This window comes from Paenibacillus validus NBRC 15382 (genome assembly GCF_004000985.1).
In the GTDB taxonomy this organism is placed as follows: Bacteria; Bacillota; Bacilli; order Paenibacillales; family NBRC-103111; genus Paenibacillus_G; species Paenibacillus_G validus.
Genome location: NZ_BIMH01000004.1, coordinates 1 through 56,671, shown reverse-complemented (window position 1 = coordinate 56,671; position 56,671 = coordinate 1). Strand labels below are relative to the sequence as shown.

Below are 56,671 nucleotides of genomic sequence, written 5' to 3'. Positions count from 1 at the left end.
ATTTTGTTCATGACGTATACAACGAGATTAACGTCGCCGTTCCTTTCATTATTGTCACGGCTGTCGTTCTGCTGCTCGCCGTTCGCTTTCTGTACTTGTCGGCGCGGCGCGGCAAATCGTCCGTGCCTTCGATCGATCAGCGGACGGAGTTCGGGGATATTCGCATCTCGCTCGATACGGTTGAGAATTTGTCCCTGAAGGCGGCTTCCCGCTCTCGCGGCGTTCGAGACCTGCGTGCCCGTGTCAAAGTGAACCAAGCGGGCCTTGAGATCGTCATTCGGGCGATTGTGGACGGAGAAACCCCGATTCCGGCGTTGACGGAAGAAATGCAGGCGAACGTGAAACGGCATATCGAAGACATCACCGGCATTCCCGTGGCGTTCGTGTCCGTGTTTATCGCGAACATTCAGCAATCGTCCCCCACGTTCAAAAGCCGGGTGGAGTAGAGGGGAGTGTCCCGCATGTGGGTGCAAATCTGGGAGCGGCTTCTCGAACAGCACAGAGGGAAGACCTTCGGCGTCATCGCCGGGGTGGTGCTGGGCATCATTTATTTGATCTTCGGCTTGTTTCATATGTTAATCTTTGTCTTGATCGTATATACTGGATATTACATAGGGAAAAAGTTGGACCGGAACGAGCCGGTGTTTCCCGCAGAAGACACTTGGCGTAGGCTAATGGACAAATGGAGACTGTTCCGCTAAAATCCTTGGGAGACGCCCAAGGATTTTTTGTCGGGCGAAGGATTGTAGCCGGGACAAGCGACCCAACAGGAGGATTTTCATTACATGAGACGAAGACTGGCAAGGGAACTTGCCCTACAAAGCTTATACCAGATGGCCATGAACGAAGTGAGCACGGGCGATGCCGTCGATCACGTCGTGGAGGAAGCGAGAGGCGAGGACGAAGGACAGCTGACGCGGGAGAAGGATCGAATCTCCGAGCAAGACGTCAAGGAGCTGGTCGAAGGGACGCTTAGCCACAAGTCGCAAATCGACCATCTGCTTGTGGACTATTTAAAAGGCTGGCAAATGGACAGGCTGTCGAAGGTGGACCGCGAAATTCTACGCTTGGCCACCTATGAGATGGTGTTCCGCGACGATGTGCCGCCGAAGGTTGTCGTGAACGAAGCGATCGAGATGTCCAAAAATTTCGGAACGGAAGAGTCGGGGAAGTTTGTCAACGGCGTGCTGGGCAAAATGATCAAAGATTTGGATACGCTTCGCGGTCAATCGTCATCGCCAGAAGCTTGATATGATTCGAGCCAACTCAGAGCGAAGCCTTCATCGTAAAGAAAGTTCGGAGAAGACGAAAGGGGAACGTAAGCGATGTCTGCACATGTGATTAACGGTAAGGAGCTCGTCGGCGCCTACCGAACCGAAATTAAAGATCAGGTCGACCGGTTGATTGCCCAAGGGGTGAAGCCCGGTCTTGCCGTCGTCATCGTCGGCGAAGACCCGGCTTCTCACGTCTATGTGCGCAACAAGAACCGCGCATGCGAAGAGGCGGGCATTCACTCTGAAGTGTACAAGCTGCCGGAAGCAACGTCAGAGAGCGAGCTGCTCGCACTGATCGCCAAGCTGAATGCGGATAAGGCGATTCACGGCATCCTGGTGCAATCGCCGCTGCCGAAGCAAATCAACGAAGAACGGGTAGTTGAGGCGATTGCCCCCGAGAAGGACGTCGACTGCTTCCATCCGGTCAACGTCGGCAACCTGATGATCGGCAAGCCGGGACCGGCGCCTTGTACGCCCGCAGGCGTGATCGAGATCTTGAAGAAGGTCGGCGTGGACATCGCCGGTAAGCATGCGGTCGTCATCGGCCGCAGCAACATTGTCGGCAAGCCGATGGGCATTCTGCTGCTTCGCGAGCATGCGACGGTTACCACCTGCCATTCCCGCACGAGCAACCTGGAAGAGATTACGAGCCAAGCGGATATTCTGATTGCCGCTATCGGCAAGCCGAAGGTGATCAAACGCCGGCATGTGAAGCCGGGCGCCGTGGTCATCGACGTAGGTGTGAACCGGCTCGATACGGGCAAGCTGTCCGGAGACGTCGACTTTGACGATGTGGTCGATACGGCAAGCGTGATTACGCCGGTGCCGGGCGTCGTCGGACCGATGACGATCACCATCCTTCTGCGCAATACGCTGGAAGCGGCGCAGCGGGCGGCCGGTTTGCGCGCAGTGCATTAGCCATGAGCGGACGAACGATTTACTCGATCAAGGAGCTTAACCGGGTTATTAAAAATAAATTGGAGGCCGACGACGCGCTGCAAAACGTATGGGTGCGCGGGGAAATCTCCAATTTTACGCATCATTCGAGCGGACACATGTACTTCACGCTGAAGGATGCGGACAGCCGCTTGAAGAGCATCATGTTCGCGTCGTATAACCAGCGTCTCGGGTTCATCCCCAAGGAAGGCACGAAGGTGCTCGCCTGCGGTAATATATCCGTATATGAACGGGACGGGGCTTATCAGTTCTACGTGACGCAGATGCAGCCCGACGGCATCGGCAGCCTGTATCTGGCCTACGAGCAGCTCAAGAAGAAGCTGGAAGCCGAAGGCTTGTTCGCACCGGAACGAAAAAAGCCGATCCCGGCTTTTCCGCGCGCGATCGGGGTCATCACGTCGCCGACCGGTGCTGCGGTGCGTGACATTATCATTACGCTGCAGCGGCGTTATCCGTCCGTGCCGGTGCTGCTCTATCCCGTGCTTGTGCAAGGGAAGCAGGCGGCTCCTTCGATCGTAAGGGCGGTCGAAGAGATGAACCGATTAAACGAAGTGGACGTATTGATCGTCGGACGCGGGGGCGGCTCCTTGGAAGAACTTTGGGCGTTCAACGAAGAAATCGTCGCGCGTGCGATATACGCTTCGGTCCTGCCGGTTATTTCGGCGGTCGGGCACGAGACGGATTTCACGATAGCCGACTTCGTCGCGGATCTGCGGGCGGCTACGCCGACGGCGGCAGCCGAGCTTGCGGTGCCGCATCATCTGGAGCTGGCGCAGCGGATCGCGCATCTGAAGCAGCGGCTGTACGGCGGCTTAACCTCGCGTCTGGAAGGCGGCCGCGAACGATTGAAGCGGCTGCAGCGCTCGCCGTATTTGACGAATCCGCGCCGACAGCTCATGCTGCAGCCGGCGGAGCGACTGGACCGGATGAAAGAGCAGCTCATCTACAAGATGCACGGCCGGGTCAATAAATCGCAGGAGCGATTGATGCGGTCGGATCGGAAAATCGCGGCTTTTAATCCGAAGGAACAGGTTGTATACTCCCGTAAGCGGCTCGATGCAGCGGACCGGCTGCTCCGGCAATCGATGCAGGCCGCGCTCAAGACGAAGCAGCGGGAGCTGGTGTCGACGCTCCGTCAGCTCGATGCGCTTAGTCCGCTGAAAGTCATGCAGCGCGGTTACAGCCTCGTTTACGACGAGAAGGAGAAGCAGCTGATCAAGTCGGTGCAGCAGGTGCAGCTGGGAGATATTATTAAGCTGCGGCTGGCCGACGGCCGGATTGATTGTCACGTATGGTCCATGGAGGAGAAACGAGATGACGAATCAGGAACAAACAACGCCTAGCTTTGAACAGGCGATGGAACAGCTGGAACGTATTGTCGCGAAGCTTGAAAGCGGCGACGTTCCGCTCGAGCAAGCGATCGAGCTGTTTCAGGAAGGGATGAAGCTGTCTCAGCTGTGCGGCCAGAAGCTGGAACAGGTGGAACGGAAGATCGAGGTGCTGCTCGAGCAGGAAGGCGGCTTGACGCGGAAGCCTTTCAATCCGGGCGAAGCCGATAAAGGAGAAAGCCGATGAGCGCCGTAAGCAGCATTCACGATTATATCCAGACACAGGCCCTGCGGGTCGAGCATGAATTGGAGCGCTCCATTCCGCAGGAGTGGAGCATTCCGGCCGCACTGCGCGAATCGATGATGTATTCGCTGATGGCCGGCGGCAAACGGCTTCGTCCGATTCTTGTGCTCGCCTCGGCCGAGGCGCTGGGCGGCCGGGCCGAGGACGCGATGCCGGTCGCGCTTGCGGTGGAGATGATCCACACGTATTCACTCATTCATGACGATTTGCCGGCAATGGACAACGACGATTTCCGTCGCGGCAAACCGACCAATCATAAAGTATACGGGGAAGCGATGGCCATTTTGGCCGGAGACGCGCTGCTCACGCACGCGTTTTATACGATCGTTCAAGCAGCCCGGAAGCAAGGCGTAAGCGGCGGCACGATCGCCGATATCGTCGAAGATCTGGCCAGGCTTTCCGGCGCGCCGGGCATGGTCGGCGGACAAGCGGCCGATATGCAGGGCGAACAAGGCGTAACCAAGCTCGAAGAGCTTGATTACATTCATCTGCACAAGACGAGCGATCTGATCGTATTCTCGCTGAAGGCGGGCGCCCGTATCGCGGGCGCTACGGCGGAGCAGCTGGCTGCGCTGGATCGGTTCGGCACGTGCATCGGGCTTGCTTTTCAAATTCAGGACGATATTCTGGATCTTGTCGGCGACGAGCAGAAGCTCGGCAAACCGGTGCAAAGCGACGTGAAGCAGCAGAAGGTAACCTATCCGTACTTTATTGGGATCGAAGCTTCGCAAGCGAAGATCGAGCAGCTGACCCGTGAAGCGCGGGATGCGGTAACGGGGGCGGGCATTCCGTATCCGGAACGGCTTTTGCAGCTGGCCGATTATCTCATGAAGAGGGATCATTGAGTCCGGTTCGATTGAGTGGGCTAAAGCGGCTGTGCTATAATGACATCAACATAGAAACACACGACAAATCCACTAAGGAAAGCGGGGGGAACAAGCATGCTGCTCGAACAAATTCAACAGCCAGACGACTTAAAGCGCCTCGCTTTCGAACAACTTGAGCCGTTGGCGGCTGAAATCAGACAGTTTCTTGTCGAGAAGCTTTCGGTTACCGGCGGTCACCTCGCGCCGAATCTTGGGGTTGTCGAGTTAACGTTAGCGCTGCATTACTTGTTTGACAGTCCGAGAGACAAATTTATTTTTGATGTCGGGCATCAGTCTTACGTTCATAAAATTTTAACCGGCCGGATGAATCAATTCGACACTTTGCGTAAATATAAAGGGCTTTGCGGATTTGTGAAACGGTCCGAGAGTGAACATGACGTCTGGGAAGCCGGACACAGCAGCACGTCGTTATCCGCGGCGATGGGCATGGCGGTATCGCGCGACCTGCAAGGGAAATCAAACCGCGTCATCGCTATGATCGGCGACGGCGCCTTAACGGGCGGCATGGCGCTCGAAGCGCTCAATCATATCGGACACGAGCGCCGTAAGCTGATGGTCGTGCTTAACGATAACGAAATGTCGATCGCTCCGAACGTTGGCGCGCTCAGCAACTATTTGGCGCGCATCCGCTCCGACCGTCATTATGTAAAGGCCAAAGAAGAGGTCGAGCAATTGCTCAAGAAAATTCCGGCCATCGGCGGGACGCTTGCCAAGACGGTCGAGCGGTTGAAAGACTCCTTCAAATATTTGGTCGTACCGGGGGTATGGTTCGAAGAGCTCGGATTTACGTATTTCGGTCCGGTGGACGGCCACAATCTGTCTCTGCTGATGGAAACGCTGAAGCAAGCGGATAAGGTGAACGGTCCGGTCGTCGTCCATGTCATTACGCTGAAAGGCAAGGGCTACTCGCCCGCGGAAGCCGATTCGCACAAGTGGCATGGCATCAGTCCTTACAAGATCGAATCCGGTCAGGTCTTGAAGCCGGTCGGTCCGCCGATGTATACGGAAGTGTTCGGCAGTACGCTGATCGAGCTCGCCGCGCAGGATAAGCGCGTCGTAGCCATTACCCCGGCGATGCCGGGCGGATCCGGGCTGCTCGGGTTTGCCAAGGCCTACCCGGAACGGATGTTCGACGTAGGGATTGCCGAGCAGCACGCGGCGACCTTCTCCGCCGGTTTGGCGTCCGAAGGCTTGAAGCCGGTGTTTGCCGTATACTCCACGTTCCTGCAGCGGGCCTATGACCAGGTTGTACACGATATATGCCGCGCCAACCTGAACGTAACTTTCGCCATAGATCGCGCCGGCTTCGTCGGACCCGACGGCGAAACGCATCAAGGGGTGTATGATATTGCTTACTTGCGCAGCATCCCGAATATGGTCGTGATGATGCCGAAGGATGAGAACGAGCTCCGTCATATGATGAAGACGGCGCTCGATTATGAAGACGGCCCGATCGCATACCGGTATCCGCGCATTAACGGACTGGGCGTACCGCTCGACGAGCAGTTGACGGCGATTCCAATCGGTACATGGGAAACGCTCCGTCATGGGCAGGATGCGGCGATTTTAGCCGTCGGCCCCATGATTCCGATCGCCCTCGAAGCGGCGGAGACGCTGGCGAAGGAAGGCGTACAGGTGCGTGTCGTCAACGCGCGGTTTATCAAGCCGATGGACGAAGCGATGCTGAACCAGCTGGCCAAGGAAGATATCCCGGTCCTTACGCTCGAGGAAGGTGCCGTGATGGGCGGCTTCGGCAGCGGGGTTCTTGAGTATTATTCGCTCCATAACCATTACGGTATGAGGGTGAAGACGATCGGCGTTCCCGATTACTTCGTGGAGCACGGTTCGGTCGGACAACAGCGGGAGGAAGTCGGTTTGACCGCCGAACGTCTCGTGTCCGAATTGACGGCGCTCGTGCCCCGCAAACGACAAAGGGCGTAACGTTCAGAGTAGGAGAGGTTCATGGCATCGGATAAAACGGAAAAGGAACGGCTGGACGTTCTTCTTGTCGAACGCGGACTGTTCGAAACGCGCGAGAAGGCGAAATCCGCCATTATGGCGGGGCTCGTCTCCGTAGCGGGCGAACCGGTCGACAAGGCGGGCACGAAAGTGCCCAAAGCCGCAGCGATTGTCGTCAAGGGCGCGCTGCACCCCTACGTCAGCCGTGGGGGATTGAAGCTGGAGAAGGCGCTCCGCAAGTTCGAGATCGACGTGAGCGGTGTGACGATGCTCGATATCGGGGCGTCGACCGGCGGCTTCACGGACTGCGCCTTGCAGCATGGCGCGGCCTACGTTTACGCCGTCGACGTCGGATACAATCAATTGGATTGGTCGCTGCGTAAGGATCCGCGGGTGTGCGTGATGGAACGCACAAATTTCCGTTTCATGCAGCCCGGGGATCTTCAAGGGCCTCAGCCGACTTTCGCGTCGATCGACGTGTCGTTCATCTCGCTGAAGCTTATATTGCCGGCCCTCCACGGCTTGTTAGCCGACGATGGGACGGTTGTGGCGCTCGTAAAGCCTCAGTTTGAGGCTGGCCGGGAGAAGGTGCCGAAGACGGGCGTCGTCCGCGAGCCGGCCGTACACCGGGAAGTGCTGGAGACGGTGCTGCGCTTCGCCCAGCAGAACGGTTTCGCCCTGCGCGGGTTAACGTTCTCTCCGATCAAGGGCGGCGAAGGGAACATCGAATTTTTAGCTTATTTACAAAAATCCATACAAGGCGTCATCCCGGAGCCGGAGCTGGATGCTCTCATTCGGGCTGTCGTGCAGGAGTCGCAAAGCATGCAGGACTCATCCCAGGGTTGAAGCGGTAATTTCGCTTGGCCTGCGCGTTATTGGAGGACGGACGGCAACGTCTGTCCGACGTAACCGGGATGAGTTTTTTTGCCAATTATAGAGGAGATTGGCGCATTTTCCTCGAATAGTACTACCCGAGGTGATGCCATGCAAAGCGGAGACGGTTTCATTGTGATTCTCCTCATCGTCGTGCTCATTTTCTGGCTGTATAAGTACCTTCGGGGAAAAATGCGCGAAACGGTGGAGCAAGTGCCGCCCTTGGAGTGGTTAACGGAAGAAGCCGTTCCCGAGGATGAAGCGACACTATTACTCGGGGAATACGGATACCGGGTGTTGAGCGGCAAACGGCGCGTGCCCGTATATATTTTGGTGAACGATTCGGAGTCGCTGCAAAGCCGGTTGTTTATCGATTATATGGCGGAGCGGGACGGGGAATATTACGCCGTTAAGCTGGCCAAGGATCGTAAGCCGCTTGAGAAAACAGGCAGCGCGGTCCGCGACCGGTTGTTCGTCTACCAACTGTTGGATGCGCAAACCGCCGGCGTCCTTTACGTGCATCTGCAGGACAAGCTTATCGATTGTTACCGGTTCAGCTTAACCGAACCGGATGAAGAGGAACTTTAATGTTCACACATAGCCGATCACATACCTCAGGGAGGAACCTATGAAGGGTCAACGACATGTGAAAATTCGCGAAATTATTACGAACAACGAAATCGAAACGCAGGATGAACTGGTGGAGCAGCTGCGCAACGGCGGTTTTCACGTCACCCAGGCGACCATTTCGCGGGATATCAAAGAAATGCATCTGATCAAAGTACCGCTCGACGACGGACGATATAAATATTCGATGCCGGCGGATCAAAGATACAATCCGCTGCAGCGGCTCCGCCGCGCGCTGAACGACCACTTCGTCCATATCGATTACTCGGAGAATCTGGTCGTGCTGAAGAGCTTGCCCGGCACGGCGAATGCGATCGGCGCCCTGATCGACAGTCTGGAATGGAATGAGATTATGGGGACTATTTGCGGCGACGATACGATCTTGATCATTTGCCGGACGAAGGATCAGAGCGTCCATGTGGTCAATCAAATTCTCGGAATGCTAAGTTAATCGCAGGGGAAGAGGTGCGCTTATGCTGTTGGAATTGTCCATTCGTCATTTAGCCGTGATCGAGCATGTGGAGCTCCATTGCAAATCCGGCTTTCACGTTCTGACCGGGGAAACCGGAGCCGGCAAATCGATTATAATCGACGCCTTAAGCTTGATTGCGGGCGGCAGGAGCTCCTCCGATTTGGTGAGGTACGGGAGCGATAAAGCTTCGATCGAAGCTTTGTTCCAAGTCGGGGCCGATCATCCGGTACGGGAAGCGTTATCCCGGTTAGGCATAGAAGGCGTTTCAGAAGAGCATCTTATTATACGCAGAGAAATTTCGGCACAGGGCAAAAGCACGAGCCGGGTGAACGGTCAGCTGGTGAATTTGGCGATGCTGAAAGAGATCGGGGAATGGCTCGTTAACATTCACGGACAGCATGAGCATCAGTCGCTCTTTAAGACGGAGGAGCACATCCGCCTGCTGGATATGTTCGGTGAAGCGGAGATCGGTCCGGTCAAACGGGAATACCGCCAGGCTTATGCCGCTTACCAATCGATCCGCAAGCAGGTGCGCGAGCTTCAGGAAACGAGCCAGCAGGCCCTTCAGATGGCCGATTTATACAAATTCCAAGTGGAAGAAATCCGTTCGGCCAAGCTGAAGCCGGGCGAAGACGAGGCGCTGCAGGAAGAGAAGCGGAAGCTGTCCAACGCCGAGAAGCTGTATCAGAACGCGGCGGACGCCTACGAGCTTATATACGGCGGCAGCAAGGGGCTTGATGCGATTGGACGAGCCGTCCAGAAGCTGCAAGACATTGCGTCTTACGATACGGTCAGGCTGCAGCCGTTAGCAGAGCAAGTTCAATCGGCGTTCTATCAGCTGGAGGACGCCGCGTATCAAATTCGCGATTATCGCGACGAGATCGAATTCAACCCGGCGCGGCTCGATTTTATCGAACAAAGACTGGATACGATTTCCACACTTCGGAGAAAATATGGAGATAACGTAGCAGATATTCTGACCTATGCGGACAAAATCGAGGCGGAGCTCCACCTCATCGAACATAAGGACGAACGGCTGCAGGAGCTGCAGCGGGAGGAACGGCAGGCTGTCGAGCTGCTCGGGCGCTTAGCTTCCGACTTGACGCTGAAACGGATGGCTGTCGCGGAACGGCTGTCCGGGGAGATCGTGGTTGAGCTTCGCGAATTACATATGGAACGAACGCAATTTAAAGTGCACTTCGCGGCGGAAGGCGAGCGCAAGTTTACGCCCGAGGGTGCGGATCAAGTGGAGTTTCTTATTTCGGCAAACCCCGGAGAACCGCTCCGCTCGTTAAGCAAAATTGCCTCAGGCGGGGAAATTTCGCGCGTGATGCTGGCGCTGAAATCAATATTCGCCCGCGTTGACCGTATTCCCGTACTCGTGTTCGATGAGGTGGATACCGGGGTAAGCGGGCGCGCCGCGCAAGCGATCGCCGAACGCATGTCCAAGCTGTCGCGAAGCTGCCAGGTTTTCTCGATCACCCACCTGCCACAGGTGGCCTGCATGGCCGACGTGCATTATCTTATCCGCAAGACGACCGATGAAGATCGGACGTACACGCGGATCGAGGATTTACACGGAAGCGACCGGGCGCATGAGCTTGCGCGGATGCTCGGCGGGGTTGAAGTAACGGACAAAACGATCGAGCATGCGCAGGAAATGTTAGCCTTAGCCAATGATAAAAAAGCAAAGATGCTCTGACGGGGTGGGAGCATTTTGGAGTTATAAAAGCGGGAGCGCGGGGTTACCTTAAAGGTACACAAACGGCGGTGCTGCCAAGTGATCTAAGCGCAAGTAAGGTCATGGATTGCAGGTGTGACGCCAGCTTTTTGAAGCCATCGTAGAGCTTGGTGCCGCTAAGCAAAGGAAGCAAGGGAGCGTGAGCGAATTGAGTTCCAACCAGAGAAAAAGATTGATTGGATTACTGCTCGTCCTCTTCGTTTGTTTGGGTAGCTTGACCACCCCATTCCGCAGCTTTGCCTCATTCCCCGAGGAACTTCGATTATTTTCCGGTCAAGAGGCTCATTTGAATTTGGTCATGCCGGTCAGCGCACAAGTAACGGTCAATCATCCCGAAATCATTAAAGTTAATGGTTCCACGGAGCATTCCTTCCGCGTTGATCTTCATCAGCCGATCTCCTTAGAGTCCTACCGGGCAGGAAAAGCGGAAATGAAACTGAAATTATTCGGTGCGATTCCGCTCAAAACCGTGAAAGTAAACGTTGTTCCGGATTTGAAAGTGATTCCCGGCGGCCAGACGATCGGCGTTAAGCTGAAATCGGCGGGTATCATGGTCGTAGGCCATCATCTCGTCTCGGTTGCCGAGGATAAAAGGTCGTCTCCTGGTGAGGAAGCGAAGGTACAGCTGGGCGATCTCATTGTCAAAATGAACGGTAAGCCGATCCAGGACGTAAGTAAAGTGGCTGAGCTTGTCAAAGCGGCCGGCGAAAGCAAGAAACCGATTGTGCTTACGATTGTGCGAAACAACGAAACCTTAGAGATCCCGATAACGCCGGCATACGATGCGGTCGATAAAGCTTATCGGCTCGGCCTCTATATTCGGGATTCGGCGGCAGGTGTGGGCACATTGACGTTCTATGCGCCGGATCAGGGCGTATACGGCGCCCTTGGACATGTAATAACCGATATGGATACACAAACGCCAATTGTAGTCGGCGGGGGCGATATCGTGCACTCCAACGTCACCTCCATCTCGAAAAGTCAGAATGGGGAACCGGGGGAGAAGCGGGCTCAGTTTTCGAAGGAAAGCAAGTCGATTGGCAACATTGAGAAAAATACGCAGTTCGGCATTTTCGGTAAAATGTTCAATGCCCCGGATCACAGTTTATATGATAAAGCAATGCCTGTCGCTTTTGCCGAAGAAGTGCGCGAAGGGCCAGCGCAAATTTATACGGTGGTGAACGGTCAGAAAGTCGAGAAATTCGATATCGAAGTCGTCCACGTCGCGAAACAGGAGTTCCCGGCAACGAAAGGGATGGTCATCAAGATTACCGACCCCCGGTTGTTGGATAAGACAGGCGGCATCGTGCAGGGCATGAGCGGCAGCCCGATCATTCAGAGCGGTAAAGTCGTCGGCGCCGTCACCCATGTCTTCGTGAACGATCCGGCGAGCGGATACGGTTGTTTTATCGAATGGATGCTGCAGGATGCAGGCATCATGCTAAGAGCGCCCGGTACGATAACGGAATCGGAGTCGAAGCCCGAACAACAACTGAAGGCCAGTTAACGGTCTTCAGTTTTTTTGTCTTGATGTTATTGAAACAAATTTCGCGTGCAACCCGTCTAACCTAGAGAAAATAGAGGGGATTCCCTCTGCTTTTGTCGATAATTGTATTTTAATGAATTAAATTTTTAATTATAATAGATATCAGAAAAAAAATCCAGAAAAATAATATTCGACAGAAGGAATTTTAGGCTATCTGTCGAAATAATATACTTAGGTAAATAATGCTAAAGTTAATTGCCGCAAATGAAGGAGGAGTATAACGTTGCAAACTATTGAAGTTCTTTTAGCAGATGATAACCGTGAATTTACGAACTTATTATCCGAATTTATTGACGAGCAAGAGGATATGCGCGTTTCCGGCGTTGCCTATAACGGGAATGATGTACTTCGTTTAATTGAGCAAAGCGGTCAGGTGCCCGATGTATTAATTCTGGATATTATTATGCCGCACCTGGACGGTTTGGGCGTTCTTGAGAAACTTCGCGAAATGGATTTGAACCCGCAGCCCAAGATCATCATGCTCACCGCATTCGGTCAAGAGAATATAACGCAGAAAGCGGTTCAATTGGGCGCTTCCTATTATATTTTGAAACCGTTCGATATGGAAATTCTTACGAATCGCATACGCCAGCTGGTGAATAGTTCACAGTCGATGCCGATGATGTCGTCGCCATCGCCGATGAAAGCGAATGTCGTCCAACTGCCAAAGGGCAAGAATCTGGACGCCAACATTACAACGATCATCCATGAGATCGGCGTTCCGGCGCATATTAAAGGCTATCAATATTTGCGTGAAGCGATTACGATGGTTTACAACAATATCGAGATTCTGGGCGCCATTACGAAAACGCTCTATCCGGCTATCGCCGAAAAATACAAAACGACGCCGAGCCGCGTCGAACGTGCCATCCGCCACGCGATTGAAGTCGCCTGGACGCGCGGCAACATCGACAGCATCAGCCACCTGTTCGGTTATACGATCAATATAAGTAAGTCCAAGCCGACAAACAGCGAATTCATCGCGATGGTGGCGGATAAATTAAGGATCGAGCATAAAGTGAGCTAAAGCCTTGTGGGGCAAGGGCTTTCGGGGTTTTGAAGGTGTCAATTTCAGAGGATTTTGAAGGCCGACCAAATGCATCATTCCAACAAATATTTGGCCATCATGGCAACAAATCTCCTTTCCAAGAAATAAGCCCATTTTAATTCCGTACCCATTGTTTGTCAATTATTTTTGGTAAAAAATACGAGAAAAAAACAAAGACCCTCTGCACATTTGAGGGTCTTTTCACGTACATATCGTGGCTCGGTACTGGTTATCCTACAAGTGAAGGGATATCCTCTGGATCAATGTTGATGTCAAACTTTTGTTCTTTCTTTTTGGCTCCAGGGGAATTGGTTATTTTGAGTAACGGACTAAACTTGCTGTTGCTCTGCACCAAATCGTTTATAATGGACATAGAGCCTCAACATTTTCGGATCGATATGACCCATAATTTGCTGGACGGCCGTTTCCGATTTCACCTGCCTTTAACCGACTGGTAGCACAGTAATGCCGAAAATTATGACAATACACTTTTTCTTTCGGAATCTCTGCCCATTTTGCAAACGTCTTGATCCGCTTGGATAAACTGCCGTAGGTATAACGTGTTCCGTCTTTTTTAAACCACAACCCAGTGCATTCAGGTTTAACCAATTCAATTTTTCTCTGTTCCCGAATGATGTGACTCAAACAGTGGAGGACGGGGTTTGAAATGGGCACAATTCGTGCCTTTCGATTTTTCGCAATTTCTGCCCGTATATGAATATAGCTCTGATTCAGAAAAACGTCGCTTGGCAAAAGTTGCAGGCATTCACTCGCCCGGATTCCGGTCTCTAGCATAAATTTGACGATGCAGATTTCCCGAAGTAAATCAAAATCGCCCTTACGACGAAATTCTTTATCCAGTTTGCTCAAGAAACGCTTCGCTTCATAATCATTCAGAAAGTTGTATTCCACTTCAACCTTGCACTTCTCGATTCCATTCATAGGATTTACCTCTATTATTTGCTCGTTATCCAAGAAATTAAAGAAGGCTTTTAGATATTGGATAGCATTATTTACGGTTGTCGATTTGAGCCCAACCTGATGGGTTTGGCAATTCTTATTGCTGTAATGATCATCCCATTTCAGTTTGTCCTTCTTGAGGTAATTCTGATATTTCACAACATCCAGATGGCTGACCATTCCAATTGGTGTTTTTTCTTTTTGCGAACCTATTAAGATTGTCCAGAGTTTTCATGTTTTAATTCTTGACGTAACGAACACCAGGCATTTAAACCCATTCTTAAAACTGTCATTAGTATTAAAGCAATTGCTGGAGCAATCAAAGATGCAGAAGCACCTACAATAGGGGCGATAGCAGTTGATATAAAAGTGATTACATATACATCACCTGCTTTAAATTGGGTGAATAGTTGTTTCTTTTCCTCTGCATATGTATCTTCTCGACATATAAATTTTTCGACTTCTTCCATTAGCTTTTCAAAGAACAAGGACTTGGTATTTTGTGAGCCAAATGGATACGTGTTCTCAGAACCATTAGCGGTTAGCCAAATAATTGCTACCTCTTCGTATGTTTTTCCTTGTTCTAGTAATTCATGAATACTTTTATTCTGATAGGCTGGCAAAGCATCAAGCCAATTTGTATCCTTCTTTAAGATATCCTCTAACGTATTCAATTTAAATCATCTCCCTAATATATTCCGCCGAAATAACATGTGTAGTTTGATTTAATGAAGCTGGGTCTATTCCTCCAACTAAAACACCGCTACCACCGTTTGGAATATAGGCACCAATTAGCATACCAATAATTGACATGTTTGAAGGGTTAAAAACGGGTCCTCCTGATTGTCCCGGCCTAGCAAGTGTATTTAGTACAATGTGTTTGCTTTTTATTCCATTAGAGTCAATAAGTATTTTTGCTCCTACATGTGTATCTTGTTGAGTTAATACTAATCTACCGTGGTTTGCGTGTGGGAAACCATAGGTGATAACAGGTGAGCCAGGTTGGATAGTGTCAGTACTAGATAGATGATATTGAGTAGCGACTTCATGTTCAATTGTTAAGATGCATATGTCTTTAAAAGGATCGATTTCACATATTCTAGCTTTTATAGTTTGTATTTTGTTATCGGATGTGTCTTGGTACTCATTAATTGATCGTACTTTTGGAACTATAATTATAAGATTCGTGTCATCACCATTTGTTACGTGCTTTGTAGTGGCTAACTTATTATGCGCTACTACGAATGCTGTGCCCAATAAATTAACCCCGTCAGGTGTTATACGTCCGACAGATACTATAAAATTTGCCACATGCTGAATCGTTGTCATTTATTATCGCCCCCCACGCAATGTATTGAATTACACCAAAATTATGATACGGACCTTATCGACCTTAATAGGCCATAGCCTAAATTGAGATTAGTCATCAAGGTATATTTCTGGAAAATAGCTAACCCTTATTATGTTAGACGGCACTACTTGATTAAATAACTTATGTAGTTCAAAAAGCATTCCTGCAATACCTGTTTTATATAAATTCATTTTTTCTACTAAGTCCTTATAACTTATACCAAAACTCCCAGTTTGGAAGTGAACTGCTTCTTTATCTCTTATTGATCTTAGAATTTTAAAATGAGCCCAAATTGTATTGCCTTTATCAAGCTTCTTTCCATTAAGCATCTGAGGAATCCAATTATCTATTTTGTCGTCGAAACTGACTTTATTATGTTTGGTGTCTATTAGTTTAATATCAGGGTTTAAATAATTGTATCTCTCAGTCCACTCTTTAATATAAGCTTCAATTGAAGCTATCCCATTAGTGATGGAGCTTAAGTATAGGGAGTAACTATTTTTTTCTATTGATTCCTTTAGTAGTTCAAGAGACTGTTCAAACAAACCATTATATGCTCCTAAGGCTATAGTGCCTGGCCCTTCAATGGGATCACTTTCCTTACCTGTGACATTATCAACTACAGAAATTTTAGCCCCTTTGCTTATTGTCCAAGTACTCCCAATTAGGTTTTCAAAAAATATTACATTGTTAGAAAAGGTACGGCATTTCTCAACTTCTTCTTCAAATTTCACTCCTCGTACATTCATCGTTCTTTTAATTTCAGCATCAGGTTTGTTTTTAAAATGATTTGCATAATGACCGAATCTCGCCATGTTTAAAATTAATTCATGTGAAGATCTTCTAGGAATCCTGTCTTTTATCTTGATTTGAATTTCTGTCATAGTTTAATCTCCTTTCAATTACTAAAATTTAGAACGAATAGTGTGGGATATCTTCCAGTTTATAGGATTTGATGTTTATTACATATAACCTATCATAAATAACGATATACATCTAATAGTCTTTAAGAATCGGTCAAAACACTACCATAATTCAAGTAAAGGAAAAGCATAAAACCTCCCCCTTCCGTCCCCCTGCGGGGGAGACGCAAGGGGCTAGCCCCCTGCACCCCACACTCGGCTGCTCAACTTGTAATAATATTTTAATTGGATAAAGAAAGAAAGGTCAATCAGTGGGAATTGTAGCACGACCTCCTAATTGTTTTTCCTTCCAGTCCCGATTGTACACCTGGTTAGATCGGACAAACCCACCCAACGAATTGCATAACATGGTATGGAAATCCCAAAAAGAAAATCATAGCGTGAAGATTAAATGTCCCTTGGCCTAAGCCAAGGGACATTTAATTTGTACAGTTCGTTGCCGCCTATCTGGTGGAAATGTGTCCATGCCATGGAAATCAGGATTCTGGAATCGACCCACGAAGTTTGATGCTGAGTTACCATTACCCATTTAAAGGCATAACAAAAAGTATGTTGCCTTCATCCTCAATGGCATCACGGTATGTCTTATTTTGTATCGACTTCTGCGTCCATCAGCGAAGCAACGATTTCCGACAAAGTGCACATTTTGCTTTGGACAGACAACATTGCGGGAAGAAGAAGGATAAATGATCCGCATTATGGCAAGGCTTAATGGTATCGGTTATAAGATGATGAGCCGTTTGTAAGTTTTCAAGTACATCGCTTAGTGCGTCCGCTTTGTTCTTAATATCGCTCATTTTAGTTTCACCTTCCCCCGTTTTCGATGAGGGTTAGTCGGGTTTAATGAAAGCACTGGACTGTACTTCTCATGTTGTTCACGAAGATCCGCTTTTGTATAATTGACATAGATGCTGATCATCCTAATATCCCGGTGTCCCAAAATGCGCTGTAAGGCTACCGGATCCCCACCATTCAGAAGAAACTTAGTGGCAAAGTAATGGCGAAATGTATGAGGTGATATACGTACATTGGTAATCCCGGCTTTTCTACCGTAATTCTTCAGCATTTTACTGAAAGTATCGGCCATGTACCGCTGTCTGAATTGTGTAATCCATACATACTCGCCCTCTTCAAGATTACAGTAAGCAATTAGTTCCCGCAGCTCGTGGCTTGTGATTTTCGAGATCGGGGCCACACGAGTTTGCTTTGTTTTGGTCACGGGACCCGGAATGACAATTTGGTTGAGCTGAAAGTCAATATCGGATATTTTAAGCGATGTAAGTTCTCCAATACGCATGCCGGTATCGAGTAAAACAAGCATCATGACATAGTCTCGATAGCCTGTGAAGGTTTTACGATGCGGTTCATTTAAAAGTTTGAGTACCTGCTCGTCGCTAAACACCTCAAAGTGTTCGTCGTCCTGAGTTTGATATTTGAGGTTTTGTACCGGTGACTCAGTGTAGTATTTCTCAGTAGTTGCCCAGTTAAACAACGATTTCAAGTTCCGAATGGTATTATTGACGGTTCTAGGGCTCAGGCCTACCGGGCCGTTGGGGTTAGTAGGGTGATCGTCCCATTTAACCTTTTCATAGGTCAGATGGGTAATATACGCCTGAATGGTACTCGAGTTGATTTCCTTTAAACCAGTGGAGTCAAGCCAACGCTGAAAACGCATAAACTCTTCGGTACGTTTGGCTGAGAGAAATCGGTCCATGATGTCTTGGAGTGGGATCTTGCGGACCGGTGCATTTTTCTTCTTTGACAAAAAGGGTGAAACGGTCATGTTTGATCTCCTTTCGATAAGGGGGTGCAACAAACACCCAGGCTGGTAATCCAACAAATACATAGAACTGCAACAAACTTTCTACTCGGTTGGACCGGCCCCTCGAAAGCCTTGTAGGACAAGGCTTTTTCCTCCAAAAGGAATTGACATCCGAAACCCCTGCAATAAATAATCCTACATTTTCCACTACCTTTAGCGAGTTCATTGCGATGGTGGCGGATAAGCTTCGGATCGAGCATAAGGTGTCGTGAAAGGATAATTAGTGGCGCAATGATGCGGGTTTCGGAGGATGGAAACTGTGTGCAGTCTGTTTATGAAAGCCGATAAACCGCTTTGGAACCGATAAACTTACCTCATCTACCCGATTAATCGAATTTGATTTATTGGGTTTTGTATTTTGTATAAAAAGAGAACCCCTCCATAAATGGAGGGGCAGCTTCAATTACGAGGATGTGCTCGGGTTATCGGAATCCGCATTTCGTGCTTGTGCTAATTGTAAGTGGGCTTGATCAAGCTGTTCTTGGGCAGCCTGAATGTCATGTCGTCGATCCGTGTTATTATCCTGGGCTTGATTCAATTCACTTAGTGCATGTTTCACGGCATTATGGGCTTGGATCTCGGCATCCTGATTTTGTTGGCCGGATTGTTGGTCAGCCATCGAATACACCTCCTAAATGAGTTTTGTGCTTTACAGCAAAGTTAATATGGTCTAATTATTGCTTAATCATTCAAGCCCCGTGATTATTGCTATATTACGATCTTTGAAGCTATTTTCGCAGGCTTGAAAGCCCTAATAAAAAATTTTAAATTTTGAGCGGATAAAGGCTGCATAATTTTCCTCAACCGTATTATAATAAATTGTCATGATAATGCAGGGGGGAAATCGATTGGAAACGCCGACGTTGGCAGAACAGAAACAGGAATTACGGATCTGGAAGTGCGAAGATACGAATTGCAATGCATGGGTACGCGAAGAGTTTGTACACGAAGAATCGCCTGGCTGTCCTTTATGTAAAAGTCCGATGGTACAAAGTTATAAGCTTGTACCGCTTGCCGTTAAGAAAGTAAATAAAACCTTTTTTATGGGCAAAAGAAGATCATAACCGGAAGCCCGCCCTAACGGTGAGCTTTGATGCTACGATTACCTCCGAAATTGACTCGGGGGTTTTAGGCATATGACCTCAAAAAAAATGAGTAAGGCAAAAAGCGTCGTTGAATCATTATTTCCAATTAGAAGATACGATATTCGTTTGAAACGGTATCTAGGTGATGCCGTTTTTTTTGTTGCAGTCAAGCGGGTATCCAATAGAAGATCGTATTAAAAGACTGAAGGTAATAATCGATGGGGAAGGGAAGGTGGGAAATATAACTATCTATTACATTTGGAGGGTGATGGAAATTCTCTCTGGTTTTATTTGTTAATACCAGAGAGCATCCCTTTGTAATCCCTGTAGTCTTATCACCCATAGGGTTCCTTAATGATTCCCCGTACGCTCATTTATATCGATTTATACCGGATATTTACATGCAAGCTTTTGGATTTGCCGATATCCGGTTTTAGATCTAAACTCATCGCAGGCAAATAGGGACTTGTTCTTGCTTTGAATTGAAACCCGAAACGCTGCCAAAATTTTGCCTCGTCCTTGCTCTCCGCTCGAAGAACAATTCTCGAGAACGATTGCATTTCGGTCATTTTCTCCAAAAATTTATACATGATCTGTGTGGCCAGACCTTGTCCCTGAGGAAGTACGAGCAGCTTGTGAATATCGATGGTCGGTTCCTCGATTTCAAATCCGCTGTACAAGTATTCCTTCTTAGCCGGATCATATAAGCTGAAAATAAACGTAAACAAGTCACTTTCACTATGCGGCGCTTGATAGCAAATCTTCCAACTATCCTCATGCTTAAGGATCGATACGAAAACTTCCGCTCCCATAATTAAAGAGAAATCGGCAGCTAATTTATGATATAATTGGTCATTTATGGTTTTCAGAGCATTAGTGACTTTCGGCTGCCAAATATACCAATGTTCCATTGCGGTTCATCCTCCGTCCTTGATCTATTTTATTTTATGCTCACATGTATAATCTTATGGCATGGTTAACCATTGACGAAAAAGTTGTCCTACGGTTACGGGTGAAAATGTGATTTTGCACGTTCGAGGGCGTGATTATTTTGTCTGTATTCCCATACTTTCGCTTCGCTTGAGTGATTTATTTTTATTCGGTTCTGTAAATCATAAGGGCGAATCCACGAAAGGAGTGATAAGACGTGAACAAAGTCAGCTTATCTTTAACTGCGGTTGTGGTTTCCGTATCTTTATTGGTGGGTTGCAATGCGAATGGCACGAATAATGTAAGGTCGCAATCGACGAATTACCGCCATCATAACATGGTTAACCAAAATAGAGGGCTTGTTCGACCTCTAGATGCAGCAACTACGCCAGGAAATACCGATACAACCACTACGCCAACAGATACGGCACAACACAAGTTTAGCGATGTTCCGAGTGGAGAATGGTACGCAGAAAGCGTTCAATGGAGCTCTAATTTGGGAATCATCGACGGGTATCCGGATGGAACTTTTCAACCTGACAAATCAATGACAAGAGCGGAAGTCATCAAAGTTATTAAGTCTTTAGCAGATAAGGGCTATATCGTTATTCCATCTGGGACAACGCCAGGGGGCACGACGACAACACCGGGCGGGACGACGACGACGCCAGGCGGAACGACGACGACGCCATAAATATTTACGAAAGACATGGAGGAATAAACTCTCCATGTCTTTTTCGTGTTCGCCGAGCAAGGGATCTTAAGAGAGACGTCCTGAACAACGGCTGACGCTGTATATCGGGTGGTCAAGAAGGGCTTGATGACATCCTTTATTTAATGGGACCGGTGACCAGCTCGCTTAGTGGCCCGGTTGTTGGGAAATGTCTCGGCGTACAAATAAGCCCTCCCGGCTTCTTTCTATATAAAGAAGCGAGAGGGATGAAAAGTGTGCTTTCTCGATATCTGGAGCGTAGGCTTTCGTTAACGAATTACGGGCGAATTTCGCATTTATTTTTGATAAAGCGAATTTGATTTTCCAGCCTGTTGATCGTATCGGTTGTCTCTTGATCCGGGTTACCGGAAGTTTGCTGAAGCGATTCAAGTTCCTGCTGAAGCTCGTGAAGATCTTGACCGGCATTGGCACAATTGTAGGAGCTCTCAAGCTGATTCAACATACAGATAGTAACCTCCATCCTCGAACATCGTAAGTGACGACTTTAGTATGGAACAGCGCGAGGCCGGCTATGCCTGCGAAGCGCAGGCAATTACAGGATCGGATGACTCTTCTGCTGAAGCGATTGCTCTTGTCTTCCTTCTTCCCGGTAGATGGTTTCGGCCCAGTCCAACCAGCCTTCGGGCAAACGGTTCTTGATCATTGCTTGCATATCTGGGTTGTCTATGTTGGAAGAAGCTAAGTCATAAATCAACTTCTCATAAGTTTGTAACATCGCATCGAAATCCATGCCGACATCTTCCATCAACAGTTCCTTGATTGCGCGATCATTATCGTTGAAGTCGCGGTAGATCAAGCCATCATAAATTTCCGTAATCAGACCGTTCTGAACACGAACAATTTTTTGGCATATCTTTTGCATTGAATCTACTCCTTGAGCTGGAATAAATTTCATTATACCATACGGAATTGCTCGGAAGGTGTACAATTTTGTAAGTATTTTCTTTTTTTATCCATTCATTCAGAGGGTATACGGGCCTTTTAACCTGGGCAATGTAACAAAAGTGGTGTTTATGACAATTGGCGTCGAACGGACTCGGCGCAAGTATGCGAGGTAGGGAGGCTGACGAGCACAATGGAGCAAGCCCATTCAGACCCAAAAGTGGATTCGTATAAAATCGGAGTAGGCCGCATACAGGAACTGATGCCGACGATGGTCGAGGCATACCATAATTTCACCGGGATCTGTTTCGATCCGGGCGCGCTTGAAGCAAAGCATAAACAATTGATAGCACTGGGCATCAGCCTGTTCGCCAACAACGAAGTATGCACGTATTATCATGTGCAGGAAGCGATTGCCTCGGGAGCTTCACAGCAAGAAGTTATGGAGGCGATGGCGGTCGCTTCGGCGGTGGGCAGCGGTCATACGCTATCGCAGGGCGCGACAAGGGTACAGCAGGCGCTGGAGACGTTAACGGCGGGTACGCAATAAATTTGCTCCGGCGAGAAGGCGTGAGCTGTTCAAGCCATTCGCCGGCTGTTGTCCGGTAGGCCAGGAGCTGAAGGTAAATAAATAAAGCTCTCCCAAGAACGGAGAGCTTTATCCGGTGTAGATAGGCGCGCGCCTATCTCTTTTTGCGTTTTTGCCGGAAACGGGGGGCGACATAATTGCGTTTACGATCGCGGAAAAAAATCCAACCGCCGATAAAAGCGACGCCCAGACCGAATAAAATAAACCCGAGGGCCAATTTCCACCACAGGATACCCGCATCGCCGTCATTGACGTCGAATTGAGCGAACCAAGCGTCTTTCATGGCCAAAAATCCGTACGTTGCCATGAACCCGGGAATGACAAGCAAGAGAATGGCAATAAATCGTTGAAATACGGCGTTCATTTGCAGCTCCTTCAATCGGTAATACGCGTTTACCCTTACGTTATCACATTTCGTGCAACAATTCATGTCAATTCACAAATTGGACTATATTTCTTCGGTAAAATAAGGTTAAAATATAAGAATCATAGATTTGGGAGGTATCGAGATGTCGCAAGTTTTTGATACGATCGTTCTCGGTGGCGGGATCGGCGGGTACTCCGCGGCCATTCGGGCGTCTCAACTGGGAAAGACGGTGGCGATCGTTGAGCAGGACAAGCTGGGGGGAACGTGCTTGCACCGCGGCTGCATCCCAAGCAAAGCGCTGCTGCGCAGCGCGGAAGTGTACGCGCTCATGAAGGAAAGCGATCGTTTCGGCATTCAAGCCGAAGCCGTCCGGCTCGATTATGCGAAAATATCCGATAGAAAAAATTCAATTGTGGATCAACTGTATCAAGGTCTGCAATTTCTAATGAAAAAAAATAAGATTACGGTTTTTAATGGGAAAGGCCGCATTATCGGACCTTCCATTTTCTCTCCGCGCAGCGGCACCGTTTCCGTGGAGCAGGAAGATGGCGAGATTTTGAATCTTGTTCCGGATAAGCTGATCATCGCCACGGGCTCACGACCGCGTACGCTGCCGGGACTCGAAACGGACGGCGTTACCGTGCTGAACAGCGACGAAGCGCTGCAGCTCGAAGCTTTGCCGGCCTCGGCGATCATTATCGGCGGAGGAGTCATCGGCGTAGAATGGGCATCGATGCTGAGCGACTTCGGGGTCGAGGTGACGATTGTCGAATACGCGCCGAGATTGCTGCCTTCCGAGGATGAAGACGCGTCGCGCGAACTGGAGAAGCTTTTGAAGAAGCGCGGCGTTACGATCTATACGGGTGCGAAGGTGCAGACGGAATCGGTCGTTCGAGGAGCCAAGCAGGTGACCATCAGCATCGAGCAGCGGGAAACTACGCAGGAGCTGACGGCACAGTTGGCGCTCGTATGCGTAGGCCGGCAGGCGAATATCGAAGGCATCGGACTTCAGAATACGGATGTCAAGGTAGAGAACGGCTTCATTAAAGTCAATGAAGACATGCAAACGGCCGAACTTCATATTTACGCCGTCGGCGATTGTATCGGCGGGCTGCAGCTGGCCCATGCCGCTGCGCACGAAGGCATTGCCGCAGCGGAGCACGGGGCAGGACTGCCCACGCATGCTTACGCCCCGCATCAAGTGCCGCGCTGTGTGTATTCGCGTCCGGAGATCGCCAGCATTGGCTATACCGAACGGGAAGCGCGAGAGCAGGGGCGTCAGGTGAAGACAGCGAAGCTGTATTTTCAAGGGCTCGGCAAGGCACGGGTGCTCGGCGAAACGGACGGATTCGTGAAGGTCGTGGCCGACGAGGAAAGCGGCGATATCGTCGGCGTGCATATGATTGGCGCCCACGTGACCGATTACATCGCGGAGGCGGCGCTGGCGCAATTGCTGAATGCAACGCCTTGGGAAGTGGGGCAGACGATTCATCCGCATCCGACATTGTCCGAAATTTTAGGGGAAGCGATGCTTGCCGTTGACGGCAAATCGATCAGTTTTTAACGCGGAAAAATTGTGTTCATATTCCAATCCGTTTATAATATAAATATAGCGTCAAGTATTAGCACCTGGTTATAATAATAGCTGCTGATCGCAGTTGATGACGCCTATATGCATTCGATAACGGAGGAGGCGTTTGCCCCATGTCCATCGGACAAATGACGAGACACCGACAGCTCGGCTTGACGGATCAACAAGTCATCGAGATGTATACATACATGCTGAAAGCGCGCATGTTCGACGAGCGCGGATTTCTGCTGCAGCGCTCCGGGAAAATCGCGTTCCACGTTTCCGGCATCGGTCAAGAGACGGCGCAGGTGGCGGCTGCTTACGCCTTGGAGCGGGGGACGGATTATTTCCTCCCGTATTACCGCGATTACGGCTTCGTGTTAACGGCGGGCATGACGCTGCGGGAGCTGCTGCTGTCCGTCTTCGCCAAAGCCGAGGACCCGAACAGCGGCGGCCGGCAAATGCCGGGGCACTTCAGCCATAAGAAGCTGAACATCGTGACCGGGTCCAGTCCCGTGACGACGCAAGTGCCGCACGCGGTCGGGTTTGCCTTGGCGGCGAAGATGAAACGCAAATCGTTCGTCTCGTTCGTGACATTCGGAGACGGATCGAGCAATCAGGGCGACTTCCATGAAGGCTGCAACTTTGCGGGCGTTAACAAGCTGCCGGTCATCTTCATGTGCGAGAACAACCAATATGCGATTTCCGTGCCGCTGCACAAGCAAACCGCAGGCAGCATTGCGGAACGTGCCGCGGGCTACGGATTCCCCGGCGTCAAGGTGGACGGCCGGGATGCGCTTGAGGTGTACCGCGTCGTGAAAGAAGCGAGGGAGCGGGCGCTGCGCGGCGAAGGGCCGACCTTGATCGAAGCGGTCATGTACCGCATCCCGCCGCATTCGACGTCGGATAACGATCTGCTGTACCGTACCCAGGAAGAAGTGGATATGAACCGGGCGCAGGACGGTTTGCCGAGATTCCGGCAATACTTGGTCGATTGCGGCGTGTGGTCCGAAGAGCAGGAAGCCGCGCTTGCGGAAGAGATTAAGAAAGAGCTGGTCGAAGCGACGAACTATGCCGAGCAGGCGCCTTATCCGCAACCCGAAGATACGCTGCGGCACGTATACGGCGAACAGGGAGGCGAAGCATAATGGCGGTTATTACTTATCTGGAAGCGATCCGGACGGCGATGAAGGAAGAGATGGAGCGCGACGACAACGTGTTCGTGCTCGGCGAAGACGTCGGCAAGGGTGGCGTTATGAACGCGACCAAAGGGCTCCGCGATCAATTCGGCGAAGAGCGGGTGATGGATACCCCGCTGGCCGAATCGGCGATAGCGGGCGTGGCGATCGGCGCGGCCATGTACGGCATGAAGCCGGTTGCGGAGATGCAGTACGCCGACTTCATCTTCCCGGCTACGAACCAGATTATTAGCGAGGCGGCGCTGATTCGTTACCGTTCGAACAACGATTGGAACTGTCCGGTCGTGATCCGGGCACCCTACGGGGCTACGGGCGGGGGCGCGCTGTATCACTCGCAATGTCCCGAGGGCGTGTTCTTCGGCATACCGGGGTTGAAAATCGTTGCCCCGTCCGATCCGTACGATGCGAAGGGTTTATTGAAAGCGGCGATCCGCGATGATGATCCGGTCTTATATTTTGAACATAAGAAGTGTTACCTGGGCATTACGGGTGAAGTGCCGGAGGACGATTATATCGTGCCGATCGGCAAAGCGAAGGTGAAGCGCGAAGGGACCGATATTACGGTCATTTCGTACGGGATTACCGTGCAGTATGCGCTGCGGGCCGCCGAGGAGCTGGCGAAAGAGGGGATCAGCGCGCACGTGCTCGATCTGCGGACGCTGCAGCCGCTCGATAAGGAAGCGGTGCTGGGGGCGGCAAGCCGTACGGGCAAGGTGCTGATTGTGCACGAAGACAACAAGACCGGCGGCGTCGGAGCGGAAGTATCCGCGTTGATCGCCGAAGAGCTGTTGTTCGAGCTCGATGCGCCGATCATGCGGTTATGCGGCCCGGATGTGCCGGCGGTTGGCATGAACCCGCCGATGGAGAAGTTTTTCTTGCTCAATACGGATAAAATCAAAGACGCTATGCGAAAATTGGCCTTGTTCTAGCGCGGAATGGCCGAAATGACGGGCGGCCGGGCTTCGAAGCCAACGGCCGCCGAAGCTTTGGGGGGAAGCAGCATGCAAGAAAATCGGAAGGGGACCGAAGTGACCGTTCCCCATTTGGCGGAAAGCCTGGTCTCGGCGACGGTCGGCAAATGGTTGAAAAAACCGGGCGATTATATCGAGCAATACGATGTGTTGTGCGAATTGATTACGGAGAAGGTAACGGTGGAGATGCCGTCTCCGGTCGAAGGGACGCTCGTCCGGCTGCTTGTGGACAATGGCGCCACGGCGGCTGTCGGTGCGCCGATTTGCATTATTGAGGAGCCAGCGGCAGACGGCGCAGCGGGAAGCGCCGCACCTTCGCAAGGTCAAGCGGCTGTGAGCGCGGCAAGCGCGAGCGGTCCGACCGGCTCGGGGATGAGTGGTCGTTACTCCCCTGCAGTGCTGAAGCTGGCGGGCGAACACCGGATTGACCTGACGCAAGTGCAGGGAACCGGCCTTGGCGGCCGTATTACCCGCAAGGACGTCCAAGCTTTCGCAGTGGCCGGCGGCGCACAAGGCGCGCCGAGGCAGAACGAAAGAACCCCGGCGCCTCCAGCGACAGAGGCCGAAGTGAACCGGGCTGCGGCTGCGGCCGCGGCGATGGACGGCGTCTTCATGGCAACGCCTCCGAAGGTTTCGGTCCGCTCTTCGGGCCTGCATTTATCGGAAAATCCGCCGCTGCCGAACATCGAGGTCGAAGGCCAGAAGCTGAAAGGCCGCGGCGAATATTTAATCGACGTGACGCCGATTCGCAGCGCTATCGCGAGCAAGATGCGGCAAAGCAAGACGGAAATTCCGCACGCCTGGATGATGATCGAGGTAGACGTGACGAATCTCGTCCTGCTGCGCAACAAGCTGAAGGATGAGTTCATGAAACAGGAAGGCATCAACCTGACGTACCTGGCCTTCCTGATAAAAGCTGTCGTCAATGCGATTAAGGACTATCCGATTATCAACTCCGTGTGGGCGACCGATAAAATCATCGTCAAACGCGACATCAACATTTCGCTTGCCGTCGGTACCGAAGATTTCCTCGTGACGCCGGTCATCAAGAAGGCCGATCAGATGAACATCGCCGGCCTCGCCCGCGAGATCGACGGGCTGACCCGCCGGGCGAGAACCGGCAAGCTGTCGCTCGACGAAATGCAAGGCGGTACGTTTACGGTGAACAATACGGGCTCGTTCGGTTCGATCATGTCGTATCCGGTTATCAATTATCCGCAAGCGGCTATCCTATCGTTCGAATCGATCGTCAAGAGGCCCGTGGTCATTCAAGACATGATCGCCGTCCGTTCGATGGTGAACTTATGCTTGTCGCTCGACCACCGTATTTTGGACGGCATCATTTGCGGCCGTTTCCTGCAGCGCGTGAAAGAGAACCTGGAAGGCTACAACCAGGACACGAAAGTGTATTAGGATTTAAAGAAAGCTGCTGATCGTCAGGAGCACGGTGGACAATACCATAGTGATCAAGGTTACATAAATGACGATTTTGAAAATTAACTTATTCTGCAAGCGTCTCAGCTCCTCTTTATGGGAATACTCATCCTAACCATTTTAACTCATTTCGCACAATGGAGGAAAGATATGATACAGCAAAACCGGTTGGTTGCGGAGTTTTTGGAATTGGTGCAAATCGACAGCGAGACGCGGCATGAGCAGGAAATCAGCAAGGTGCTGAAGCAAAAGTTTACCTCTTACGGGTTGACCGTGAAGGAAGACGACTCGGCGGCCAAGACCGGCCACGGCTCGAATAACTTGTTCTTTACACTGGCTGCGACTTCGAGCAAGCCTCTGCCGAAGCTGTTCTTCACTTCTCATATGGATACGGTGACGCCAGGTCGAGGCATTAAGCCGCAAATCGGGGAAGACGGCTACATCCGGAGCGACGGGACGACGATCCTCGGAGCCGACGATAAAGCCGGACTGGCCGCAATGCTGGAGACGATTCGCGTGCTGAAAGAGAACAGCATCGAGCACGGGCAAATCCAGTTTGCTATTACGGCGGGCGAAGAGGCGGGGCTTAAAGGCTCGCGCGCTATGGATCCGAAGTACCTGGATGCGGATTTCGGCTACGCGCTGGATTCGAACGGGACGATCGGCGATATCGCGGTAGCGGCGCCGACGCAGGCGAAAATTAACATCACCTTTTGGGGCCGTTCGGCGCATGCGGGCGTGAACCCGGAGGACGGGGTGAGCGCGATTACGGTCGCAAGCAAAGCCATTTCGCGTATGAAGCTCGGCCGTATCGATAAAGAAACGACCGCGAACATCGGCCGTTTCGAGGGCGGTGTTGAGGGCGCAACGAATATCGTCGTTGAGCGGGTGAAGCTGGAGGCGGAAGCGCGAAGCTTAACGCAGGAGCGGATGAACGAGCAGGTCGAGAGCATGCGCGCCGCCTGCCAAAGCGCCGCCGACGAGATGGGCGCGAAGCTCGATTTCCAGAGCGAGGTCATCTATCCCGCGTACAAGTATGACGAAACGGCGCCGGTCGTGAAGCTTGCCATGTCGGCGTTGTCCAAAGTCGGCTGCACGCCGAGAACGTTTCATTCCGGCGGCGGCAGCGACGCCAACGTGTTCAACGGCTTCGGCATTCCGACCGTGAACCTGGCCGTCGGCTACCTGGACATTCATACGACGAAGGAACGCATCGCGATCAGCGATTTGGTCAAAACGACCGAGGCGGTCGTCGCCATCGTACGGGAAGTGGCCGGCCGCGGTTAGCAGGGATAAGGGAAGCCCGGAACGGACTGCTCGTTCAGTAGATGAAAATACATGAAATCGCCGCATACCTCGGTATGACGGCGATTTTTTTTGCTGCCGGTGAACAGGCCGATGGGATGAGATTATCGCGCTTTGCCAACGAGCGTGAGGTTCGTAGACAGATTGGACCATCGGCGGGCTTTCAGGCTCCGTTTACGACCCGGCTTCACGATGTTCCCGCCGAGAAATTCGTGCAGCGTCGCCGATGTGCCGGAGCGTTCCAGCAACGTTTTCAAGTAACGCCGAATTTCCCAGCCTTTACCCACAAGTCGAAGGTGCCCGTCTGCCGCATATATTTTCATAGAGATTCACCTGGCTTTCATAGTTTTATAGTACAACCTATGCGAAGCTTTCAGCGAATATGACCGGGTCTTTTTTGACCGGAGGAGCTAACATGGGGTACATTGGACGTATGCGAATCATTACCCTGAATGAAAAGAGAGGAATCGATCCGATGACATCATCCTTCCCCAAAAAATTTGAAGAAGTCACCCTGTCCACCAAGCCGATTTTCCAAGGAAAAATCATCTCGCTGCAGGTCGATACGGTACGGCTGCCGGACGGCGGCGAATCGACGCGTGAAATCGTCAGGCACCCCGGGGCGGTAGCCGTACTCGCCATTACGCCGGACGATCGCATGGTCGTCGTTGAGCAGTACCGCAAGCCGCTGGAGAAGAGCCAGGTGGAAATACCGGCCGGCAAGCTGGACGGCGGCGAGGACCCGCTGACGGCGGCGGGACGCGAACTGGAGGAAGAAACGGGTTATACCGCAGGCTCGCTTCGACATGTAGCATCCTTCTACACGTCGCCCGGTTTTGCCGACGAAATCCTGCATCTGTACGTGGCGGAGCAGCTCGTGACCGGAGAAGCCAAGCCGGACGAGGACGAGTTCCTTGAGATGGAGGCGATTACGCTGGAGGAAGCACAGCAATATATCCGCGAGGGGCGAATCAGCGACGCCAAGACGATATTGGCCGTTTACGCTTGGCATTTGTACAAGCTGACCGGGAAGTTTCAATAAGATGAGCCTGAACGCGTACTACGCCGATCTTCATATTCACATCGGCAGGACGGAAGCCGGTCAAGCAGTAAAGATCAGCGCGGCGAACAACCTGACTTTCTATAACATCGCACGCGAGGCGTCGGCTCGCAAAGGCATGGATGTGGTCGGCATCATCGATTGCCACTCGCCGGGGGTGCAGGCGGAGATGCTGCATTATCTGGACAAAGGGGATATGGAAGAGCTGAAGGAAGGCGGCATTCGTTACCATCAGACGACGATTCTGCTGGGCTGCGAGCTGGAGGTGCGGGATCCCGGGATGAAAGCCGCTCATCTGATCGCTTACTTTCCCGCCCTGTCGGACATGCAGGCGTTCACCGCCTGGCTGCGCAAGCATATGAAGAACGTGCAGCTCAGCTCGCAGCGCCTCTACGTTCCCGCCCGGGAGCTGCAGCGGGAAGTGATCGACCGCGGCGGGCTGCTCGTGCCGGCACACATTTTCACCCCGCACAAAAGCGTCTACGGCAGCTGCTGCGCGCGTCTGAACGAGCTGCTCGACCCGGACGGCATTGCCGCCGTCGAGCTTGGGCTGAGCGCTGACACGACGATGGCGGCTCACATCGGGGAACTCGACCGGTACACGTTCCTGACGAACTCGGACGCGCATTCCTTACCCAAGATCGGCCGGGAGTACAACAAGCTTCAGCTTGCGGAGCCTACGTTCACGGAGTTTCGGCAGGCTCTTGAAGGCTTGAACGGCCGCCGGGTGCTGGCCAATTACGGGCTGAATCCCCGGCTCGGGAAATATCACCGGACTTACTGCGGCAGCTGCGAGTCGATCATCGACGAGCGGGGTGAGTCTGTGGTCGAGCGCTGCATCTATTGCGGCAGCACGAAGATCGTTCGCGGCGTTATGGACCGAATACTTGCGATCGCGGACCGTGAAACGCCCCTTGCACCGACCGGCCGTCCGCCCTATATCTACCAAGTGCCGCTTGAATACATCCCTGGACTCGGCCCCAAGACGCTCGCCAAGCTTCTTGACCGGTTCGGGACGGAGATGAACATGCTGCACCGCACCTCCTACCAAGAGCTGGCCGAAGCGGCCGGCGAATCGATCGCCGGCTATTTGCTTGCAGCCCGGACCGGAGAGCTTGAGCTCGAGACGGGCGGCGGCGGGAAATACGGCAAAGTAAAAACCGAATGAACGGCATAAAGCCCTTCCTTTGCGCATAGGTTGTACTATTCGGACAAGGGGGGCTTGGCAGCATGACGCGGAATCGCTCGCTCGAGCACTATATGAAGGAACATTTGTCGCTCTACATTTTCGTTGGCGTCATATTTGTAACCGGGGTTGTGTTCGGCGCCGTCATGGTGAACGCGCTGTCGCTGGAGCAGAAGCAGGAGATTACGCGATATTTAAGCAACTTTTTCTCGATCGTGGATCAAGGGATGCTGGTCGGCGAAGCGCCGAACTCGTTCAGAGAGACACTGTCTTTGCATATGAAGTGGGTGCTGATCATCTGGCTGCTGGGCATGTCGGTCATCGGGCTGCCGCTGATCCTCATCCTGGACTTCCTGAAGGGCGTATTGATCGGCTTCACCGTCGGGTATATGGTCGGTACCCTGTCGTGGCACGGACTGCTGTTCGCGCTCGTCTCCGTCGTTCCGCAAAACCTGATCGTCATTCCGGTCCTTATCGTATGCAGCGTAACCGCGATCGCGTTCTCCGTTCGTCTGGTGAAGAACCGGTTCATTCAGAAAAAAGGGGCGCTGTTCGAGCCGCTGCTGCGCTTCACCAGCGTTGCTGCGGCATCCGGGGTGCTGATGGTCGGCGTTGCACTGTTCGAGGCCTATCTGTCACCGGCTATGATGCAGTGGGTCACTCCGATGCTCGTGACGGTGGGTGCGGGCTAAAAGACGTTTGACTTTCCTGTATTTCTCCTCCTATAATGTAAGCATAACGTTATCATTAGCGAATCCGCGCCATTGGAAGGCAGCCTAAGCGGATTGATGGCAGCCGTAGGGGGAGGAGCATGGAATCTCGCATTGAAAAAATCAAACAACAACTGCAATCGCAGGGCTATAAATTGACACCTCAACGCGAAGCGACGGTACGGGTTTTACTTGAGAACGAAGAGGATCATCTAAGCGCCGAGGATGTCTTTATGCTCGTCAAAGATAAAGCTCCCGAGATCGGTCTTGCCACCGTTTACCGCACGTTGGAGTTGCTCAGCGAATTGCATGTCGTGGAGAAAATGAACTTCGGGGACGGAGTTGCCCGTTACGATCTGCGCAATGAAAGCACTCATCATCATCATCACCATTTGATTTGCGTGCAATGCGGAACGGTGGACGAGATTATGGAAGACTGGCTCGGGGAGCTGGAAGAGCGGCTTGAGCGGGATTACGGCTTCCAGGTGCTGGATCACCGGCTTGACTTTCAAGGTATTTGTCACCGGTGCAAGGGCAAAAACAAATCGTAAACAAACAAACCTTCGGCTTGATTATCAGCAAGCGGAGGTTTTTTTGCATGCTTGTTTCATGAATATGCGATCTTTGGCACACGCTAAACCTGGGATAGACTAATGCGGGAGGCGATGGAGATGATCATCGGAGTTCCGAAAGAGATAAAAAATAACGAAAACCGGGTCGCCCTGACGCCCGGAGGGGCGGCGATGCTGACGGCAAACGGCCATCAAGTGTTGATAGAAGCGGGCGCAGGCGCAGGGAGCGGCTTCTCGGACGACGATTACGCCAAGGAAGGAGCCGAGATCGTTCCGGAGACGGCGGACGTCTGGGGTCGCGCCGATATGATCATGAAGGTCAAGGAACCGCTTCCGAGTGAGTTCGGGTATTTCCGCGAAGGCTTAACGCTGTTCACGTACTTGCATTTGGCGGCCGAGCCTCGCTTGACGGAGGCGCTCGTCCAAAGCAAAATGACGTCGATCGCTTACGAAACCATCCAACTGCCGAACGGCGGCTTACCGCTGCTGACCCCGATGAGCGAAGTGGCCGGACGCATGTCGGTGCAGGTCGGCGCGCAATTTTTGGAGCAGTTTTACGGCGGCAGGGGCATCCTGCTCGGCGGCGTGCCGGGCGTGCCGCCGGCGGATGTGATCATACTGGGTGGCGGCATCGTCGGCACGAACGCCGCCAAAATTGCGCTCGGGATGGGAGCGAACGTCGTTGTGATCGAACGGAGCGCGGAACGTCTGCGCTACTTGGATGACGTCTTCCACGGCCGCATCCGGACGCTGATGTCGAACCCTTACCATATTGCCAATGCCGTCCAGAAAGCCGATTTGTTGATCGGCGCCGTCTTGATACCTGGCGCGAAGGCGCCGAAGCTTGTGACGGAAGACATGGTCAGAACGATGAAGCCCGGCGCTGTTATCGTCGATGTGGCTGTCGATCAGGGCGGATCGATCGCGACGGTGGACCGGGTGACGACACATAGCGAGCCGACCTACGAGAAGCACGGCGTGATCCACTACGCAGTCGCGAATATGCCGGGAGCGGTGCCGCGGACGTCGACGCTGGCGCTGACCAACGTGACGATTGCCTATGCGATGGAGATCGCCACCAAAGGCGTCATGCGCGCCCTCTACGCCAATCCGCCGCTTAAGCATGGCGTAAACACCTATCAGGGGCATGTGACCTATGCGGCGGTGGCCGAAGCCGTAGGCCTGCCTTATACCGGGCTGGACGCGCTGCTGCCGATCAGTTAAGCGAGTGGCCCGTTTCGGCCGCCGGTTCGACATAAATGACGACGAAAGATCATAGCCTACTCTTAGGAGGCGTCTTTCGGCTTGCGAAGCCGGACAACCGTCTTCAGAAGGAGGGAACGCTGTGATCTTTCATTTTCGTATCGGCAAGTGGATCGAGCGGCTGCGCTTCGGGCTGCTTTTTGTCGTGTTTACGTTTGCGCTGTATCATCTGCTGCTGATCGTCACGCAGGTGATGGAGCCTATGCCGAAATACAAGGAGCCCGTAGGACGAGCGGTCAAGGTGTTTCAAAGCGACTCCGCGGTTGCCGTCAAGCCGGAGGGCATGGGGGACAGATTGAAGCTTTTTTATTGGATCGGTGAATAAAGGCAGGAAAACGCCCCTTTTGCGTTGAAATTAGTAACAATCGCCATTGGTGCACGAGGATAAACGGCCACGCCGTCCTTGTATGAATAAGGACAAAGCGTTTGTCAAGGTTGATACGCCGTATAAGCCCGTACTTATGCGTCCTTATCAACACATAAAAGGGGATTTGCAGGCATGAGAGAGCAATTGCAGTCATTCATTCGTTTTTTGTGCGACGAGCGGGGACTGGCGCCCAACACGCTGGATTCATACGAGCGCGACATTATGCAGTACCTGGACTATTTGGAAGAGTCCGGGATCGGTTCGCTTGCCGAAACCGGCAAGACGAACTTATCCGGCTATATGCTGCGCTTAAAGCAAAAAGGGAGAGCCGCCGCAACGCAAACCCGCAGCATTATTTCGATTCGCGCCTTCTATCAATTTTTGGTGCGGGAACGGCGCATCGACCACGATCCTTCGCTCCATCTGGAGACGCCGAAGCTGGAGAAAAGGGTGCCTAAAGTGTTGACGGTGCAGGAGATCGGCAGGCTGCTCGATGCTCCGCAAACGGGCTCCCCGAGCGGGATGCGCGATAAGGCGATGCTGGAGGTGCTGTATGCGACGGGAATCCGCGTTTCCGAGCTGATTTCGCTGGATGTGGCCAGCGTGAATCCGGGCTTGGGTTTCATCCGCTGCGTCGGTACAAGCAAGGAACGGATCGTTCCGCTCGGCCGCATCGCCTCCGATTATGTTCAGGCTTATATCGACTCGATGCGGCCGAAGCTGCTGAAGCCGTCCAAAGTCGAAGAGGCGCTGTTCATCAGTCACCTCGGAAGCCGTATGACCCGGCAAGGGTTCTGGAAAATTATGAAGCGTTACGCGCAGGAAGCGGGGATCGAGCAGGAAATAACGCCTCATACGCTGCGTCATTCCTTTGCAACCCATCTGCTGGAGAACGGGGCCGATCTTCGCTCCGTGCAAGAAATGCTCGGGCACGCCGACATCTCGTCCACCCAAATTTACGCGCAAGTGACGCGGGGGAAGATGAAAGAAGTTTACGACCGGACGCATCCCAGAGCGAAAATCGAATCCTGATCGTCACCCGTTCTCTCAGACCGAAGAACGGGTTTCTTGTCGGTTTCGCGCTTTGCAAAGGCAGCAGCGTTTTGCGATAATAGCCGTAGGCTTGTAGCGATACTGGGAGGTGCTGCCATTGACATTCAAACGGATTTGCCTAATCGTACTCGATAGCGTCGGCATAGGAGAACTGCCTGATGCGCCGCGGTTTCAAGATAGCGGTGCACATACGCTCGGCCATATCGCGGAGCGGGTTCCCACATTACACCTGCCGCATATGCGCAAGCTCGGACTCGGCAATATCGCCGAACTTACCGGCATAGAGCCAACCCATACGCCGCAAGGCTATTTCGGCAAAATGGCCGAGGTGTCCGTCGGCAAAGATACGATGACCGGTCATTGGGAAATTATGGGATTGAAAGTCGACATTCCGTTCAACGTCTTTCCGGACGGATTCCCTCCCGAATTGATCGAACGATTCGAGCAGGAAACCGGCCGTAAGGTGATCGGCAACAAGCCGGCCTCCGGCACGGAAATATTGGACGAGCTTGGCGCCGAGCAAATGGAAACCGGCGCTTGGATCGTTTACACGTCGGCGGACAGCGTCTTCCAGCTTGCCGCTCACGAAGAGGTTATCCCGCTGGACGAGCTGTATCGCGCTTGCGAGATCGCCCGCCGCCTTACGCTGGAAGATCCATATGCCGTCGGACGCGTCATCGCCCGTCCGTACATCGGCGAGCCCGGCGCGTTCAAACGTACGCCGAACCGGCACGACTATGCGGTGAAGCCGCCGGCGCCGACGGTTATGAACCGGCTGAAGGAAGCCGGGCTCGACGTGATCGCCGTCGGTAAAATCAACGATATATACTCGGGTGAGGGCGTGACGTCCGCGCAGTCGACGAAGAGCAATCTCGACGGCATCCAGAAGACGATCGAACGTTTGCTGGAGCCGTTCCGAGGCTTGTTATTTACGAACCTGGTCGATTTCGATTCGTTGTACGGACACCGGCGCGATCCGATCGGTTATGCGAGCGCGCTGAACGAATTCGACGAATGGCTGCCAAGGATTATGGAGCAAATCGGGGAAGAGGATCTGCTCATCCTGACGGCGGATCACGGGAACGATCCGATTCATCCCGGTACGGATCATACGCGGGAATACGTGCCGTTGCTGGTGTACAGTCCGGCGTTCAAGCAGCCGGATTCGCTCGGCGTGCGCGCTACGTTCGCCGATGTCGGCGCAACGGTCGCCGATAACTTCGGGGTACCGCTGACAGGGAACGGACAAAGCTTCTTGCAACAGCTGCGTTGATTCAAAAACAGGGTTATTTATGAAGGGAGCCGATTCATCGTGCAACAAATACCTTTGCTGCAAAATATTAAAGAGGCCGCGGCTTACATCCGCGAGAAATACCCGGTGACGCCCGAGGTCGCCCTTATTCTCGGTTCGGGTCTCGGCGTATTGGCCGATCTTGTCGAGGATGCGGTTACGATCCCGTATGAAGAAATCCCGAATTTTCCGGTGTCTACGGTGGAAGGACATGCCGGGGAGCTGCTGCTGGGCACGATCGGCGGACGGCATGTACTGCTCATGAAGGGCCGGTTTCATATGTACGAAGGATACGGTGTGGACACCGTATCGTTCCCGGTGCGCGTCATGAAGGAGCTCGGCGTGCAGAAGCTGCTTGTCACGAATGCGGCGGGGGGCGTGAACACGTCTTATAGCCCGGGCGACTTGATGATCATTCGCGATCATATCAACTTCACGTTCCGCAACCCGCTGATCGGACCGAACTTCGGGGAGCTTGGCGTTCGGTTCCCGGATATGTCCGAGGCGTACAGCCGCAGACTTCGCGAAGTGGCGAAGAGCGTTGCCGCCGAGCAGGGGCTTACGCTGCAGGAGGGCGTATACCTCGGCCTGCTTGGCCCTTCCTATGAGACGCCGGCTGAAATTCGCATGATCCGGACGCTCGGCGGAGACGCCGTCGGCATGTCGACGGTGTCGGAAGTGCTGGTGGCGCGTCATGCAGGCATTGAGGTGCTGGGTTTCTCATGCATCAGCAACATGGCCGCAGGCATTCTCGACCAGCCGCTGTCGCACGAAGAAGTAATCGAAACGACGGAACGCGTAAAACAAACCTTTTTGAAGCTGATCATGGGCATTATCCCGAAGATGTGAGTTCCGGTTAGGCTCGCGACAAAATTCGAAAAGGAGTGGAGAGCATGGACTCGGATTATGTTCAGCACATTCAGGAAGCCGTACAATGGATCAGCGATCAAATCGATCGGCGTCCGCTTGATATCGGGATGGTGTTAGGTTCCGGGCTAGGGGATTTGGCGCATCAGGTCGAGCATCCGGTGACGATTCCATATGACCGGATTCCGCATTTCCCGGTATCGACCGTGGAAGGTCATGCCGGTCAATTCGTGATCGGTCAATTGGAAGGAAAATCGGTCATCGTCATGCAGGGCCGTTTTCATTATTACGAAGGCTATTCGATGAAGAAGGTCGTTTTCCCGATCTATGTGATGAAGCAGCTCGGCGTGCGATCGCTGATTATCACGAATGCGGCGGGGGGAATGAACCGTGAGTTCGCGGCGGGGGATTTGATGCTGATTTCCGATCACTTAAATATGACGGGTGATAATCCGTTAATCGGCATCCATCACCCGGAGCTGGGGGTTCGCTTCCCCGACATGTCGCAAGCCTATAACCGCGAATACCGCCAGCTCGCTAAACGTATCGGCGAGCAGTTGAGCGCGGAGCGGGGAGAGCCGATACGGCTGCAGGAAGGCGTATACGCCGGCATCAGCGGACCGAACTATTTGCCCCCTGCCGAGTTAACGATGCTCGCGAAGCTCGGAGGCGACGCGATCGGCATGTCGACCGTCGGCGAAGTGATCGCGGCCAGTCACGCGGGGTTGCGCGTGCTCGGCATCTCGTGCATCACCGACATGGCGATCGGCGAGGAGCTGGAGCCGTTGACGCATGAGCAGGTAGTAGCCGTGGCCAACCGGACGAAGCCGGTGTTCATTGAACTGGTGAAGCGGTTTGTGAAAGAAGTCGAGCTGTCTTAAGCCGCGCTAACGAATTCAGCACATAGGACAAAAAACACCCGATTCCTGCGATACTGCGGGAATCGGGTGTTTGTCGTGCGGCGCGTTCGCCGTTACTTTGATTTTTTGGAGCCTTTATCGCTGGTGCGGGTCGTCGTGTTCTGATTGGCGTGACCTTGTTGCTTGTCGGACATCGGGAAAACACCTCCTCAGGCGATGTGCTGGTTCAGCAGCATTCGTATTATGCGTTTCGCTTGCCGTTTTATTCGAAAAGAGCGTTTTTTTTCTATATAAACGGGAAAAAACCTCTGTTTAAATTAGGTCGTATGTTCTATTATTAGGAATAAAGAACTATTATTGTATATATTGATCTTAGTACGGAAGTGTGACGCCAACCAGGGGAAGGATGCCGGGATATGACCATGTTAAAAGTTGCGAACTGCCCCAAATGCGGTAAAGTGTTTCAAATGAATTTGCGAAGCCTCTGCCAAGGCTGCCAGCGCGAATTAGACAGCGAGTTTGATCAATGCAGCGCCTACCTGCGGGATAACCGGAAAGCTTCGACAGAGGCGCTCAGCGAAGCGACAGGCGTTCCCGTGCAGCGTATTTACACGTTTATTCAAGACAACCGGCTGCCGGTTTCATTTTACCCGGGCCTGACCTATCCTTGCAAATCTTGCGGTTCGCCGATTCGTCAGCAGAAGATGTGCACGCCGTGCCGGGTTCGGATCATCTCCGACGTGAAGGATTTGGAGAATCGGGAGGCAAGAGCCAGAGACAGGGGTGCCGGGTTCCAAATTCGCGAACGATTTTCCCGGGTCTAGCTGAATAACAATCGAACACGCTCTGTCCCCGGACAGAGTTTTTTGTTGCTGTTCGGAGCACTTTGTCGTTTTGTGCAAGATGTGCTAAAATGTCTAAGGAGCCGGATGAGCGTCCAACAGGAATAATTTTGTCACAAATTTTTCACCTGAAGGTCGTCAAAAGGCATGTGTAAAGCGGTACGGATTATGTACAATAAGCCTATATGTCATAACGGTCTTAAAGTAAGGGGGGAATACCTATGCAAAAGTGGATCATGTTTTCACTGTTCATCGTCGCCTGTCTCCTCGGTACGGGAGTATTGTTCCAAAATATTTCGGTGCGTCAAGCGGAGATGGCGAAGGAAGAAGCAGCCGGTCCTACTTTGAAATTCGTGGCTACGAACTACAAGTTCGACCAAGCGGAATACAAAGTGAAAGCCGGCGAGAAAGTGACTGTCTCCTTGTTGAATAAGGAAGGTCTGCACGCGATGGAAGTCGTGGGTACAAGCGTGAAGCTCGATAACAACACCAAGTCGATGGAATTCACGTTCGACAAGCCAGGCGAGTACGAAGTACACTGCACGCTGCCGTGCGGTCCGGGTCACGCCGACATGAAAACCAAATTGATCGTGGAGTAATCCGCTTACGATCAACCGCTTATCAGGAAAGAGGAAGCTTGCGGCCACGGCCGGGCTTCCTTTTCTTTTTTTGCCGCGCGGCCTATAATACAGGGAAAACGATTCGATTTGGCGAAGGGGTGCTGGTCAATGAGGACAGTCGATATCATACATAAGAAAAGAAACGGGGAAGCCTTGTCGCGTGAAGAAATCGATTTTCTGATTGCCGGGTATGTGCAAGGCGACATCCCGGATTATCAGGTATCGGCTTGGGCGATGGCCGTTTATTTTCAAGGGATGAACGCGCGGGAAACGGCGGATTTAACGATGGCGATGACCCGTTCGGGCGATCAGGTCGATCTGAGCGGCATACCGGGCCTTAAAGTCGACAAGCACAGCACAGGCGGTGTGGGCGACACGACGACCTTAATCGTAGCCCCGCTAGTGGCTGCGGCCGGCGTGCCGGTGGCGAAGATGTCGGGCCGCGGCCTCGGGCATACGGGCGGGACGGTCGATAAGCTGGAGGCGATCCCGGGCTTTGCGGTCGAGCGGACGAAGGAGCAGTTTCTGCAGCAGGTGCGCGACATCGGCCTTGCGGTCGTCGGTCAATCCGGCAATATGACCCCGGCGGATAAGAAGCTGTACGGACTGCGGGACGTGACGGCGACGGTAGATTCGGTCCCCTTGATTGCAAGCTCCATCATGAGCAAAAAAATTGCCTCCGGCGCCGATCGCATCGTACTGGACGTGAAAACGGGCCGGGGGGCATTCATGAAAACGTTGGACGATTCGATCGTCCTGGCACAGGCGATGGTCGATATCGGCACGGAAATCGGGCGGGATACCTTGGCTGTCATTACGAATATGGACGAACCGCTCGGACCGTCGATCGGCAATGCGCTTGAAGTGCTGGAAGCGATCGAGACGCTGCGCGGCGAAGGTCCTGCGGAATTAACGGAGCTGTGTTTAGTGCTGGCCGCGCATATGATTGTGCTTGGAGGCCAAGCGTCTTCGTTCGCGGAAGCGAAGGACACGGTGGAGCGGCTGCTGCACAGCGGCGCCGCCCTGGAGAAGCTGCGGCAGTTCATTGCCGTTCAAGGCGGGGACGCTGCCGTGGTGGATGAGCCGCAGCGGCTGCCGCAAGCGGCTTACCGCGTCGCGGTGCCGGCCCCGCAGGACGGCTATGTGGCGCGAATCGATGCTGAATCGCTCGGCGTGACGGCGATGATGCTCGGCGCCGGTCGTGCCACCAAGGAGGACCGGATCGACTTGGCCGTCGGCATAAAGCTGTTCAAGCGCGTCGGCGACCGGGTGAAAGCGGGCGAGCCTATCGCCGAGCTGTATATGAACCGCAGCGAGCCGGAGGAGACGCGGCGGATGTCCGAGCGCACCGTATCGGCGTTCGCCTTCTCGGAAGCGCCGGTAGACCGCTTGAAGCTGATTTATGCCGTGGTTACGAAGGATGGCGTGCGTTATTTGTAAGGGGAAACTCCGGGGCCGGTTCCGGCTCATCGGCAGGGTACATCCCGATTCCACAACAGAAAATGGGTTCTTTAAGAGTCCGGGCTGATTTTGCCGGGCTTTTTTGTTCGTTCATGGAATATTTCTCCGAAATAAAGTCAACAATGATTACCAGCACTTTCAAAAATTTGCTTCCTTCAGGAGGGGTAGAACAGGTTATGACGAGCAAATGGTTCAAAATGGTCATCAGCACCTTGTTGATGCTGATGCTGGCTGTGCCGACGGCATGGGCCGAAGAGAAACCTGCCGAGAAGCCGGTGGACTTGGCGCCGAACGCTGCTTCCGCCGTTCTGATCGACGTCGATACGGGTACGGTTATATTCGATAAAAACAAAGACGCCAAGCTTCCCCCGGCCAGCATTACGAAAATTATGACGATGCTGCTCATCATGGAAGCGCTGGATCAAGGAAAAATTAAAATGGACGAAAAAGTACGGACGAGTGAATATGCGGCCTCCATGGGCGGATCGCAAATTTTCCTTGAGCCGGGCGAAGAGATGACCGTTCAGGACATGCTCAAGGGGATCGCGATGGCTTCCGGCAATGACGCCTCCGTGGCCATGGCCGAGAAAATCGGCGGTTCCGAAGAAGCGTTCGTACAGATGATGAATGCCAGGGCGAAAGAGCTAGGTATGAACAACACGCACTTCGTCAATCCGAACGGATTGCCTGCGGATAATCATTACTCCTCGGCTTACGACATTGCCTTAATGTCGCAAGAGCTGCTGAAGCATGAGGAAATCACGCAATTTACCGGTCAGTATCAGGATTACTTGCGCAAAGAGACGCCGAAGCCGTTCTGGCTCGTAAATACAAACAAGCTCGTTCGATTTTATACCGGGGCGGACGGTTTGAAAACCGGGTATACGAGCGAGGCGAAATTTTGTTTGTCGGCTACGGCCAAAAGAGACAATCTGCGCGTCATATCGGTCGTCATGGGCGAACCGAACACCAAAACGCGGAATGCGGAAGTCACGAAGCTGTTCGACTTTGCGTTCTCGCAGTATACGAATCTGCCGATTTACAAAACGGGCGATACGATCGGCGAAATGAAAATCGCCAAAGGCGAAACGCCGGTGATCCCGCTGACGGCCAAGCATTCGTACTCCCTGCTGCTGAAGAAGGGCGAGGCGGCGGACGGCATCCGTCATGAAGTGCAGCTGCTCCCGCAGCTGAAGGCGCCGATTACCGTCGGACAACCGATCGGCAAGCTGGTCGTGTACAAAGGCGACCGGATCCTGAAAGAATTTGAGCTCGAATCACCGGTCGCGGTCAATAAAGCGGGATGGTGGACGCTGACTAAACGTACGGCCAAACGATTGTTTTTCTTCGATTAACGATTAACGAAACCTTCAACGAGAATCCCCGCACAAGGAGCAGATAGATGCCGGCGGGGATTTTGTTTACATCGGTGCACTTTCTGTCGCTTTACTACTAGTTCTGACGTATTTCTTCTAGTTTTGTCGGGGGGGAAGGAAATGGTTTCCTCCGCGTAGAAAAGAGAGGTTATGAACGGGAAGGAGTGAACAGCGTGAGCTTACAAATCGAACTGGAGCATTACCGCAACGCTTTGATTGTCCGGCTTACCGGTGAACTGGATCATCACACCGCCGATACGGTAAAAGCGAGGATGGAGGAAGCGATTCTAAGAGGTCACAGCGCCCATATCATCCTTAGCCTGAAGAACTTGACATTCATGGACAGCTCCGGACTTGGGGTCATCTTGGGACGGTACAAGCAGATTACGGGCCGGGGCGGCAAGATGGTCGTCTGCGACGTCAATGCGTCGGTGTATCGTTTGTTTGAAATGTCGGGTCTTTTCAAAATTTTGTCCATCCAGGAAAATGAAAGACAAGCGATCCAAAGTTTGGAGGTCGTATCATGAGTGAACGCAATTTCATGAAACTGCAGTTTGCCAGCCGCTCTGAGAACGAATCGTTCGCCCGCGTCACAGTCGCCGCTTTCGTCTCCCAGTTGGATCCGACTCTGGAGGAGCTGACCGATATTAAAACCGTCATCTCCGAAGCGGTGACGAATTCGATTATTCACGGATATGACAATCGCCCGGACGGAACGGTAACGATTACAGCCCAGATCGACGGTGACACGGTGTTCATCTCCGTCGAAGACCAAGGGGCCGGCATTGAAGATTTGGATTTGGCCAAGCAGCCGTTATATACATCCAAGCCGGAGCTCGAGCGCTCGGGCATGGGATTCACGATAATGGAAAACTTTATGGACGAAGTCGAGATCACAAGCGAGCTAGGCGCCGGCACGTCTATCCGGATGAAGAAGCGAATCGAGTCGAAAAAAGCATTGTTCAATTAGGGGTCTGATGATATGGATGTAGATTTGAAGCATGCCTCCCACAGCTATTTGGACGATTCCGAAGTCAAGCGTCTGATCGCGTTGAGTCAATCCGGCGATGCGCTCGCGCGGGAGACGCTTGTCAATTGCAACATTAGGCTCGTCTGGTCCGTCGTTCAACGCTTCTTGAACCGGGGTTATGAAGCCGAAGATCTGTTTCAAATCGGCTGCATCGGATTGTTGAAGTCGGTCGACAAATTTGATTTATCGTATGACGTGAAATTTTCTACCTACGCGGTGCCGATGATCATCGGCGAAATTCAACGGTTCTTGCGCGACGACGGCACATTGAAGGTAAGCCGCTCGCTGAAGGAACTGGCGAACAAAATCCGCAAGACGAAGGATGAATTGGCCAAGCGCAACGGCCGTCTGCCGACGATCAAGGAAGTCGCCGAAGAGCTGGGCATTTCGCCGGAGGACGTCGTGTTCGCACAAGAGGCCAACAAGCCGCTTTCTTCGATTCATGAAACGGTGTTCGAGAACGACGGGGATCCGATTACGCTGATGGATCAGATCGCCGACGAGGGCCAGGAGAAGTGGTTCGACAAGCTGGCCTTGAACGAAGCGATCGGGCTGTTGAGCGAGCGGGAACGGTTGATTGTATATTTGCGCTATTTCCGCGATCAAACCCAATCGGAAGTGGCAAGCAGGCTGGGCATCTCGCAGGTGCAGGTATCGCGCCTGGAGAAGAAAATATTGCAATCGATCAAAAATCAGATCGCCCAGTAGCGAAGCGCGCAGCAAAAAAGGAGCGGCATGAGTCGCTCCTTTCGTTTGGGGAACCAAGATGGCGCGTCCGGTGATCTTTCCTTGATGAAGCAGTTTGAGTACGTCATGGAGTGGAGGATGACTTTCCCGCGGGCATGGAGCTCCCTTAACGGATACAGCTCGTTGTAGTTTCCGACCAGGCTGCCGACGATACGGATACCGCGCTGCTTTCAATGGTAGAGTCCTCCGGCTCGTTGACATACCCGAATTCCTCACGAATGCTTAAATAACGTTCGGCCAGCGCCTTCTTATCCGACTTCAAAGCAAGATGGTCTGCTACATCGCGAAGGGTCAAATTCAGAATCGCTTGATGATCGAATCCTTCTCGAATGAAGTGCTGGAGCAGCTTTTCTTGACGGACGATGAAAGCTTTAACGCGAAACGTTCTGCGCAGTCCGTCCAGTTCTCCCGTTGCCATATCCGGGAACGCTTCAGCGAACGATTTGCCCGTATTCACCCCGTCGTTGACTTCGGCCGAGGCGCAATGGTCTTCAAGGCTGACGATGATGGATTTGACCCGAGGAAGCTCTCCGACCCGGTCGCGGATGTCTTCCGCCATCATATATGCGAAGTTCGTCGAACACCAATAGGTGGGCAGACGGAATGACACTTTGACATGAGATTCCTCAATGATTACTTCGTTGATAAAGCCTAGCTCGGGCAGCGATTGATCAAGTTCCGGGTCAATGACTAAGGCTAACTTGGCAAAGACTTCTTCCTTCTGCTGCATAACTGCTCCTCCTCATCACGATGAGCTGTGCACAGCGAACTGGTCATTCGATAGTTTGGCTTTCATAGCTTCAATATCGATACCGTATAATCGGGCGGTGTTCTCGGCCAAAATTTTCTTTTTGACCGCAAGACTTAACTGAGCACCGGTTTCTTTCTGAAGATCTTCCGGAAGTTCAAAGTCCATGAATTTCTCAACGAGCCAGCCCGGTTCCCAAAGCGCATAGTCGCTTCCAAATAAGATTCTGTCCTCACCAACCCAGAAGAGCAGTTCACTGATGATTTCCGCAAAATACCGGGGGCGGGAATGAAGGAATGGCATGATGACGGCTAAACCCGCGTAAACATTGGATTCTTGTGTGGCGATCCAACAAAAATCCTCGATTCGCGGAAGACCGCAGTGTTCTACGATAAAATTTAAACCTTGGAAGTTAGAAGCCGCTTCATCGATATCCGCCACATCAAACGCGTCTTTGTTAAGCGGGGTAATCGTAGGCCCTTTGTGAATGTGAATATTGACAATGCCAAGCTTCTCGCATTTTTCCAGGTACCGTTCTGTCCAGGGATCCGTTAGTTTGTAGCCTTTGGAAGTACCCCGCCATTCGGCTGTATATAATTTCGCTCCAATGATGCCGTGGGTTTCAACTAAATAATCAAGATACTCAAGTCCCCGTTCCCCATCGCGCGGGTCAAAAGAACCGTTGCTGATAAAGCGCCCGTCGTATTGCTTGGCGAGCAACGCGTTTTTCTCAATATCGCCGAATGGTTCTTTATAAAAATCGGTTAAATAAACCGGCTGAAAAATCGCCATGTCTACATGACCTTTCACAAACATATCCTGAATCAGCGTATCGGCATCGTATTTCTGGAATTTTTCTTTCGGCCATCGATACTCGACCGGACTATGTTTCTTGTGGTAGTCATAAAAGCAATTGATAAACTCAGCGCCGTGTCTGTTCCGCTGGTTTTCTGTACTTCCGTTCCACAGCGCAATGTGACTGTCAATAACGAAAATTTCTTCACCGTTTGCTGCTTTAATCATGCTTATCAACCTCCAGGAATGAAATGATTAAACAAGAGCCGGCTATCGGTTTACCCTCGAAGCAAACGAATAAATTCCCTCATATAACCAGGATGATCGATCCAGGCGCGGGACGTTACGAAATTGCCGTCCACGACAACCTCTTCATCTACAAATGTAGCTCCGGCCGCGATCAGATCAGGCTTCAATGACCAAAAGGCAGCGCATCGACGCCCTTTCAAGTGACCGAGCGGAAGGAGGGCCAAGGCGGCATGACATTCAAACGCTAACGGTTTACGGGTTTCCACAAAATGATTCACCAACGGAATGAATGCGCTGTCATTTCGGATATGCTCAGGTGCGCGTCCGCCGGGTATAACGGCACCATCGTAGCGCGAAGGGTCGATTTCACTAAACGCAAAATCAGCCTGCACCCGATACCCGTATTTTTCCGTAAACGTATCGATGCCGGGTTCAAAATCATGGACGACGGTTTGGATCAATTTTTGGGTTGGTGCCGCAATGTCAACAGTGTAGCCTTCCTCCTTAAGACGATGCAGCGGATACAGCACCTCTAACGCTTCTGCCATATCTCCTGTGAGAATCAACACGTTCTTCGCCACTTCTTAAATCCTCCCTTTTCACATGAATCAATCTTATTTGGTTCGGACGAGCCTCTGTTGAGGATGGTACGATCCGACATCGATATTCTTAGCAAAAATCATGCCAAAACAAAGTCCACTCCTCAATTTTTAATAATTTCTAAATAAAAAGAGGGGACGTATACGTTTTTTATCCATCGGATCAGGGGTCATGCACAGGTTGATCGAGAGCTTCGGCCAGTCGCAAATGTCGCAAAGAAATGCGACTGTTGCAAGAAAGCGACAGTATTGCGACAGTTCGTTCAGCGGTTTCCTGGTCATGCGCCCGGACAGATTGACATATACGCTGCAGCTGGTTTATTTTATATTTATACTTTGTCTAAATCATGGGCAGGCTCTTGTGCTGTTTTGCCCATTGGCTGGTATTCGTTAATTTTTAGGTAAATAAGAAAGCGATTACAATAATAGATTGAAAATCCCCCGCCGCTGTACGACATCCATCTGAGGAAACTTTATTCCATGGCTCTGGAGGTGTTTGGTATCATGAATCCCCATCTTTCTTTAAATGCATGGTCTTCTCCGGATTTCACAAGATCGAAACTGGAGTCGGCATGGAACAGTTTTATGATCCAGGAGCCTTTGAACCTGGATATTCGGCCTTTGGTTATCGATTCATGGCGCCGGTGCCATACCAAGGGTCTCCATCCTTTCCAATCCCAATCATCCATTCGTTTATCTGAGGGTCATATTCAACAATATTTGTTAAATGATCCGCTGATCTTCGAAATCGATCCCATATTGAGCGAATTAAAGGAACTGGCGAACGATTGTGGACATTTAGTGGTGTTGACCGACCCGCAAGGAACGATTGTAAAAATTGACGGGGACGCGCAATTAAGAGATGAAGCTGAAAAAATGAATTTCGTTATCGGATCGTCTTGGGCGGAGGATAGTGCGGGCACTTGCGCTATCGGCGTATCCCTCATAAGTCAGAGCCCTGTACAAATATTTGCCGCCGAGCATTACTGCAGCGATGTGCATCGGTGGACTTGCTCCGCAGCGCCGATCCGCGATCCGGCCTCCCGGCAAATTCTTGCGATTCTCGATTTGACAGGACCGTGGCAGTTTGCCAATCCCCATACGCTTTCTGCGGTTGTTGCAGCCTCGCGGGTCGTTGAAGAACGGTTGCGGCACAAGCTGGAATCCGAACGGGCTAAAGTCATGGAATACGGCCTGGATGTGATATCTCACAGCCGCAATACGTATATCGTTGCTCTGGATCGAGGGGGGAACGTGATTAAAGCATCTCCCAAAATGGTTGAGTGCGGTTGGATTGACTCCGGCAATCGTATGGTGGGCAGTCCGGTCAAATCCTTAAACAGGCTGGCTTCGGAATGGAGCTGGGAAGCCGAAGGAAAAGACGGAAATTGGCTTTTTACGCTTCGTCCCTGTATCCATCAAGGCCGAACTATCGGAGCCATCGTTCAGGCTGTACCGCCAAGCCATAAAGGGCGTGCCGCCAAGGCCATTTCAACCAAATATTCATTTCATTCCATCATCGGCTCTTCGCCTAAATTTCTTGCTGCCGTAATGGAAGCGAAGAATGCTGCAAGAAGCGATTTTCCGGTGTTAATTGAAGGAGAAAGCGGAACAGGCAAAGAATTATTGGCACAGTCCATCCATGGGGGGAGCTATCGGGCAGAAGGGCCCTTCGTTGCTGTGAATTGCGGCGCTATCCCTAAAGAGCTGGCCGCCAGCGAGTTTTTTGGTTATGAGAGCGGTACGTTTACCGGAGCAGCCAAAGAAGGGCGGGCGGGGAAATTCGAACAAGCCGACGGCGGCACGATTTTTCTCGATGAGATAGGGGAATTGCCGCTCGATTTACAGACTCTTTTGCTGCGGGTTTTAGAGGAGCGGGAAATTGTCCGCTTGGGCGGTAAGCAGCCGATTCAAGTCAATGTGCGAATTATTGCCGCCACGAATCGAAATCTATATGCGGATGTTGAGAGCGGCAAGTTCCGCCGGGATCTGTACTATCGTTTACATGTCTTGTCGCTGCGTGTGCCTCCTTTACGTGAAAGGGAGGGGGATATATCGACGCTGATGAAACATTTCCTGCACAAGGCCTGTCAGGAGATCGGGCAATTGCCGGTTCAGGTCGATGAGGAGGCGATGCGGGCTTTGGAGAATTACCCATGGCCCGGCAACGTTCGCGAATTGCGAAATGTAGCTTACCGGATAGCTGCCCGATCGGCAGGCAGCGTCGCGCATGTGTCGCATTTACCGGAGGAAGTTATCGGAGGCAGGATGAACCTGACTTCAGGTAAACAAGGCGTTTCGAATTTAAGGCGTATCGGGAGGAATCAGGAAATAGAGCTTATTCGTTCAACGCTTGAAGAGTTCAATGGAAACGTATCGAAAACAGCGGCAAAGCTAGGCATTCACCGAAGCACCATTTATCGAAAACTCGGTCGGGATCTGAACCATGGTTCCTCGCAAGGAGAAAACCTATGACGATGAGCAAAGTAAGTTACATCCCCAGCATGTCAAAGCCAAACAACTGATTCGAGACGGCTTGATTGGCGAAGTCAAATCGTCCGTGGACTGCAGCTCCGAAATGGCGATGCGAAATGAACTTTTGAAGTGGCGGGAACAAAGGGCGTATTGAAACTTCCGTTCACATTCCGACCTGATTGGACTGGCGGCGAGGGGATTATTTAGCTTCAAACCGAACATGCCAAGACGGAAATAACGATACAAGGCGACCGGAATTCAGCATGTATCGAAGATCATTCCAACTGTAACTTGCAGGGTGCCATACTTGCCCGGACTTATCTTAGTTTGCACAATGAAGGACCTGGCGGAAAACCGTCAGGTCCTTCTTCGCTTATTCGCCCGGTATGGACGCTCTTCAAAGAAACCTCGACTTTCTATGCTCGTGATCGAATGTCGTCGCGGAACAGCAGTCCGATGCAGTACAACCCCGACAATCCGACAAGCGTATACACGATTCGGCTCAAGCCGGAAGACTCGCGATGAACGTCTCCCCCCAGCAGGGCCGTTACCAGATCCCATTCGAATAATCCTACCAACAGCCAGTTCAACGCTCCGATAATGACGAGTGTCAGTGCCGTTTTTGTCATATTCAACACCATCCTTAGTGAAGTCATGTGTGTGCTGTAGCTAGCTCCTGATCTTACTTTTCCTAGGAATCCGGCTGGGTATACATCAAGAGGCGGGGGATTTTTTTCCAATCGGAGAGGTGATTACCGGAAGGATTTCCTATTCATACTATCCGTATATGGTCCAAGGGAGGTCCAAATGCGATGCTACAGCGTACTTCTCCGCCATCTCTCTATATCCGGCTGCGCCGATCGCTGCGCATCAGCAGGGAGCAGTCGGTTCTGCTCGGGCAGGTCGCTCAGCTGTTGGCGCCTCCCGAATACGAACAACAGCTGCTGAAATTGGAACTGTATCGACCGAAAGAGTACGACGGAAGCCTTGTGCTGATCGATATGATGCTGATCGTCAGGAAAGTGAAGGAGTTATATCCCTGGATGCAAGTCGAGCATTTCGGCGAGCCTCATACGTTAGTGGAGGTGCGCGACAAAACGAAAGCTCCAAGCATGCTGCTTATTATTTTAGTATGGCTGCTGCTGTTCATCGGATCGGGGTTGGCGATTATGAATTTTCATGCGGACGTCAGCATGGCGGAAGTTCACCGCCATATTTACAAGCTGCTGACGGGCAAAGAGAACGTTCACCCGCTGCTGCTGCAAATTCCATATTCCATTGGGATCGGGATCGGGATGATCGTGTTTTTTAATCATTTGTTCAAAAAAAAATTCAACGAAGAACCGAGTCCGCTTGAAGTAGAGATGTTCATGTATCAGGAGAACGTCAACCAATACATCATCACGGAAGAATACGCCAAGCTGAATCGTGAGGCGAAGGATGACGTATCCAAGGCGGATAAGCCATGAGCGAATGGGCAGGGGGGCTTGTACTTGCTTTCATCGGCTTAGCCGGGGGACTTGCCGTCGGAAGCGGGATGGTCGCGTTTCTCGTTGTGCTCGACATCATTCCGCGACTGGCCCAAATTACGCGTTCCTATCGGCATATGAGGCGATATGAAGGAGCGGTTGTGATCGGTTCCTTGTTTTTTACATTCACGGATTTCTTCGAATGGACCTATGGGTTGTTCCCGATGGCCGCAGCCTTCTTCGGCTTGTTCGCCGGTTGTTTCGTCGGTATGCTGGCCGCCGCTTTGACGGAAGTCATTAATGTGCTCCCGATTTTGGCAAAACGCATCGGGATGGAAGCCTATATGATATGGCTGCTGATGGCGATGATTTTCGGGAAAGTGCTCGGTTCGATCATCGATTGGATCGGCGTACTGAATTAGAAGAAACGGCCGACAGGCCGGTTCCGCAACGTATTCATGTGGAAACAGGAGGGTGAAGCCGCTATGGTTCGTCACAAGGGATTCAAAAGAGCGAGATTGATGAAGGGAAGCCCGACCGGCTCGAATCGGCCGGAACAGGACGACAAAAAAACGGATGCGCGCGATCCGAAGCTGGTGATCGATGAAGAAGGCAGCATCATCGGATATGTACAAGAATCGGGGCCATCCGCTGGAAAACCGGGCTCGTCCGGAACGGACGGCGGGTACGAGGCGGAAATCAAGATGTCCGATGAAGAACGCGAGCTGAAAGAGGATACGAACATCTCCCAAGATTTCGACCGCTTGAAGCGGCAGCTCGAAGAGCGGGTCGGCTTAAACAAAAGCTTCGACGTGGTGTTTCGAGAGATGGTATTCGGCGGCCAGAAGACGGGCATTTTTTACTACAACGGCTTCGCCAAGGACACGGTGTTAACAGACATTTTGACGCGTTTGTCTTATGCCGGCGAATCTCACCGGGAGGGCGAAGCGGGGAAGTACGAGAAACGGAGCACGCGCCGCGACGATGCGCCGGAAACGGATGCCCAGAAGGATGAGCGCGGCGGCCCGGAGAAACTGAACGTCATCGAACTGTTCGATCATGCGCTAATTCCGCATATTCAGGTCAAGAAGACCCGGGACCTGAAAGAAGCCGTCGACAATGTCATGATGGGCGGCACGGCGTTTTTCTTCGAAGGGGAGAACGAAGCGGTGCTCGTCGATGCGAAGAACTTTCCGGTCCGCTCCACGGAGGAACCGGACCTGGAACGCGTCGTACGCGGGTCGCGGGACGGGTTTGTCGAGACGCTGCTGACGAACGTGACGCTGGTGCGGAGAAGGCTGCGCGACCCGCGTCTGAAGCTGGAGATTACGCAAGTCGGCAATCGGACGCAAACCGATGTTTGTATCGGATATATTCAGGATATATGCGATATGGATTTGGTGGAGTCGGTTCGCGACAAGATCAAATCCGTGAATGTGGACGGCTTGCCGCTTGCGGAAAAACAGCTTGAGGAAGCGATTATCGGCAAAGGCTGGAATCCGTATCCGATGGTGCGATACTCCGAGCGTCCGGACGTCGTCGCCGCGCATATGCTGGAAGGGCACATGGTCGTCTTCGTGGATACGTCGCCGTCGGTTATGATCTTGCCGACGACCTTCTTCCATCACGTGCAGCACGCGGAAGAATACCGGCAGACTCCGCTCGTCGGCTCCTACTTGCGCTGGGTGCGTTTCATGGGAATCGCCGCATCCTTGTTCCTGCTTCCGCTCTGGTTCCTGATCGTCACCTCGCCGCAGCTGAAGCCGGCCGGATTGGATTTCATCGGACCGCAAGAAACGGCAAAAATCCCGTTGATCCTGCAGTTTCTCATTGCCGAACTCGGGATCGATCTAATGCGGATGGCCGCTGTCCATACGCCGACGCCGCTGGCTACGGCGATGGGGCTGGTGGCCGCGATCCTGATCGGCGACATCGCTGTCAAAACCGGGCTGTTCGTGAACGAGGTCATCATGTATCTGGCGGTAGCGGCCGTCGGGACGTTCGCGACGCCGAGCTATGAGCTAAGTCTTGCGAATCGGCTGGCTCGTCTCGTGCTGCTCGTCTCCGCCGCCATCTTCAAGGTGCCGGGGCTCGTCATCGCTTCGACCCTGCTGATCGCCATGCTCGCGATGCAGCGTTCCTACAACACGCCGTATTTATGGCCGTTCTTGCCGTTTAACGGCAAAGCGATGTACGACATCATGGTGCGCCGGCCTTTCCTCTCTATGAGAACGAGGATGAGCCTGACGAAAACGAAGGACGGCACGCGGCAGCCGCAATCTTGAAGTGTGACGCATTCGAAGGGATGAAACGCGTTATTCAGGCTCGCCCGGGCAGAAGCCCGCGGCGGGCTTTTTTTGCATGTTGTCTATTTAGAGCGTATTATGATACTTTAAAGGTAGGAAGCAAGGACGGCGCAGCCGTTTATCTGGGGAAAGAGGGAGTCATACGCGATGTATTTACACGGCACGAGTACGATTAACGGACAAGGTCATCTCGAAATAGGAGGCTGCGATACGGTCGACCTGGCCGGCAAGTTCGGTACGCCGCTGTACGTCATGGACGAGACGCTTATCCGCAAGCGCTGCCGCGAATTTGTCGAGGCGTTCCGGGCTTCGGGACTGCCGTTTCAAGTGGCCTACGCAAGCAAAGCGTTCTGCGTGATGGCCATGTGCCGGATTGTGGAAGAAGAGGGCATGTCTTTGGACGTCGTTTCGGACGGCGAATTATATACGGCGCTACAAGCGGGTTTCCCGGCTCATCGTATACATTTTCACGGCAACAACAAGACGCCGCATGAAATCGAGATGGCGATCGATGCAGGCATCGGCTGCTTTGTCGTCGATAACTTCGTCGAGCTGCATATGCTCAATGCGATTGCCGGCGAGAAGCGTCATAAGGCGAACATTTTGCTCCGGATCACACCGGGGGTCGACGCGCATACGCACGAGTACATTTCTACCGGTCAAACAGATTCGAAATTCGGCTTCGACTTGCAGAACGGTTCCGCCAAGCAGGCGGTGAAGGAAGCGGCCGCATTGCCGAACGTCGAGCTGCTGGGCGTTCATTCGCATATCGGTTCGCAAATTTTCGAGGTCGGGGGCTTCAAGCTGGCCGTGGAGAAAATGACCGGCTTCGCCGTCCAAATGCGCGACGAGCTGGGTGTTGTTTTCAGCGTGCTCAATTTGGGCGGCGGCTTCGGCATTCGCTACATGGAAGGCGATACGCCCCTGCCGGTGGCGGAGTACGTGCGGGCGATCACCGAAACGGTACGCGACGAGTTCGGCAAGCACGGCTATCCGCTGCCGGAAATTTGGACGGAGCCGGGCCGGAGCATCGTTGGCGATGCGGGGACTACGCTGTACACAGTGGGCACGTATAAGGACATTCCGGGCGTGCGCAAATATGTGGCCGTAGACGGCGGTATGACGGACAATCCTCGTCCGGCGTTGTATCAGGCGGAATACGAAGCGATGCTCGCCAACCGCGGGAATGAAGCGAGCGAGGAAGTCGTATCGATCGCGGGCAAATGCTGCGAAAGCGGCGATATGCTCATCTGGGACGTCCGCTTGCCGCAAGTGCGCACCGGCGACTTGCTGGCCGTTGCCTGCACGGGCGCCTACAACTACGCGATGGCCAGCAATTACAACCGCATCCGCCGTCCGGCGGTCGTGTTCGTGAAGGACGGTCAAGCGGACGTTGTCGTGGACCGCGAATCGTACGACCATCTGATTCAGAACGACGTCGTGCCGTCCCGCATGAAGCCGGTCACGAAGACAAGATAAGAAGGGGCCGTTCGGCGTTGCGGCCGAGCGGCTTTTTGCGATGCAGTGAACAGCTATCGACGAGCGTCGGCGCGTCATTTGCCGGTTTTAGGACGGCTCGAAGCAAACGGTGGAACTCCGGTAGTTTTTTTGTCGAATTATCGTTTGATGCCGGCGATATCCGGGAAAGCTCGAATAGGCATCCTCGATTTATATGCAGATTATATGCAGACATTTTCCTTTCGCATGTCGATGTAGTAAAATAGTGGAGACTCGTGCCCGCGCGGTGTAGGCGGGTATCGATCATTCGGCATGAAACGATACAGCAAACAAAGGAGCGAACTTCTCATGGCTAAACAAGCAATCATTAAATTAACCGATGGTAACGAAATAGTACTCGATCTTTTCGACAAGGACGCCCCGAATACGGTAGCTAACTTTGAGAAACTGGCCAATTCCGGCTTTTATAACGGCACGGTGTTTCACCGCGTGATCCCCGGCTTCGTCGCGCAAGGCGGTTGCCCGAACGGAACAGGCACCGGCGGCCCTGGTTACACCATCAATTGTGAGATTAACCCGAACAAACATGAGCGCGGAACGCTCGCAATGGCGCATGCGGGACGCAACACCGGAGGCAGCCAGTTCTACATTTGCTACCAGCCGCAGCCGCATTTGGACGGCCAGCATACCGTCTTCGGTAAAGTGGTTTCCGGTATGGAGCATGTGGACAGCTTTAAAGGCCGCGAGAAAATGGAAAGCGTCCAAGTTGTCGAGATATAGGCTCTTGTCCAACCAAGTCTAGACAAATCCTGCTTCAACGGTTATACTGACACTTAAAACTAAAACTGCATAGCTGAACCTTCGGGGCAGGGTGAAATTCCCTACCGGCGGTGATGTGCGGCGGCTTCGGCCGCTGCCTCAGTCCGTGACCCGTGCTCTTCGTCTGAAGAGCCGGTGGACTCGGTGTAATTCCGAGACCGACAGTATAGTCTGGATGGGAGAAGGGGATAGCGGGAATCATTCGATGCTGCGTTTGCCATGCGCTTTCTTTCACAAGCGCGGGATGCGAACATTTATTCACGATGGATGCGAGAGCGTTTCAGACCTTGTACGTACGCCGCATTCGGCCTGCGATAAACTTGGCCTTGTTCGCGTACGCGGCGCGCTTCGTTGCATTTGCACATCCGGCTGAAACGCAGGCTGTAGCGTATAACCTCATTGCGGCGGTTTGAAGTCGCAGGGTGGATATCCGAATCAAGTTCCCGTGTCCAAACTTAGCAATCCGCTTCTCACAAGCCCCTTTTTGCCATGCAAAAAGAGGCTTTTTTGCATGTTCGGCCTTTGCAAGTCAGGAAAGGAGATCTGCGATGACGGCCGCGCTATTGAATGACGAATACTATATGCGGCTGGCGCTGCAGCTGGCGGGGGCCGCTTCCGGCCAGACCGGCATTAATCCGGTCGTCGGCTGCGTGCTCGTCAAAGACGGACGCATCGTCGGCATGGGCGCCCATCTGAAACGGGGCGAAGCCCACGCCGAGGTGCACGCGCTTAACATGGCCGGTGCGGAAGCCGAGGGCGCGACCGCATACGTGACGCTGGAGCCGTGCAGCCATCACGGCAAGACGCCGCCCTGCAGCGACCGGCTCATCCGCGATAAGGTGAAGCGCGTCGTGGTCGCCGCGACCGACGATAACCCGCTCGTCGCGGGCTCGGGGCTTGCGCGCTTGGCTGCGCACGGCATCGAGGTGACGACCGGCGTGCTTGCCGCAGAGGCGCGGGCGTTGAACGAGGCGTTCAACAAATACATCGCGACGGGCCGGCCCTTCGTAACCGTCAAGAGCGCCAGCACGCTGGACGGCAAAGTCGCCGCGAAGACGGGCGACAGCAAGTGGATTACGGGCGACGCTTCGCGTGCCCAGGGCCACCTGCTGCGCCACCGTCACCAGGCGATCCTGGTCGGCATCGGCACCGTGCTGGCCGATGACCCCGCCCTGACGACCCGGCTCGAGGTGCCGGGTCTGAACCCGATTCGCGTCGTCGCCGACTCGACGCTGAGGCTGCCGCCCGACGCCCGGCTCGTGCGGGACGGGGCGGCGCCCGTCGTCGTGCTGACGACGGAGCGGGCGCCGC

Annotated in this window: 62 protein-coding genes and 1 riboswitch (1 of these 63 cut by a window edge); of the genes, 46 read left to right on the top strand and 16 right to left on the bottom strand. The window is 52.5% G+C overall.

The window, feature by feature from the left end; all coding sequences use genetic code 11:
- The 14 genes from amaP to spo0A all read left to right on the top strand — a co-directional run.
- A protein-coding gene (amaP, locus tag PVA01S_RS04385) for an alkaline shock response membrane anchor protein AmaP (RefSeq protein ID WP_054795199.1) crosses the window boundary here: on the top strand, positions 1-446 show its 3' portion. It extends 115 nt beyond the left edge of the window; 446 of the gene's 561 nt are visible here — the last part of the coding sequence; its start codon lies beyond the left edge, outside the window; it ends in the stop codon at positions 444-446.
- 15 nt (positions 447-461) lie between these two features.
- Positions 462-701 (top strand): DUF2273 domain-containing protein, encoded by a 240-nt coding sequence (locus PVA01S_RS04380; protein WP_054795198.1) that lies wholly within the window; start codon positions 462-464, stop codon positions 699-701.
- Between the two features lie 84 nt (positions 702-785).
- On the top strand, positions 786-1,250 hold the full coding sequence (gene nusB / locus PVA01S_RS04375; RefSeq protein WP_054795197.1) for a transcription antitermination factor NusB: 465 nt from the start codon (positions 786-788) through the stop codon (positions 1,248-1,250).
- 75 nt (positions 1,251-1,325) lie between these two features.
- A complete protein-coding gene (gene folD / locus PVA01S_RS04370; RefSeq protein WP_127605499.1) occupies positions 1,326-2,192 on the top strand; it encodes a bifunctional methylenetetrahydrofolate dehydrogenase/methenyltetrahydrofolate cyclohydrolase FolD in 867 nt (288 codons plus the stop codon).
- A 2-nt stretch (positions 2,193-2,194) separates the two neighbouring features.
- Positions 2,195-3,574: an exodeoxyribonuclease VII large subunit gene (gene xseA / locus PVA01S_RS04365; protein WP_127605497.1), complete on the top strand. Its 1,380-nt coding sequence runs from the start codon at positions 2,195-2,197 to the stop codon at positions 3,572-3,574.
- A complete protein-coding gene (gene xseB / locus PVA01S_RS04360) occupies positions 3,546-3,806 on the top strand; it encodes an exodeoxyribonuclease VII small subunit (protein ID WP_054795195.1) in 261 nt (86 codons plus the stop codon). The genes xseA and xseB overlap by 29 nt, the downstream gene beginning before the upstream one ends.
- Complete coding sequence (locus tag PVA01S_RS04355; RefSeq protein ID WP_127605495.1) at positions 3,803-4,708, top strand: polyprenyl synthetase family protein; 906 nt, start codon at positions 3,803-3,805, stop codon at positions 4,706-4,708. The genes xseB and PVA01S_RS04355 overlap by 4 nt, the downstream gene beginning before the upstream one ends.
- A gap of 96 nt (positions 4,709-4,804) precedes the next feature.
- The gene (gene dxs, locus PVA01S_RS04350; RefSeq protein ID WP_127605493.1) at positions 4,805-6,691 is read left to right on the top strand and encodes a 1-deoxy-D-xylulose-5-phosphate synthase; all 1,887 of its coding nucleotides are present in this window, start codon (positions 4,805-4,807) and stop codon (positions 6,689-6,691) included.
- A 21-nt stretch (positions 6,692-6,712) separates the two neighbouring features.
- On the top strand, positions 6,713-7,555 hold the full coding sequence (locus PVA01S_RS04345; protein ID WP_127605491.1) for a TlyA family RNA methyltransferase: 843 nt from the start codon (positions 6,713-6,715) through the stop codon (positions 7,553-7,555).
- Between the two features lie 138 nt (positions 7,556-7,693).
- Positions 7,694-8,170, top strand: coding sequence for a hypothetical protein (locus PVA01S_RS04340; protein WP_054795193.1), 477 nt, complete (start codon positions 7,694-7,696; stop codon positions 8,168-8,170).
- Positions 8,171-8,210: 40 nt separating this feature from the next.
- Complete coding sequence (gene ahrC / locus PVA01S_RS04335; RefSeq protein ID WP_054795192.1) at positions 8,211-8,660, top strand: transcriptional regulator AhrC/ArgR; 450 nt, start codon at positions 8,211-8,213, stop codon at positions 8,658-8,660.
- Positions 8,661-8,682: 22 nt separating this feature from the next.
- Entirely contained in the window at positions 8,683-10,383 is a 1,701-nt protein-coding gene (gene recN, locus PVA01S_RS04330) for a DNA repair protein RecN (protein ID WP_127605489.1), read from the top strand.
- 187 nt (positions 10,384-10,570) lie between these two features.
- The gene (gene spoIVB / locus PVA01S_RS04325) at positions 10,571-11,929 is read left to right on the top strand and encodes a SpoIVB peptidase (RefSeq protein WP_244932900.1); all 1,359 of its coding nucleotides are present in this window, start codon (positions 10,571-10,573) and stop codon (positions 11,927-11,929) included.
- Between the two features lie 262 nt (positions 11,930-12,191).
- Positions 12,192-12,995 carry a sporulation transcription factor Spo0A gene (gene spo0A, locus PVA01S_RS04320; RefSeq protein ID WP_127605485.1) on the top strand — a complete coding sequence of 268 codons (804 nt, stop codon included), beginning with the start codon at positions 12,192-12,194 and terminating at the stop codon, positions 12,993-12,995.
- A 381-nt stretch (positions 12,996-13,376) separates the two neighbouring features.
- On the opposite strand, the gene PVA01S_RS04315 is transcribed toward spo0A, so the two are convergent.
- The 6 genes from PVA01S_RS04315 to PVA01S_RS04290 all read right to left on the bottom strand — a co-directional run bounded on the left by PVA01S_RS04315 (position 13,377) and on the right by PVA01S_RS04290 (position 18,691).
- The gene (locus PVA01S_RS04315) at positions 13,377-14,156 is read right to left on the bottom strand and encodes a tyrosine-type recombinase/integrase (protein ID WP_127605483.1); all 780 of its coding nucleotides are present in this window, start codon (positions 14,154-14,156) and stop codon (positions 13,377-13,379) included.
- Positions 14,157-14,188: 32 nt separating this feature from the next.
- Complete coding sequence (locus PVA01S_RS04310; RefSeq protein ID WP_127605481.1) at positions 14,189-14,650, bottom strand: hypothetical protein; 462 nt, start codon at positions 14,648-14,650, stop codon at positions 14,189-14,191.
- 1 nt (position 14,651) lies between these two features.
- On the bottom strand, positions 14,652-15,305 hold the full coding sequence (locus tag PVA01S_RS04305; RefSeq protein ID WP_127605479.1) for a trypsin-like serine peptidase: 654 nt from the start codon (positions 15,303-15,305) through the stop codon (positions 14,652-14,654).
- A gap of 90 nt (positions 15,306-15,395) precedes the next feature.
- The gene (locus PVA01S_RS04300; RefSeq protein ID WP_127605477.1) at positions 15,396-16,211 is read right to left on the bottom strand and encodes a hypothetical protein; all 816 of its coding nucleotides are present in this window, start codon (positions 16,209-16,211) and stop codon (positions 15,396-15,398) included.
- Between the two features lie 832 nt (positions 16,212-17,043).
- Complete coding sequence (locus PVA01S_RS04295; RefSeq protein ID WP_127605475.1) at positions 17,044-18,033, bottom strand: tyrosine-type recombinase/integrase; 990 nt, start codon at positions 18,031-18,033, stop codon at positions 17,044-17,046.
- 442 nt (positions 18,034-18,475) lie between these two features.
- Positions 18,476-18,691, bottom strand: a complete 216-nt coding sequence (locus PVA01S_RS04290) for a hypothetical protein (protein ID WP_054795189.1) — start codon at positions 18,689-18,691, stop codon at positions 18,476-18,478.
- Between the two features lie 229 nt (positions 18,692-18,920).
- Between PVA01S_RS04290 and PVA01S_RS04285 the strand changes: the two genes are divergently transcribed.
- Complete coding sequence (locus PVA01S_RS04285) at positions 18,921-19,136, top strand: cold-inducible protein YdjO-related protein (RefSeq protein ID WP_236595934.1); 216 nt, start codon at positions 18,921-18,923, stop codon at positions 19,134-19,136.
- Positions 19,137-19,531: 395 nt separating this feature from the next.
- Here PVA01S_RS04285 and PVA01S_RS04280 read toward each other — a convergent pair whose 3' ends face one another.
- Positions 19,532-20,068 carry a GNAT family N-acetyltransferase gene (locus PVA01S_RS04280; protein ID WP_127605473.1) on the bottom strand — a complete coding sequence of 179 codons (537 nt, stop codon included), beginning with the start codon at positions 20,066-20,068 and terminating at the stop codon, positions 19,532-19,534.
- A gap of 236 nt (positions 20,069-20,304) precedes the next feature.
- Between PVA01S_RS04280 and PVA01S_RS04275 the strand changes: the two genes are divergently transcribed.
- Positions 20,305-20,781 (top strand): S-layer homology domain-containing protein, encoded by a 477-nt coding sequence (locus PVA01S_RS04275; protein WP_127605471.1) that lies wholly within the window; start codon positions 20,305-20,307, stop codon positions 20,779-20,781.
- Positions 20,782-21,076: 295 nt separating this feature from the next.
- Here PVA01S_RS04275 and PVA01S_RS04270 read toward each other — a convergent pair whose 3' ends face one another.
- Entirely contained in the window at positions 21,077-21,262 is a 186-nt protein-coding gene (locus tag PVA01S_RS04270) for a hypothetical protein (protein WP_054799655.1), read from the bottom strand.
- A gap of 90 nt (positions 21,263-21,352) precedes the next feature.
- Complete coding sequence (locus PVA01S_RS04265; protein ID WP_127605469.1) at positions 21,353-21,682, bottom strand: hypothetical protein; 330 nt, start codon at positions 21,680-21,682, stop codon at positions 21,353-21,355.
- 213 nt (positions 21,683-21,895) lie between these two features.
- On the opposite strand from PVA01S_RS04265, the gene PVA01S_RS04260 reads away from it, so the two are divergent.
- Entirely contained in the window at positions 21,896-22,252 is a 357-nt protein-coding gene (locus PVA01S_RS04260) for a carboxymuconolactone decarboxylase family protein (protein ID WP_054795183.1), read from the top strand.
- A gap of 133 nt (positions 22,253-22,385) precedes the next feature.
- On the opposite strand, the gene PVA01S_RS04255 is transcribed toward PVA01S_RS04260, so the two are convergent.
- Entirely contained in the window at positions 22,386-22,655 is a 270-nt protein-coding gene (locus PVA01S_RS04255) for a DUF2627 domain-containing protein (protein ID WP_127605467.1), read from the bottom strand.
- A gap of 145 nt (positions 22,656-22,800) precedes the next feature.
- Between PVA01S_RS04255 and lpdA the strand changes: the two genes are divergently transcribed.
- The 4 genes from lpdA to PVA01S_RS04235 all read left to right on the top strand — a co-directional run bounded on the left by lpdA (position 22,801) and on the right by PVA01S_RS04235 (position 27,811).
- Positions 22,801-24,222, top strand: a complete 1,422-nt coding sequence (gene lpdA, locus PVA01S_RS04250; RefSeq protein WP_127605465.1) for a dihydrolipoyl dehydrogenase — start codon at positions 22,801-22,803, stop codon at positions 24,220-24,222.
- Between the two features lie 140 nt (positions 24,223-24,362).
- On the top strand, positions 24,363-25,376 hold the full coding sequence (locus PVA01S_RS04245) for a thiamine pyrophosphate-dependent dehydrogenase E1 component subunit alpha (protein WP_127605463.1): 1,014 nt from the start codon (positions 24,363-24,365) through the stop codon (positions 25,374-25,376).
- Positions 25,376-26,356, top strand: a complete 981-nt coding sequence (locus tag PVA01S_RS04240; RefSeq protein WP_127605461.1) for an alpha-ketoacid dehydrogenase subunit beta — start codon at positions 25,376-25,378, stop codon at positions 26,354-26,356. The genes PVA01S_RS04245 and PVA01S_RS04240 overlap by 1 nt, the downstream gene beginning before the upstream one ends.
- Positions 26,357-26,428: 72 nt before the next feature.
- Positions 26,429-27,811, top strand: a complete 1,383-nt coding sequence (locus PVA01S_RS04235; RefSeq protein WP_127605459.1) for a dihydrolipoamide acetyltransferase family protein — start codon at positions 26,429-26,431, stop codon at positions 27,809-27,811.
- Positions 27,812-27,814: 3 nt separating this feature from the next.
- Here the strand turns inward: PVA01S_RS04235 and prli42 are convergent, their stop codons facing one another.
- Positions 27,815-27,910, bottom strand: coding sequence for a stressosome-associated protein Prli42 (gene prli42, locus PVA01S_RS26460; RefSeq protein WP_155614814.1), 96 nt, complete (start codon positions 27,908-27,910; stop codon positions 27,815-27,817).
- Positions 27,911-27,982: 72 nt separating this feature from the next.
- On the opposite strand from prli42, the gene PVA01S_RS04230 reads away from it, so the two are divergent.
- On the top strand, positions 27,983-29,119 hold the full coding sequence (locus PVA01S_RS04230; protein ID WP_127605457.1) for a M20/M25/M40 family metallo-hydrolase: 1,137 nt from the start codon (positions 27,983-27,985) through the stop codon (positions 29,117-29,119).
- A 122-nt stretch (positions 29,120-29,241) separates the two neighbouring features.
- On the opposite strand, the gene mciZ is transcribed toward PVA01S_RS04230, so the two are convergent.
- Complete coding sequence (mciZ, locus tag PVA01S_RS04225) at positions 29,242-29,460, bottom strand: Z-ring formation inhibitor MciZ (protein WP_127605455.1); 219 nt, start codon at positions 29,458-29,460, stop codon at positions 29,242-29,244.
- A 152-nt stretch (positions 29,461-29,612) separates the two neighbouring features.
- Between mciZ and PVA01S_RS04220 the strand changes: the two genes are divergently transcribed.
- The 17 genes from PVA01S_RS04220 (at position 29,613) to sigF (ending at position 44,403) form a co-directional block, all read left to right on the top strand.
- A complete protein-coding gene (locus PVA01S_RS04220) occupies positions 29,613-30,179 on the top strand; it encodes an NUDIX hydrolase (protein ID WP_127605709.1) in 567 nt (188 codons plus the stop codon).
- A gap of 1 nt (position 30,180) precedes the next feature.
- The gene (locus PVA01S_RS04215; RefSeq protein ID WP_127605453.1) at positions 30,181-31,365 is read left to right on the top strand and encodes an endonuclease Q family protein; all 1,185 of its coding nucleotides are present in this window, start codon (positions 30,181-30,183) and stop codon (positions 31,363-31,365) included.
- A 62-nt stretch (positions 31,366-31,427) separates the two neighbouring features.
- Entirely contained in the window at positions 31,428-32,075 is a 648-nt protein-coding gene (gene spoIIM, locus PVA01S_RS04210; protein ID WP_127605451.1) for a stage II sporulation protein M, read from the top strand.
- Between the two features lie 119 nt (positions 32,076-32,194).
- A complete protein-coding gene (fur, locus tag PVA01S_RS04205; protein WP_127605449.1) occupies positions 32,195-32,644 on the top strand; it encodes a ferric iron uptake transcriptional regulator in 450 nt (149 codons plus the stop codon).
- Positions 32,645-32,764: 120 nt separating this feature from the next.
- Entirely contained in the window at positions 32,765-33,889 is a 1,125-nt protein-coding gene (gene ald, locus PVA01S_RS04200) for an alanine dehydrogenase (RefSeq protein WP_127605447.1), read from the top strand.
- Positions 33,890-34,010: 121 nt separating this feature from the next.
- Positions 34,011-34,253: a DUF4227 family protein gene (locus PVA01S_RS04195; RefSeq protein WP_127605444.1), complete on the top strand. Its 243-nt coding sequence runs from the start codon at positions 34,011-34,013 to the stop codon at positions 34,251-34,253.
- 174 nt (positions 34,254-34,427) lie between these two features.
- Complete coding sequence (xerD, locus tag PVA01S_RS04190; protein ID WP_127605442.1) at positions 34,428-35,327, top strand: site-specific tyrosine recombinase XerD; 900 nt, start codon at positions 34,428-34,430, stop codon at positions 35,325-35,327.
- A 118-nt stretch (positions 35,328-35,445) separates the two neighbouring features.
- A complete protein-coding gene (gene deoB, locus PVA01S_RS04185; RefSeq protein ID WP_127605440.1) occupies positions 35,446-36,621 on the top strand; it encodes a phosphopentomutase in 1,176 nt (391 codons plus the stop codon).
- Positions 36,622-36,660: 39 nt separating this feature from the next.
- On the top strand, positions 36,661-37,488 hold the full coding sequence (locus PVA01S_RS04180; RefSeq protein WP_127605438.1) for a purine-nucleoside phosphorylase: 828 nt from the start codon (positions 36,661-36,663) through the stop codon (positions 37,486-37,488).
- A gap of 44 nt (positions 37,489-37,532) precedes the next feature.
- Positions 37,533-38,387, top strand: coding sequence for a purine-nucleoside phosphorylase (locus PVA01S_RS04175; protein ID WP_127605436.1), 855 nt, complete (start codon positions 37,533-37,535; stop codon positions 38,385-38,387).
- Between the two features lie 395 nt (positions 38,388-38,782).
- Positions 38,783-39,190, top strand: a complete 408-nt coding sequence (locus PVA01S_RS04170) for a flagellar protein (protein ID WP_127605434.1) — start codon at positions 38,783-38,785, stop codon at positions 39,188-39,190.
- Between the two features lie 239 nt (positions 39,191-39,429).
- A complete protein-coding gene (locus PVA01S_RS04165; protein WP_054795174.1) occupies positions 39,430-39,807 on the top strand; it encodes a cupredoxin domain-containing protein in 378 nt (125 codons plus the stop codon).
- A 129-nt stretch (positions 39,808-39,936) separates the two neighbouring features.
- The gene (locus PVA01S_RS04160; RefSeq protein ID WP_127605432.1) at positions 39,937-41,268 is read left to right on the top strand and encodes a pyrimidine-nucleoside phosphorylase; all 1,332 of its coding nucleotides are present in this window, start codon (positions 39,937-39,939) and stop codon (positions 41,266-41,268) included.
- Positions 41,269-41,465: 197 nt separating this feature from the next.
- On the top strand, positions 41,466-42,644 hold the full coding sequence (locus PVA01S_RS04155; RefSeq protein WP_127605430.1) for a D-alanyl-D-alanine carboxypeptidase family protein: 1,179 nt from the start codon (positions 41,466-41,468) through the stop codon (positions 42,642-42,644).
- Positions 42,645-42,838: 194 nt separating this feature from the next.
- Positions 42,839-43,192 carry an anti-sigma F factor antagonist gene (spoIIAA, locus tag PVA01S_RS04150; RefSeq protein WP_054795173.1) on the top strand — a complete coding sequence of 118 codons (354 nt, stop codon included), beginning with the start codon at positions 42,839-42,841 and terminating at the stop codon, positions 43,190-43,192.
- Complete coding sequence (gene spoIIAB, locus PVA01S_RS04145) at positions 43,189-43,635, top strand: anti-sigma F factor (RefSeq protein ID WP_127605428.1); 447 nt, start codon at positions 43,189-43,191, stop codon at positions 43,633-43,635. The genes spoIIAA and spoIIAB overlap by 4 nt, the downstream gene beginning before the upstream one ends.
- Before the next feature lie 12 nt (positions 43,636-43,647).
- On the top strand, positions 43,648-44,403 hold the full coding sequence (gene sigF / locus PVA01S_RS04140) for an RNA polymerase sporulation sigma factor SigF (protein ID WP_054795171.1): 756 nt from the start codon (positions 43,648-43,650) through the stop codon (positions 44,401-44,403).
- 145 nt (positions 44,404-44,548) lie between these two features.
- On the opposite strand, the gene PVA01S_RS04130 is transcribed toward sigF, so the two are convergent.
- From PVA01S_RS04130 to PVA01S_RS04120, 3 genes are read right to left on the bottom strand one after another with little or no spacing between them, the layout of a single operon-like run.
- Positions 44,549-45,172 (bottom strand): iron-sulfur cluster assembly protein, encoded by a 624-nt coding sequence (locus tag PVA01S_RS04130; protein ID WP_127605426.1) that lies wholly within the window; start codon positions 45,170-45,172, stop codon positions 44,549-44,551.
- 15 nt (positions 45,173-45,187) lie between these two features.
- Positions 45,188-46,213 carry an amidohydrolase family protein gene (locus tag PVA01S_RS04125; RefSeq protein WP_127605424.1) on the bottom strand — a complete coding sequence of 342 codons (1,026 nt, stop codon included), beginning with the start codon at positions 46,211-46,213 and terminating at the stop codon, positions 45,188-45,190.
- Positions 46,214-46,263: 50 nt separating this feature from the next.
- Complete coding sequence (locus PVA01S_RS04120; protein ID WP_127605422.1) at positions 46,264-46,815, bottom strand: DJ-1/PfpI family protein; 552 nt, start codon at positions 46,813-46,815, stop codon at positions 46,264-46,266.
- Between the two features lie 522 nt (positions 46,816-47,337).
- Here PVA01S_RS04120 and PVA01S_RS04115 point away from each other — a divergent pair.
- Positions 47,338-49,308, top strand: a complete 1,971-nt coding sequence (locus PVA01S_RS04115) for a sigma-54-dependent Fis family transcriptional regulator (protein ID WP_127605420.1) — start codon at positions 47,338-47,340, stop codon at positions 49,306-49,308.
- A 416-nt stretch (positions 49,309-49,724) separates the two neighbouring features.
- Here PVA01S_RS04115 and PVA01S_RS04110 read toward each other — a convergent pair whose 3' ends face one another.
- Positions 49,725-49,937, bottom strand: coding sequence for a DUF378 domain-containing protein (locus PVA01S_RS04110; RefSeq protein ID WP_054795166.1), 213 nt, complete (start codon positions 49,935-49,937; stop codon positions 49,725-49,727).
- A 183-nt stretch (positions 49,938-50,120) separates the two neighbouring features.
- Between PVA01S_RS04110 and PVA01S_RS04105 the strand changes: the two genes are divergently transcribed.
- From PVA01S_RS04105 to ribD, 6 genes are all read left to right on the top strand, one after another.
- Complete coding sequence (locus PVA01S_RS04105) at positions 50,121-50,777, top strand: stage V sporulation protein AA (protein ID WP_127605418.1); 657 nt, start codon at positions 50,121-50,123, stop codon at positions 50,775-50,777.
- Complete coding sequence (locus PVA01S_RS04100) at positions 50,774-51,199, top strand: stage V sporulation protein AB (RefSeq protein ID WP_127605417.1); 426 nt, start codon at positions 50,774-50,776, stop codon at positions 51,197-51,199. The genes PVA01S_RS04105 and PVA01S_RS04100 overlap by 4 nt, the downstream gene beginning before the upstream one ends.
- Before the next feature lie 63 nt (positions 51,200-51,262).
- Positions 51,263-53,062, top strand: coding sequence for a spore germination protein (locus PVA01S_RS04095; RefSeq protein WP_174817558.1), 1,800 nt, complete (start codon positions 51,263-51,265; stop codon positions 53,060-53,062).
- A 168-nt stretch (positions 53,063-53,230) separates the two neighbouring features.
- Positions 53,231-54,562, top strand: a complete 1,332-nt coding sequence (lysA, locus tag PVA01S_RS04090; RefSeq protein ID WP_127605413.1) for a diaminopimelate decarboxylase — start codon at positions 53,231-53,233, stop codon at positions 54,560-54,562.
- Between the two features lie 327 nt (positions 54,563-54,889).
- A complete protein-coding gene (locus tag PVA01S_RS04085) occupies positions 54,890-55,321 on the top strand; it encodes a peptidylprolyl isomerase (RefSeq protein ID WP_054795164.1) in 432 nt (143 codons plus the stop codon).
- A gap of 73 nt (positions 55,322-55,394) precedes the next feature.
- A riboswitch (FMN riboswitch) is annotated at positions 55,395-55,551 on the top strand.
- Between the two features lie 357 nt (positions 55,552-55,908).
- Positions 55,909-56,671, top strand: a 763-nt coding sequence (gene ribD / locus PVA01S_RS04080) for a bifunctional diaminohydroxyphosphoribosylaminopyrimidine deaminase/5-amino-6-(5-phosphoribosylamino)uracil reductase RibD (protein WP_127605411.1), incomplete at its 3' end; no start/stop codon positions are given.

Coding starts and splice junctions, on each gene's coding strand:
- dxs (WP_127605493.1), top strand. CDS start 4,805: ATGCTGCTCGAACAAATTCAACAGCCAGACGACTTAAAGCGCCTCGCT.
- PVA01S_RS04130 (WP_127605426.1), bottom strand. CDS start 45,172: ATGCAGCAGAAGGAAGAAGTCTTTGCCAAGTTAGCCTTAGTCATTGAC.
- PVA01S_RS04170 (WP_127605434.1), top strand. CDS start 38,783: ATGACCATGTTAAAAGTTGCGAACTGCCCCAAATGCGGTAAAGTGTTT.
- PVA01S_RS04315 (WP_127605483.1), bottom strand. CDS start 14,156: ATGGTCAGCCATCTGGATGTTGTGAAATATCAGAATTACCTCAAGAAG.
- spoIIAB (WP_127605428.1), top strand. CDS start 43,189: ATGAGTGAACGCAATTTCATGAAACTGCAGTTTGCCAGCCGCTCTGAG.
- lpdA (WP_127605465.1), top strand. CDS start 22,801: ATGTCGCAAGTTTTTGATACGATCGTTCTCGGTGGCGGGATCGGCGGG.
- PVA01S_RS04260 (WP_054795183.1), top strand. CDS start 21,896: ATGGAGCAAGCCCATTCAGACCCAAAAGTGGATTCGTATAAAATCGGA.
- PVA01S_RS04305 (WP_127605479.1), bottom strand. CDS start 15,305: ATGACAACGATTCAGCATGTGGCAAATTTTATAGTATCTGTCGGACGT.
- spoIIM (WP_127605451.1), top strand. CDS start 31,428: ATGACGCGGAATCGCTCGCTCGAGCACTATATGAAGGAACATTTGTCG.
- PVA01S_RS04300 (WP_127605477.1), bottom strand. CDS start 16,211: ATGACAGAAATTCAAATCAAGATAAAAGACAGGATTCCTAGAAGATCT.
- PVA01S_RS04155 (WP_127605430.1), top strand. CDS start 41,466: ATGACGAGCAAATGGTTCAAAATGGTCATCAGCACCTTGTTGATGCTG.
- PVA01S_RS04175 (WP_127605436.1), top strand. CDS start 37,533: ATGGACTCGGATTATGTTCAGCACATTCAGGAAGCCGTACAATGGATC.
- xseB (WP_054795195.1), top strand. CDS start 3,546: ATGACGAATCAGGAACAAACAACGCCTAGCTTTGAACAGGCGATGGAA.
- PVA01S_RS04295 (WP_127605475.1), bottom strand. CDS start 18,033: ATGACCGTTTCACCCTTTTTGTCAAAGAAGAAAAATGCACCGGTCCGC.
- folD (WP_127605499.1), top strand. CDS start 1,326: ATGTCTGCACATGTGATTAACGGTAAGGAGCTCGTCGGCGCCTACCGA.
- nusB (WP_054795197.1), top strand. CDS start 786: ATGAGACGAAGACTGGCAAGGGAACTTGCCCTACAAAGCTTATACCAG.
- PVA01S_RS04340 (WP_054795193.1), top strand. CDS start 7,694: ATGCAAAGCGGAGACGGTTTCATTGTGATTCTCCTCATCGTCGTGCTC.
- PVA01S_RS04265 (WP_127605469.1), bottom strand. CDS start 21,682: ATGCAAAAGATATGCCAAAAAATTGTTCGTGTTCAGAACGGTCTGATT.
- PVA01S_RS04115 (WP_127605420.1), top strand. CDS start 47,338: ATGAATCCCCATCTTTCTTTAAATGCATGGTCTTCTCCGGATTTCACA.
- PVA01S_RS04280 (WP_127605473.1), bottom strand. CDS start 20,068: ATGGAACATTGGTATATTTGGCAGCCGAAAGTCACTAATGCTCTGAAA.
- mciZ (WP_127605455.1), bottom strand. CDS start 29,460: ATGAAAATATATGCGGCAGACGGGCACCTTCGACTTGTGGGTAAAGGC.
- PVA01S_RS04165 (WP_054795174.1), top strand. CDS start 39,430: ATGCAAAAGTGGATCATGTTTTCACTGTTCATCGTCGCCTGTCTCCTC.
- PVA01S_RS04345 (WP_127605491.1), top strand. CDS start 6,713: ATGGCATCGGATAAAACGGAAAAGGAACGGCTGGACGTTCTTCTTGTC.
- PVA01S_RS04245 (WP_127605463.1), top strand. CDS start 24,363: ATGTCCATCGGACAAATGACGAGACACCGACAGCTCGGCTTGACGGAT.
- PVA01S_RS04240 (WP_127605461.1), top strand. CDS start 25,376: ATGGCGGTTATTACTTATCTGGAAGCGATCCGGACGGCGATGAAGGAA.
- PVA01S_RS04290 (WP_054795189.1), bottom strand. CDS start 18,691: ATGGCTGACCAACAATCCGGCCAACAAAATCAGGATGCCGAGATCCAA.
- xseA (WP_127605497.1), top strand. CDS start 2,195: ATGAGCGGACGAACGATTTACTCGATCAAGGAGCTTAACCGGGTTATT.
- PVA01S_RS04215 (WP_127605453.1), top strand. CDS start 30,181: ATGAGCCTGAACGCGTACTACGCCGATCTTCATATTCACATCGGCAGG.
- ahrC (WP_054795192.1), top strand. CDS start 8,211: ATGAAGGGTCAACGACATGTGAAAATTCGCGAAATTATTACGAACAAC.
- PVA01S_RS04085 (WP_054795164.1), top strand. CDS start 54,890: ATGGCTAAACAAGCAATCATTAAATTAACCGATGGTAACGAAATAGTA.
- PVA01S_RS04160 (WP_127605432.1), top strand. CDS start 39,937: ATGAGGACAGTCGATATCATACATAAGAAAAGAAACGGGGAAGCCTTG.
- PVA01S_RS04230 (WP_127605457.1), top strand. CDS start 27,983: ATGATACAGCAAAACCGGTTGGTTGCGGAGTTTTTGGAATTGGTGCAA.
- PVA01S_RS04380 (WP_054795198.1), top strand. CDS start 462: ATGTGGGTGCAAATCTGGGAGCGGCTTCTCGAACAGCACAGAGGGAAG.
- PVA01S_RS04255 (WP_127605467.1), bottom strand. CDS start 22,655: ATGAACGCCGTATTTCAACGATTTATTGCCATTCTCTTGCTTGTCATT.
- PVA01S_RS04270 (WP_054799655.1), bottom strand. CDS start 21,262: ATGTTGAATCAGCTTGAGAGCTCCTACAATTGTGCCAATGCCGGTCAA.
- xerD (WP_127605442.1), top strand. CDS start 34,428: ATGAGAGAGCAATTGCAGTCATTCATTCGTTTTTTGTGCGACGAGCGG.
- lysA (WP_127605413.1), top strand. CDS start 53,231: ATGTATTTACACGGCACGAGTACGATTAACGGACAAGGTCATCTCGAA.
- PVA01S_RS04220 (WP_127605709.1), top strand. CDS start 29,613: ATGACATCATCCTTCCCCAAAAAATTTGAAGAAGTCACCCTGTCCACC.
- PVA01S_RS04095 (WP_174817558.1), top strand. CDS start 51,263: ATGGTTCGTCACAAGGGATTCAAAAGAGCGAGATTGATGAAGGGAAGC.
- fur (WP_127605449.1), top strand. CDS start 32,195: ATGGAATCTCGCATTGAAAAAATCAAACAACAACTGCAATCGCAGGGC.
- PVA01S_RS04355 (WP_127605495.1), top strand. CDS start 3,803: ATGAGCGCCGTAAGCAGCATTCACGATTATATCCAGACACAGGCCCTG.
- PVA01S_RS04125 (WP_127605424.1), bottom strand. CDS start 46,213: ATGATTAAAGCAGCAAACGGTGAAGAAATTTTCGTTATTGACAGTCAC.
- PVA01S_RS04105 (WP_127605418.1), top strand. CDS start 50,121: ATGCTACAGCGTACTTCTCCGCCATCTCTCTATATCCGGCTGCGCCGA.
- PVA01S_RS04100 (WP_127605417.1), top strand. CDS start 50,774: ATGAGCGAATGGGCAGGGGGGCTTGTACTTGCTTTCATCGGCTTAGCC.
- recN (WP_127605489.1), top strand. CDS start 8,683: ATGCTGTTGGAATTGTCCATTCGTCATTTAGCCGTGATCGAGCATGTG.
- ald (WP_127605447.1), top strand. CDS start 32,765: ATGATCATCGGAGTTCCGAAAGAGATAAAAAATAACGAAAACCGGGTC.
- sigF (WP_054795171.1), top strand. CDS start 43,648: ATGGATGTAGATTTGAAGCATGCCTCCCACAGCTATTTGGACGATTCC.
- PVA01S_RS04235 (WP_127605459.1), top strand. CDS start 26,429: ATGCAAGAAAATCGGAAGGGGACCGAAGTGACCGTTCCCCATTTGGCG.
- PVA01S_RS04110 (WP_054795166.1), bottom strand. CDS start 49,937: ATGACAAAAACGGCACTGACACTCGTCATTATCGGAGCGTTGAACTGG.